Consider the following 56864-nt stretch of genomic DNA (forward strand, 5'->3'; position numbering starts at 1 on the left):
GTCTCCGACTGTGCCGCGAACACGGTCCCCCACTGCACCGCGAACGCCGTCTCCGACTGTGCCGCGAACACGGTCCCCCACTGCACCGCGAACGCCGTCTCCGACTGTGCCGCGAACACGGTCCCCCACTGCACCGCGAACGCCCTCCCCGACCGTCCCGCGCACACCCTCCCCGACCGTGCCGCCCACCACCGCCCCCGACTGTGCCCCGAGAGCGGAGCAACCCATGGCAACCACCCTCACCCTCAAATCCGGCACCTCCTGGGCCGACGCCTGGCAGCGCTGCCTGACCGTCGCCCCGGAGGCCTTCCGGGAGGACCGCGTCCTCAATCTGTGGAACGGCACCTGGCAGGCGGACGGCCGCGCCCTGCCCGCCACCAGCCCCGTCGACGGCAGCCCCATCGCAGGACCGCCACGCCTGGACGGGACCACCGCCCAGCAGGCCGTACGCGCCTCGCTCGACCAGCACCGCGCCTGGCGGCACATCCCCCTCGACGAGCGGCGCGCCCGGGTCGCGGCCACGCTCGACGCCCTCACACAGCACCGCGAACTCCTCGCCCTGCTGCTGGTCTGGGAGATCGGCAAGCCCTGGCGGCTCGCCCAGGCCGACGTCGACCGGGCCATCGACGGCGTGCGCTGGTACGTCGACGGCATCGAGCCGATGCTCGACGGCAGGGCCCCGCTCGACGGACCGGTTTCCAACATCGCGAGCTGGAACTACCCGATGAGCGTGCTCGTTCACGCGGTACTGGTACAGGCACTGGCAGGCAACGCGGTCATCGCCAAGACTCCGACCGACGGCGGCGTCTCCTGTCTCACCCTGGCCTCGGCGCTCGCCGCCCGCGAGGGGATACCCGTCACCCTCGTCAGCGGCAGCGGGGGCGAGCTGTCCCAGGCGCTGGTGCGGGCGCCCGAGATCGGCTGCGTCTCCTTCGTCGGCGGCCGCGACACCGGCGCCGCGGTGGCCACGGCCGTCGCCGACCTCGGCAAGCGACATGTACTCGAACAGGAGGGACTCAACACCTGGGGCATCTGGAACTACACGGACTGGGACGCGCTCACCGCGGTCGTGCCCAAGCTCTTCGACTACGGCAAACAGCGCTGCACGGCCTACCCGCGCTTCGTCGTCCAACGAGCGCTGTTCGACGAGTTCCTCGCGGCGTACCTCCCGGCGGTGCGCACGCTCAGGGTCGGCCACCCGCTGGCCGTCGAGCACGCCGACGACCCCCACCCGGCGCTGGACTTCGGCCCGGTGATCAACGCGGCCAAGGCCAAGGAGCTGCACGACCAGGTCGCCGAGGCAGTCGACCGGGGTGCCGTGCCCCTGCACCGCGGCAGTCTGTCCGACGCCCGCTTCCTGCCCGGCCAGGACACCTCGGCCTACGTCCAGCCCGTCACCCTGCTGGGCCCGCCGCCGTCCTCGCCGCTGCACCACGCGGAGCCGTTCGGGCCGGTCGACACCATCGTCCTGGTCGACACCGAGGCCGAGCTGCTGGCGGCGATGAACGCCTCCAACGGGGCGCTCGTGGCCACGCTCTCGACAGACGACCGGTCGGCTTTCGACCGGCTCGCCCCGCAGATCCGTGCCTTCAAGGTCGGCCACGGCAAGCCGCGCTCCCGCGGCGACCGGGACGAGCTGTTCGGCGGGTTCGGCGCGTCCTGGCGCGGCGCGTTCGTCGGCGGGGAGCTGCTGGTGCGCGCGGTGACGCGGGGGCCGGCGGGGGAGCGGTTGCCGGGGAACTTCCCGGAGTACCAGCTCATGCCGTAGGAGGGGAGAGGGGTGCTCCCACCGAAGGAAACACATGGGTCGGGGTCCGGGACCCTCGGTGACCGGTCGGGTGACGATCGGGTCGGTACGGAAGCTGATCGCTACAGTCTGCGCATGGTCAGTGACGAACCTCCGGCGTCCCCCGACCCACACCCCTACCCACGCCCCGACCAAAACCTCTACCCACACCCCGACCAAAGCCCCGACCCACACCCCGGCACGCAGGCCGGCTCCCGCCCCGAGCCCCGCCAGGACCCCCGGCTCGCTCACCTGTTGCGGCTCGCGCAGGTCAAGCTGGCCCGGACGTCGGCGGCGGCGCTGGCTCCGTACGGGGTGGACGGGCATGAGCTGGCGGTGCTTGCGGTGCTGTCCGGGGCGCGGGCGCTGTCGCAGGTCGAGGCGGCGGGCCGGCTCGGTGTGGACCGTACGACCATGGTGTCGCTGATCGACGGCCTGGAGGACCATGGCCTGGTCGCGCGGCGGCGCAGCACCCGCGACCGCCGCAAGAACATCGTCGAGCTCACGGACGAGGGCGAGGCGTGCCTGCGCCAGGCCGAGCAGGCCCACCGGCTCGCCGAGCGCAGTTTCCTCGCCCCGCTCGACGAGGAGACCGCGGCCACCCTGATCCGCGCACTCCACCTGCTGACCTGGGAGGACCGCACCGCCGACACCCCAGGGTGAACACCCTGTCGCTCTTGGTGAAACCTTCCGCCAGGGCCTCCGCTCACCCGCCCCGGTCGCGGAATACGCAGGTGAAAGGCACTCCGAAAGCTTGGTATTGTTGTCCCTGTCGCCGCGGGGAACACCCCCGGCAAGGCGGCAGACACCTAGTCCGGGTGGCGGAATGGCAGACGCGCTAGCTTGAGGTGCTAGTGCCCTTTATCGGGCGTGGGGGTTCAAGTCCCCCCTCGGACACCAGCTCAACCAGCTCCAGCTAAGACCCCTGTTCACCAGGGGTCTTTCGCTTTTCCCGGGCGGCGACGGTCCGCTACGGCACCCCGAGCTCGAACAGGACGTACCCCGCGTACGACCCGGAGGCCACCGCCGCGACGCCGAGGGGCCAGCACATCGTCATCGGGCTGAGGCGGCCGAGGGCGAAGGCGAGGGGGAGGTAGAGGGGGAACGCCGGGAGCAGGTAGCGGGATACGTTCGCGAAGATCTGCTGGCTGCCGAGGATCAGCGCCAGGGTGAGCACCGTGTAGACCACCAGGACCGCCGGTGGGCGGCGGCGCAGGAGCAGCCCGAGCATCGTGAAGCCCAGCAGGACCGTGGCGACGCCGACCACGTCCGCGAACGGGTAGGCGAAGAGATAGTCGAAGTGGCCGACGGGGACGGACGTGAGGACGTCCAGGGTCTGGTCGCCGTAGTCGAAGGTGTGCGCCCAGGCGCCGTCCTGGAGCTTGAAGTAGCCGCCGTAGTCGCCCATCTCGTGGCCGACCCAGGCCAGGTAGCCGATCAGGCCGAGCGGTGCCAGGGCCAGTGCGAGCAGCGGGCGCAGGACTCCCTCCTCCCGGCGGTGCCGGTGCAGGGCGAGGAGGACGGCGACCGCGAGGGCCGCGATCAGGGCGCCCGCGGTGGGACGGTTGAGGCCCGCGAGGCAGGTGAGCAGGCCGGCGGTGAGCCAGCCGCGGCTCATCATCGCGTGGCAGGCCCAGGCGGCGAGGGCGACGTAGAGGGAGTCGGAGTAGACCGACCACTCCACGCCGGAACCGGGCCACACGGCCCACAGCCCGGCCGCGGCCAGCCCGGTCCGCCGGCCGCCGAGGCGCTCCGCGACCCTGAAGATCCCGAGGGCCGCCGCGAAGGAGGCGACGACGGAGACCAGCAGCCCCGCGCCGTACGAACCCAGGCCGGTGACTTCGGAGACCAGACGCATCAGCGCCGGATAGAGGGGGAAGAAGGCGGCCGAGTTGCCTTCGAGGGTGATCAGGCCGGTGGCGCCGGGGACCTCGACGAGCGCGGGGTCGTAGCCGTGCTCCGCGATCTGCCGGTACCACCAGCCGTCCCAGGTGGCGAGGACGTCCCAGGGGTGTGCGCCGCCGCCGAAGCGCGGGTGCTTCTCGCGGAAGTCGCCGGCGGAGTGCAGCAGCAGAAGGAAGACGGAGAAGCCGGTCAGCTTCAGAGCGCCGTAGAGGGCGAGCACGGGACCGTAGCGCTCGAGGAAGCGCGGCGGCCGGGGGCGCGGCTCCTCCGAGAGACGGGCGTTCCAGGTGGTGGTGGTCGCGGTCATCGGGCGGCCCCCGTCCGGAACACCCAGGCGCGGAAGAGGAGGAAGCGCAGCAGCGTCGCGGTGAGGTTGGCGGCGACGAGCACGGCGAGTTCCGTACGGGGCGAGGCGCCCGGTGTCGTCAGGTGCAGCGCGGCCAGCGCTCCGGCGGTGAGCGTCAGGCCCAAGGCGAAGACCAGCAGGCCGCGGGCATGGTGCCGCAGTGTCCCGTCGCGGCCCCGCACCCCGAAGGCGAACCGCCGGTTCGCGGCCGTGTTGGCCACCGCGCACACCAGGAGGGCCAGCGCGTTCGCGGCCTGCGCTCCGGTCGCCGGGCGCAGGGCGGCGTACAGCAGCAGATGCGCGACCGTGCTGACGGCGCCGACGAGACCGAACCGCACGAGTTGCGTGAGCAGTCCCTGCCGCGTCCCGTCGGACGGCAGGGTGCCGCGCGCCAGAGCCGTACCGATGCGGGCGATGCCGCGCAGGTCGGCGAGGGCGGTGGAGACGATGTCGACCCGGCTGTCCGGGTCGTCCACCCAGTCGACGGGCACCTCGTGGATGCGCAGCCCGGCCCGTTCGGCGATCACGAGCAGCTCGGTGTCGAAGAACCACTCCTCGTCCCGCACCAACGGCACCAACCGCTCGGCGACTTCACGCCGTACCGCCTTGAACCCGCACTGCGCGTCCGAGAATCCGACGGCCAGGGTGGAGCGGAGCAGGGTGTTGTAGCCGCGGGAGAGGAACTCCCGTTTGGGCCCGCGAACGACCCGCGAACCGGGCGCGAGGCGGGTTCCGATGGCGAGGTCCGAGTGCCCGGAGATGAGCGGCGCGACGAGCGGGAGCAGCGCGGCCAGCTCGGTCGACAGATCGACATCGACGTACGCCAGGACCGGCGCCGACGACCGCGACCAGGCCGCTCGCAGGGCCCGGCCCCGCCCCTTCTCCTCCAGCCGCAGCCACTGCGCCTCCGGCAGCTCGCGGGCGAGGCGGGCGGCGATGCGGGGCGTGGCGTCCGTGCTGGCGTTGTCGGCGACGGTGATCCGGAAGGCGTACGGAAAGCCCGCGCGCAGGTGGGCGTGGAGCCTTCGCACGCCCCGTTCGAGGTCCGCCTCCTCGTTGAAGACGGGGACGACGACGTCCAGGACCGGAACGCGGGGATCGACGGATATCGGTCGTCGGGCGGGGGCGGGCTTCCGCCGCGTTCGCTGTTTCGTCATGGTTCGTCCTTGTCTGTGCTGTGGAACAGGGCATGCCGAAGGCAGCCGGGGCGGGCAGAGGAGGCCCAAGGGGTGGTTCAGGCGGGGTGGTTCGGGGTCAGGGCGTCTCGGTCACGGGGGCCGACTGCGTCGCCGAGTACGAGGGCGGCACCGTGGTCGTCGAGGCGTCGCCGGACGTCGGGGGCGCCGCGGAGTCGGTGGACGTCGGCGGCGCCGAGCCGTCCGTGGACGAGGGCGGCGGCCCTGTGGTCGTCGTGGACACCGGCGGCTGCGAGCTGTCCATGGACGCCGGTGGTTCAGAAGTCGGTGTCGACGTGGGTGTCGACGCCGGTGCGGACGTCGGTGTCGACGTCGGCCCCGGCGCGGTCGAGGCGGACACCGGTGGCGGCGAGGTGGGCTCGACCTGCCGGCCTCCGTCCGGCCGGAGCAGGAAGGCGAGGGCGAGCGCGGCCACCGCCAGGACCGAACCGGCGGCGTTACGGGCCGCGCGCAGCCGGCGCCGGGTCTGTACCGCCTCGTGAAGGCGTTCGCGCTGGCCGGGCTCGAAGGGGCGGTGCTCCTGCGAGGAGCGCATCATCTGTGCGAGTTGCTGTTCGAACTGGTCCATGGCTCCTCCTCACCCCACCGGCTCGATGACGTCGGCCAGGAGCTGCCGCAGCCGGGCGACACCGCGCGAGGCGTGCGAGCGGGCGGTGCCCGCCGGGCAGCCCAGCACCTCGGCGACCTGCCGGTCCGGCAGGTCCTGGTAGTAGCGGAGCACGACGGCTGCCCGCTGCTTGGGCGGCAGCTGGGCGAGCGCGGTCTCCAGCCGTGAGCGCTCGGCGACGGCCGCCGACACATCGCCCGGCAGCGCCACTTCGGGCACCTGCTCGACGGGCCGCTCGCCCCACCACCGGCGTCGGGCCGACCGCGCGGCGGCGCGGGCCATGATCTGGCGGACGTACGCCTCCGGCGCCTCCTCGCCGACCCTCGCCCACGCGAACCACAGCTTGACGAGGGACTCCTGGAGCAGGTCCTCGGCGCGATGCCGGTCCCCTCCGGTGAGCAGGCGGGCGAGATGGAGCAGCCCGGACCACCGGGCCGCCACGAAATCGTCGAACTCACCGTCCCGAGCCCGCTGCATTCACCTGTCCCCGTTGTTCGCCGGTCGCCTGCACCTGTGAAAAGGCCTTGAGCCCCCCGAAACGCTGCACCTGTGGCGGGTGATCTGGGTCACAGGTGCGGCGGGAGCGCGCACGGGACGGTGGCCTGTAGCCGTCGAGGGGTCGGTGATCAAGGCGTAAGCCCTTATTGCATATGATGTGCAAGTGCGTGATTACGACATCAGGGCGGCGGGCCCGTACGACGTGGACGGTGCTCGGAGCGTCATGCTCGACACCGTCTACCGGGACTTCGGCAGCGGGTACGTGCCCCGGTGGCATCGCGACATCGTTGATCCGGAGGGGGCCTACACGGCGCCGGAGCGGCATGTCCTGCTCGTCGCCGTCGAGGCGGCGACGGGTGAGGTCGTCGCCACCGGTGCCCTCGACTCGCGCGGGCCGGCTCATCCGCCGAACCCCCGTGAACTCGCCGAGCGCTATCCCTCGGGGGTGACCGCGCAGCTTCGGCGGATCTATGTGCGGCCCGAGCACCGGCGGCGAGGGCTGGCCCGGCGGCTGGTCGAGGAGTTGCTCGACTTCGCGGCCGCGGACGGGGGCTACCGGGCCGTCTATCTGCACACCGATCCCCGGGTCCCGGGAGCCGAGGCGTTCTGGCGGTCCTTGGGGAAAGTCGTGTGCGACGAGAGGGAGGCGCCCGGTGGCGGGCAGGGCATTGTCCACTTCGAGATACCGATGGGGCGGTGACCCGAGCGTGCGCCGGCTTCGTCCTTTCCTCGCCCTGTTGCTCGTTCCGCTGCTCGCCGGGTGCTTCGCGTCCTCCGGCGGTGCGTCCTCCGACGGCTCCGCCGCCGGCTCCCGGCTGCGCGTCGCGCTCGCCTTCCCGCCCGCGGAGAACCTCTCGCCCTACGGCGCCGACGCCACCATCCTCAGCCGGCTCGGCGTCACCGAGGGGCTGACCTCACTGGACGCCAACGGCGCCGCCGCCCCCGCGCTCGCCGCGTCCTGGCGGCAGGAGGGGCAGCGGAGTTGGGTGTTCAGCCTGCGTGAGGCCACCTTCCAGGACGGCACCGCCGTCACCCCGGCCGCCGTCGCCGCATCCCTCGCGCACGCCGCCGCCGCCAAGCCCGCGCCCGCCGCCCTGGCCGGCGCGGGACTCAAGGCGGAGGCGGCCGGCGACAGCGCCGTGCGCATCACCACCGACGAACCCGACCCCGTGCTGCCGCTGCGCCTGTCCAGCCCCTCCCTCGCCGTCCTCTCCGCCCGGGCCTACGACGCCGACGACCGCGTCGACCTGGTCGGCACCGCCACCGGGCCGTTCGAGCTCACCAAGGTCATGGGCAGCACCGCCGCGCTCCTCGACCGGTACGACGGCTACTGGGGCGGCCGCGCCCAGGCGCCCGGGATCGACGTGAAGTTCATCCCCGACGGCACCGCCCGCACCCGTGCGCTGCGCACCGGACAGGTCGACCTCGCCGAGGCCGTTCCCGTCGCCCAGGCGGCCTCCCTCGACAAGGAGGTCCGTGAGGCGACCGCCACCACCCGCACCACCAGCCTGCTGCTCAACTCCGCGTCGGGGCCCTTCGAGAGCGCCGGTCTCCGGGCCGCCGCCCGGCAGGCCGTCGACACCTCCGTGCTCGCCGAGGACGTGTACGAGGGGTACGCCGACCCCGGCGCCGGGATCTACGGCCCCGCCGTCACCTGGGCCGAGGGCAAGCGGAAGGCGCCCGTCGGGCGGGCCGAGCCCGCCGAGGCCAAGGGCACCTCCCTCACCCTCGCCACCTACGACAACCGGCCCGAACTCCCCGAGGTCGCCCAGGTGCTCAAGCAGCAGCTGGAGAAGGCCGGGTTCGACGTCACGCTCGAGGTGCGCGAGTACTCCCGGCTGGAGAGCGACGCCCTCGCCGGGAAGTTCGACGCCTTCGTCCTCGCCCGCAACACCCTCGTCGACACCGGCGACCCCGTCTCCGTCCTCGCGAGCGACTACACCTGCGACGGCGGCTACAACCTCGCCCAGCTCTGCGACGAGGACGTCGACCGCGCCGTGGCGAAGGCGGAGGACGCCGACGGCACCGCCGAGCGGCAGGACGCGGCGATGGCCGCCGAGGCGGAGATCCTCGGCACCGAGACCGTCGTCCCGCTGGTGCATCAGCGGGTCATCACCGGCGTCGGCACCTCGGTGCGCGGCGCGCTCCTCGACCCGTACGAGCGCACCCTCGTCGGCCTCGGCACCCGGCGCTGACCCGTGCGCCCGCGCACGGCCACGCTCCTGTGGCGCGCCGGAATCGCGGTCGCCCTCCTCACCGCCGTCGGCCTGCTGCCCTGGGTCTCGCACACCGATCCCGCGCTCACCGTCCTCAAGGCACGCTCCGCGGACCGCGACCCCACGCCCGAGGCCCTGGCGGACATCAGGGACCGACTCGGCCTCGACGCGGGCCCGTTCCACCTGCTCGGCGAGTGGGTGAGCGGTCTGTGGCGCGGTGACCTAGGCACGTCCTGGCTGAGCGGCGGCGAGGTCGCGCCCGATGTCCTCCGGGCGCTCGGCGTCTCCCTGCTGCTCATGGGCGTGGCCCTCGTCGTCGCCGTCGTCACCGCCGCGCTGATCTGCGCCCGCACCCTCCGCCTCGGCACCCACCGCGGGCGCGCCGGAGGCACCGGTTCCGCGACACTCGCCGCGCTGCCCGAGTTCCTCACCGCCACCGTGCTCGGCACCGTCGTGGGAGTGCAGCTCGGCTGGCTGCCCGCCCTCGGCTGGTACGGGCCCTCGTACACGATCCTGCCCGCGCTCGCCCTCGGCCTGCCCGCCGGTGCGGTGCTCGGCCGGCTCCTCGACGACCTGCTGCCCGGCGCCTTCGCCGAACCCTGGGCACTGGCCGCGGCCGCCCGGGGACTGCCCGGCCGTACGGTGGCCCGCCAGGCACTGCGCCGCAGCCTGCCCGGACTGCTGCCCAACACCGGCCTGTTCGTGGTCGGCCTGACGGGCGGAGCCGTCGCGGTCGAGCAGATCTTCGACATTCCGGGCCTCGGCCGTACGACACTCCAGGCGGCCCTCGCCCAGGACCTGCCCGTCCTCCAGGCCGGCACCCTCCTCCTCGTCCTGCTCGCCGCGACCGCCGCCGGACTCGCCCACCTCGGCACCCGCCTGCTCACCGGCACCGCCCTCCGCGACGCAGCCCTCCTCTCCCTGCACCGCCCCACCACCCCCCGCCACAGCGTCCAGCCCCTGCTCTACGGCGGTCTCCTCCTCGGCGTCATCGCCCTCGGCCTGCCCCGCGACCCGCTCGCCCTCGACACCGGTGCCCGGCTCCAACCCCCCTCCTGGGAACACCCGTTCGGCACCGACGCGCTCGGCCGGGACCTGCTCGCCCGGGTCGCCCACGGCGCCCTCGACACCCTGCTCCTCGCGCTGGCGATCGGTGCCGTCACGCTGCTCACCGGCGTCCTCCTGGGCCTCGTACCCCGGTTCTCCGGGCCACTCGTGGATACGGTCACCGCCCTGCCGCCCGTGCTCGCCGCACTCCTCGTCACGGCGGTGGCCGGCAGCGGTTCCAGCACGCCCGCGCTCGCCGTCGCGGCCGTCGCCTGGGCCCCGCTGGCCGCGCACACCTCCGCCCTGCTGCGCCAGGAACGCGCCGCGCTCCACATCACCGCCACCCGCGCGCTGGGCGCGAGCCGCCTCCAACTGCTGCGGCACGAACTGCTCCCCGCGATCCTCCCGCCCGTCACCCGCCACGCCCTGCTGCGGCTGCCCGGCATCGCCCTGTCCCTCGCCTCGCTCGCCTTCCTCGGCCTCGGCGCCCAGCCGCCGTCCCCCGAGTGGGGCCTGCTCCTCGCCGAGAACCAGCCCTACGCCGAACGCGCCCCCTGGGCCGTCCTCGCCCCCGCGGCCCTGCTCGCCCTGCTCGGCGCGCTGGCGGTGACCGCGGCGGGAGGCGTACGACTGCCCCGGCGGAAGCGGCGACAGGGTCGGAAGCGCCCACAGCGCCCACAGCGCCCACAGCGCCCACAGCGGCTCAGCGCCCACAGCGGCTCAGCGCCCACAGCGCCTCAGCGCGAGAGATTCGGTGAGTACCGCATGACCCGGGCCCGCCTCTCCCCCCTCCTCCACCTGCTGATCCTCACGCAAATCGCCTTCAACATCGGCTTCTTCGCCGTCCTGCCCTTCCTGGCCGAGCATCTTGGCGAGGCGATCGGCATGGCGGGCTGGCTGGTCGGCTTCGTGCTGGGGCTGCGGACTTTCAGCCAGCAGGGTCTGTTCGTGGTGGGCGGAGCGCTCGCCGACCGGTACGGTATCCGGCCCGTCGTGCTCGTGGGATGCGTGCTGCGGATCGCCGGGTTCGTCTGGCTGGGATTCGCCGCGGAGACCGGGTCCGTCATCGGCGCCGTACTCCTCATCGGGTTCGCCGCCGCGCTGTTCTCGCCCGCCGTGGAGTCGGAGGTCGCCCGGCAGGCCGTCCTCCATGAGCGGGACGGCGGTTCGCGCGCCCGTGTGCTCGCGCTGTTCACGGTGGCGGGACAGGCGGGCGCGTTCGTCGGGCCGCTGATCGGCGCGCTCCTGCTGTCCGTCGACTACCGCACGGTGTGCCTGGGCGGCGCCGCGGTCTTCGTGCTCGTCCTCGCCGCACACGCCGTCCTGCTTCCGCAGCACATACCCGGGCGTGAGCGTGTCCGAGTCCGCGGGGGCGTGGGCCCGTTGCTGCGCAACCGGCGCTTCCTCGCGCTGTGCTGCGCGTACGGCGCCTACCTGCTGGCGTACAACCAGCTCTACCTCGCGCTGCCCGCCGAGGTGGAGCGCGTGGCCGGGGACCAGGCGCCGCTGGCCTGGCTGTTCGCGCTGTCCTCGCTGCTGGTGGTGACCGCCCAACTGCCCGTCACCCGCTGGGTGGGGGAGCGGCTCACCCCGCGCCGGTCCATGGGGGCCGGACTGCTGGTCGTCGCGGCCGGGTTCGCCCTGGTGGCCGCCGTGCGCTCGGCGGGGCTGCTGCCCGCGGCCGGTTTCGTGGTCCTGCTCACGCTCGGCCAGATGCTGGTGGCACCCGCCGCGCGGGCCTGGCTGCCGGACCTCGCCGACGAGGGGCGGCTCGGTCTCTACACCGGAGCGCTGTCCTCGGTGTCCGGGCTGATCGTGCTGGCCGGCAGTTCGGTGACCGGAGCGCTGCTGAACAGCGGGCTCCCGGTGGCCGTGCCGTGGCTGGTCCTGGCCGCCGTACCGGTCGCGGCGGCTGCGCTGCTGCCGCGTCAGACCGCGACCAGTTCCTCCGTCTCGACGACCGCCTGAACCCGCGAGCGCCGCCACAGCCACAGCACGTCCCGCCCGAACGACCACACCAGCGCGGCCAGCGCGGTGGCGACGACGCCGAACTCCACCGGGCGCGGCGGCAGCCCCGAGGCGGCCAGCAGCAGGAACACGCCCTGGAGCGCGGCGACGGTCTTGCGGGCGGTGCTCGGCGGCAGCGGGGCGTTGAGCCACGGCCAGAAGCGGGCGGCGGCGACGAAGCCGTAGCGCATACCGCCGATGAGCAGCACCCACAGGCCGTGCGCCATCGAGACGTACACGCTGAGCACCAGGATCAGGAACGCGTCCACCTCCATGTCGAAGCGGGCGCCGAGCGCGGTCGAGGTGCCGGTGCGGCGGGCGACCTTGCCGTCGACGCCGTCCAGGATCAGCGCCACGGCCGTCAGACCGACGAGCAGGGTGAGCGGCGGCGGGCTCTGGAAGGAGTCCGCGACGAGGGCGGTCACTCCGCCGACCAGGATGGAACGGCCGAGGGTGACCCGGTTGGCGGGACCGAAGGAGTGCAGGCGGGAGCGGTGCAGGGCCCGGGAGAGCACAGCCCAGGTGGCGACGGCGAAGGCGAGTCCGGTCAGCCAGCCCGCGGGCCCCATGCCGATCGCCGTGCCGAGCAGCGCCAGCACCAGGATCTGGACGCCCGCGCCGAGCGCCGTCTCCTGCTGGACCAGCCTCGCGTCATACGTGTTGTTCAGGGCCACCGAACATCCTCCGGCCGTGTGACAGAGTCGATCAACGCCGCGTACTGTGCGCGGCCTGTGCACACCTCGGTACGTGAACTACTTCCCGATCGTTCAGGAGGATGCGGATGAAGCCACCCGCACGCGCGTTCTGGCTCAGCAGTCCGGGTGAAGGCGAGATCAGGGAGGTCACCCTTCCGGCCCCGGCCGAGGGGGAGGTACTGGTCCGCGCGCTGTACTCCGGGGTGAGCCGGGGAACCGAGACGCTGGTCTTCCGCGGCGGCGTGCCCGAGAGCCAGCACAGCGCGATGCGGGCGCCGTTCCAGGAGGGCGACTTCCCGGCGCCGGTGAAGTACGGCTACCTCAGCGTCGGCATGGTCGAGGAGGGCCCAGCCGACCTCGTCGGCGACACGGTCTTCTGCCTCTATCCGCACCAGACGCGCTACGTCGTCCCGGCCTCCGCCGTGACCCGGGTGCCCGCGGACGTGCCCGCCGAACGGGCCGTCCTGGCCGGCACGGTCGAGACCGCCGTCAACGCGCTCTGGGACGCCGCGCCCCTGATCGGCGACCGGATCGCGGTGGTCGGCGGCGGCATGGTCGGCTGTTCGGTGGCGGCCCTGCTGGCCCGTTTCCCGGGTGTGCGGGTCCAGTTGGTGGACGCCGATCCGGCGCGGGCGAAGACCGCAGGGGCGCTCGGCGTCGACTTCGCGCTGCCGCGGGACGCACGGGGCGAGTGCGACCTCGTCGTGCACGCCAGCGCCACCGAGCAGGGCCTCGCCCGCTCGCTCGAACTGCTGTCCCCCGAAGGTACGGTCATCGAACTGAGCTGGTACGGCGACCGCCGGGTGAGCCTCCCGCTCGGCGAGGCCTTCCACTCCCGACGGCTCGTCATCCGCAGCAGCCAGGTCGGCACCGTCTCGCCGGCCCGCCCCGGCCGCACCTACGCCGACCGGCTCGCCCTCGCCCTCGAACTCCTCGCGGACCCCGCGCTCGACGCCCTGGTCACGGGGGAATGCGCGTTCGAGGAGTTGCCGGTGGTACTGCCGAGGCTCGCGTCCGGGGAGATTTCGGCGCTGTGCCACCGCGTTCGGTACCCGGCGGGCGCCTGACCTCAGAAAAGAGTGAGAGACGGCTGAACAACGGGAAGCGAAGAGCCGTACTACTCCACATCCCCGGCACGATCAGCCGGGGATCAGACGCGCCGCACCTGGAGGGTCGTCCGTTGTTCAGCATCACCGTCCGCGATCACATCATGATCGCCCACAGCTTCCGCGGCGAGGTCTTCGGGCCCGCGCAGCGTCTGCACGGAGCGACGTTCCTGGTGGACGCCACGTTCCGGCGCGAACAGCTGGACGAGGACAACATCGTCGTCGACATCGGGCTCGCCACCCAGGAACTGGGGGCGGTCGTGGCGGAGTTGAACTACCGCAACCTCGACAACGAACCCGACTTCGCCGGGATCAACACCTCCACGGAGTTCCTGGCCAAGGTCATCGCCGACCGGCTCGCCGAGCGCGTGCACAAGGGGGCGCTGGGCGAGGGCGCCAGGGGTCTCGCCGGGATCACCGTCACGCTGCACGAGTCGCATGTCGCCTGGGCCAGTTACGAGCGTGCCCTGTGACCGAGGTGACCGTGGACCGGGCCCGTCTCACGTATGTGCCCGTACAGCACTCCGCCCTGAAGAACGCCGAGATCGTGCCCATGTCCCTGCGCTCCGTGCACTTCGTGCTGCCGGGCGGTGTCGACGACCCGGCCGCGCCGAGCGGCGGCAACGCCTATGACCGGCGGGTGAGTCTGGATCTGCCCGGCTTCGGCTGGCAGGTCCACCAGCACGCGGTGGCGGGGGAGTGGCCCCGGCCGGGAGCGGCGGCCCGGGAGGAACTGGCCCGCACTCTCGCGCAGTTCCCGGACGGCACGGTGGTGCTGATGGACGGGCTCGTCGCGTGCGGGGTGCCCGAGATCGTCGTACCCGAGGCGGAGCGGCTGCGGCTGGCAGTGCTGGTGCATCTGCCGCTGGGCGACGAGACGGGACTGTCGGCCCAGGTCGCCGCCGACCTCGACGCCCGGGAGCGCGCGGTGCTGCGGGCGGTGCCGGCCGTGATAGCCACCTCCGACTGGGCCGTACGGCGCCTGGTCTCCCACCACGGCCTCGCCCCCGAACGGGTCCATGTCGCCGCCCCCGGCGCCGACATCGCCCCCCTGGCGTCCGGCACCGACGGCGTCTCGCGGCTGCTGTGCGTCGCCGCGGTGACCCCGCGCAAGGGACAGCACCGGCTGGTCGAGGCGCTCGCGGCGGTCACCGACCTGCCGTGGAGCTGCGTGTGCGTGGGCGGACTCGGCCAGGATCCGGAGTACGTGGCCGGACTGCGGGCCCTGATCGGGAAGTACGGCCTCCAGGACCGACTGGTGCTGGCGGGACCGCAGGCGGGCGCCGAACTCGACGCCAGCTACGCGGCGGCCGACCTGATGGTCCTCACGTCGTACGCGGAGACGTACGGCATGGCCGTGACGGAGGCGCTGGCGCGGGGCATCCCGGTGCTGGCCACGGACGTCGGCGGCCTGCCCGAGGCGGTGGGACGCGCCCCCGACGGCGGTGTGCCCGGCATCCTCGTCCCGCCGGAGGACCCCGCCGCCCTCGCCGCCGAACTGCGCGGCTGGTTCGGCGAGGCGGACGTACGACGCCGGCTGAAGGCGGCCGCGCGCGGCCGCAGGGCCGCCCTCGACGGCTGGGCGACCACGGCCCGCAGCCTGGCCGCGGTACTGGGCCGACTGCCGAACGAGCCCAGGAGGGCGGCATGAGGAAGACGGCGGCGACAGACGGCACCGGGTGGATCCCGGAACAGCCGGGACCGAGGGACACCGTGACGGAGCAGCAGCGCACCGCGGTCGAGCGGGTCCGGTCGGCGGGGGAGCGGCTGCGGGCCGGAGGGGAGGGGCCCGGGGCCGAGGGCGGTGACGACCTCGTGATCCCCGGCGCCGGGCCCACGCCCCGTCCCGGTGAGCGGCCCACGCTGAAGCTGCGGGAGGACGGTCCCGAGGAGCAGCCGCGGTACGCGCCGGAGTGGCTGGAACTGCGGGAGGGGCCCGACGGGGACGCGCGGGCGCACGAGTTGCTCGATCCGCTGCGGATCCGGCTCGCCAACATGCCGCGCCGCTCGCGCGGAATCGTCATCCACGACCTGGGCTGCGGCACCGGCTCGATGGGCCGCTGGCTCGCGCCCCGGCTCGACGGCGCCCAGCACTGGGTCCTGCACGACCGCGACCCCTACCTCCTGCACTTCGCGGCCGTGGCCTCCCCGCGCGCCGCCGCCGACGGCAGCCGCGTCACCGTCGAGACCCGGCGCGGTGACGTCGGGCGGCTCACGCCCGACGGCCTGTCCGGGGCCTCCCTGGTGACGGCCTCCGCACTGCTCGACGTGCTCACCCGCGAGGAGGTCGAGACCCTCGTCGCCGCCTGTACCGGCGCGGGTTGCCCGGCGCTGCTGACGCTGTCGGTCGCGGGACGCGTGGACCTCACCCCGGCCCACCCGCTGGACGAGGAGATCGCCGAGGCGTTCAACGCCCACCAACGGCGTACGGACCTGCTCGGACCGGACGCGGTCACCGTGGCGTGCGAGGAGTTCTCCGCGCGCGGCGCGACCGTACGGCTGCACCCGAGCCCCTGGCAACTCGGCCCCGCCGAGGCCGCGCTCACCGCGCAGTGGCTGCGCGGCTGGGTCGGCGCGGCGGTGGAACAGCGCCCGGACCTGCGCGAACCGGCCGAAGGCTACCTGCGCGAGCGGCTGGCGGCCTGTGCGGCGGGCGAGTTGCGCGTCGTCGTCCACCACACCGACCTGCTGGCCCTCTCCCGCCCGGCCGACGGAGCGACCTCATGAGCGCGGAGGCGGTCGGGGCGGCGACCGGAACCCGCCTGTGCACTGGCGCGACGGGCCCCGCGACCCGCAGGGCGGGCACGCAGGCACGCGGGGCGACGGGCGGGACCCTGGCCGGCCGTACGGCGGTCGTGGACTCGGAGTCGGCGGAGTCGCCCGGCGGCCGGGTCGCGCTTGCCGGCGCCGAGACGGCGGAGTGTTCGGCCGGTCGTGCCGCGGGCGGCTGCGCCGAGGCCGTGGGTCCGCTGGGCGGCCGTACCTCCGTCGGTCACGCCGTGCGCCGCCCGGCCTCGGTCTCCCTCCCGGCAGCCGCCACCGTCTCCGTCCCCTGTGAGGCGACCCCGGAACCGGCCCCGGCCCCTCGTCGCCGGAAGAACCTCCGCACCCACATCGGCACCCTCGCGGGCATCGCCATCCTCGCCGTGCTCATGTGGCGCCTTGGCACCGGAGTGTTCCTCGACGGGCTGCGCAGGATCGACGCGCCCGCCGTGCTCGCGGCCGTGGGGATCGGGGTCGTCACCACCGTGTTCAGCGCCTGGCGCTGGCAGTTGGTGGCCCGGGGGCTGCGCATCCGGCTGCCGCTCGGCGCGGCGGTCGGCGACTACTACCGCGCGCTGTTCCTCAACGCGGCACTGCCCGGCGGTGTCCTCGGCGACGTGCACCGGGCGGTACGGCACGGGCGCAGCGCCGGTGACCTCGGCCGAGGCGTGCGTTCCGTCGTCCTCGAACGGGCCGCCGGACAGATCGCGTTGGCCGTGATCGGTGTCGTGGTGCTGCTGACCATGCCGTCGCCCGTGCGGGACGAGACCCGGCACATCGCCCCGCTGCTCGCCCTCGCCGCCCTCGGCGCGCTCGCGGTCGTCCTCGCGCTGCGGATGAACCGGCCGTCCCCCACCGGCCGTCGGCGCTTCCTGCGCGAGGCCCGCGAGGGGCTGTTCACCCCCGGCGTGGCCGGGTCGTCGGTCGTCGTGCTGGCCGGACACCTCGCCACGTTCGTGCTCGCGGCCCGCGTCGCGGGCACCGACGCCTCCGTCGCCGTACTCCTGCCGCTGGCCGTGCTCGCCCTGCTCGCGATGAGCCTGCCGCTGAACGTGGGCGGTTGGGGGCCCCGGGAAGGCGTCACCGCCTGGGCGTTCGGCGCCGCCGGGCTCGGCGCGGGCAGCGGGCTCGCGGTGGCCGTGGTGTACGGCGTGCTGTGTCTGGCGGCGAGCCTGCCCGGTGTCGTGGTTCTGGTCCTGCGGTGGTGGGAGGGCTACCGTGCGGACGAGCCGTCCCGTGAATCCGAGGTGAGCAAAGCGAAATACGCCCCGAACGAATCAGCCAGGCTCGCCAGGAGTTCCTTCCCCTTTTCCGCCGAACCCAGCGAAGGGCGCCCGATGACACCCGAATCGGTATAGCCGGACATACCGAGGGAGAGCAGATGCCGGCGGTCGTCAGCGACGAAATCCGCGGTCTCGTATCCGGGATGCAGCATTTCCGGATGAGCGTGCAGAAGAACGGAGGTCTCGATTTCTCCCGCGTGCATGTCGGTGAGGAGCGAGGTGGTCACCCCGGCCCGTTCCCGCGCCGTCTCCCAGTCCTCCGCGGCCGGGAACAGCGCGATGTGCTCACCGCGCGCGGAGGACTCCTGAACGACGTTGCCCAGCACGTAGTTCCCGCCGTGGCCGTTGACCACCACCAGGGCGTCCACGCCGGAGCGGCGGAGCGAATCCGCTATGTCCCGTATCACCGCATGAAGGGTCACCGAGGAGATGCTGACGGTCCCCGGCCACGCCGCGTGCTCGTGCGAGCAGGAGATCGTCACCGGAGGAAGGAGGTGCACCGGGTACGCGGCGGCGATCTCCCGGGCGACGGCACAGGCGACCAGCGTGTCCGTGGCCAGCGGCAGGAAGGGGCCGTGCTGCTCGAAGCTCCCGACGGGAAGGACGGCGACCTGCCGTGAGACGCCCGCCCCGCGCGTCCGCACGTCTTCCGTGGTGTCCGCCGGCACCAGACCGGATGCCGACCGCGTCCCCGAAACACTCATCTTTTCACGGCCTTTCGTCTCTGCTTAGGAACCAGATCATGACAGAAAAAGTTGGCGTACTCGGAAAGAAGTCACCGAAGCGCACCGGTGTGGAACGCATTGTGAATGCCCCGCTGCCCACGGTGTACGGGGAATTCCGCGCGGTCGGCTACCTCGACCACGACCGCGGTGACGAGCAAGTGGCCCTCGTCCACGGTGACATCGGCACCGAGGACGTTCTCACCCGGCTGCATTCGGAGTGCCTGACCGGGGACGCGTTCGGCTCCCAGCACTGCGAGTGCGGCGACCAGCTGGCCTCCGCGCTGCGCGCGGTCGCCGCCGAAGGACGCGGTGTCGTCGTGTACTTGAGAGGGCACGAGGGCCGGGGCATCGGTCTGCTCGCCAAGCTGCGGGCGATGGCCCTCCAGGCGGAGGGCCTCGACACGGTGGAGGCGAACCTCGCCCTCGGCCTGCCGGTCGACGCCCGCGACTACGGCGTCGCCGCGCGCATCCTGGACGACCTCGGCGTCCGGTCGGTCCGGCTGATGTCCAACAACCCGCGCAAGCGGGAGGCGTTGCTGGAGCACGGCATCACGGTCGCCGAGCAGGTCCCGCTGCTCATCCCGCCGTGCGAGAGCAACATCACCTATCTGCGGACCAAGCGGGAGCGCCTGGACCACCATCTGCCCCATCTGGACGCCGTGGCGCACTGGTCCTGATTCAGCCGCGGGCCGCCGGGACAGGAAGAGGGAATGAGCGACGACGTCCTCTTCCTCTCCGGCGACCAGGTCAGCCGGCTGCTCTCGACGGACGCGGCGATCGCCTCGCAGCGGGCCGCCTTCACCGCCCTCGGGTCCACCGGCGCCGATCTGCCCGGGAAGATCATGCACCCGAGCCGCTTCGACGACAGCGTGATGTTCGCGTACCTGTCCCGGCTCTCCGCGGACACCGGGGCGGTCGCGAAGATCGGCAGCGTCAACCCGGGCAACGCGCGGGCCGGGCTGCCCACCGTGCACGCCGTGGTCACAGCCCTGGACCCGGTCACGGGCCGTCTCGTCGCCGTCATGGACGGCACCGCGCTCACCACCCTGCGCACGGCCGCGGCCAGCGCCGTCGCCGTCGACGCGCTGGCCCGCCCCGACAGCACGGACCTCGCCGTGCTCGGCTCCGGCGTCCAGGCCCTCGCGCATGTCCGGGCCCTGTCCCGGGTGCGGGACCTGAGGTCCGTACGGCTGTGGAGCCCGACCGAGGCCAACAGGACCCGGGCCGCACAGACCCTGACGGCCGAGCTGGGGATCGCCGTCGAACCGGTCGGCACCGCCGAGCAGGCCGTCACCGGTTCGTCGATCATCGCCGCCTGCACGCTCAGCAGCACGCCGGTGGTGCGCGGCGCGTGGCTGGCGCCCGGCTGCACGGTGGTGAGCGTCGGCTCCTTCGAACCGACCCGCCGCGAGGCCGACGCGGAAGTCGTACGGCGGTCCGCGGCCGTCGTCGTGGACGACCCGGAGACGGCGGCCCAGCACGCCGGACCCGTCGTGGCGGCACGGCTCGCCCCCGAGGACCTGATCCCCCTCGGCGGCCTGCTCACCGGCACGCACACCGCCCGTACCGGCCCCGGAGACATCGTCTACTACAACAGCGTCGGCCTCGGCATCCAGGACGCGGCGGCCGCCTGGGCAGTCATCGACGCGGCGCGGAAGGCGGGCCGGTGAAGGCGGAGGTCGTGGTCGTCGGCGGTGGGGTGATGGGGGCGAGCATCGCCTGCCGGCTGGCCCGGGCCGGAGTGCGGGACGTGGTGCTCGTCGAGCGGGACGAACTGGCCGCCGGTTCCACCTCCAAGGCGGCCGGCGGAGTGCGGGCGCAGTTCTCCGACGAGCTCAACATCCGGCTCGGCGCCCGCAGCCTGGAGGCCTTCGACCGGTTCGAGGCGGACACCGGACAGGACATCGGCCTGCACAGGGTCGGCTATCTGTTCCTGCTGTCCACCCCGGAGGAGGTCGCCTCCTTCGAGGCGGGCGTACGGCTGCAGAACTCCCTCGGTGTGCCCAGCCGGATGCTCGACCCGGCCGAGGCCCGGCGGCTCTCCCCGCTCATCGTCACCGACGGACTGCTCGCCGCCGCCTACTCCCCGGACGACGGACACTGCACCCCCGAGTCCGTCGTCCAGGGCTACGCGGCCACCGCCCGCCGGTACGGCGCCACCGTCCTGCGGCACACCGAGGTCACCGGCATCGACCTGCGCGGCGACACCATCACCGCGGTGCGCACCAGCAAGGGCCCGATCGCCACCGGCACGGTGATCTGCGCGGCCGGCGCCTGGTCCCGGGCCGTCGGCGCGATGGCCGGCGTCGACCTGCCCGTGGAGCCGCTGCGCCGCCAGATCGCGGTCACCGAACCGGTCCCCGGACTGCGGCCCGGCCTCCCCATGACCATCGACTTCACCACCAGCCTCTACTTCCACGCCGAGGGCCCCGGCCTCCTCCTCGGCATGTCCGACCCCGACGAACGCCCCGGCTTCGACACCGGCACCCACGACCGCTGGATCCCCCGGCTGTACGAGGCCATGGAGCACCGCGCCCCCGCCCTGCTCGACCTGCGCCGCACGGGCGGCTGGGCGGGCCTGTACGAGGTCACCCCGGACCACAACGCCCTGATCGGCGAGTCGACTTCGGTGTCCCGCTTCCTGTACGCGACCGGCTTCTCCGGCCACGGCTTCCTCCAGGGACCCGCCGTCGGCGAGGTCGTCCGCGACCTGTACCTCGGCCGCGTACCCTTCGTGGACGTCAGCCCCTTGAGCGCCGACCGGTTCGCGGCCGACGCCCTTCGCCCGGAGGCCAACTGCGTATGACCGAGCTCCATCTCTGGCTGCGTCACGAGGTCCGGCCCACCGAGCGGCGCACTCCGGTCGTGCCGTCCGACGCCCGGCGGCTCGTCGACAGCGGGGTGACCGTGACCGTCGAGGACTCCCCGCAGCGGATCTTCCCGGTCGAGGAGTACGAGAAGGCCGGCTGCCGGGTCGCGGCGGCGGGCTCGTGGGTGTCGGCGCCGGGCGACGCCGTCGTCGTAGGACTGAAGGAGCTGCCGGACGAGCCCGCCGCGCTGTCCCATCGGCACGTGTTCTTCGGGCACGCCTACAAGCGGCAGCCCGGTGCCGCCGCGCTGCTGCGGCGGTTCGCGGCCGGGGGAGGGGCGCTGTACGACGTCGAGTACCTGGTGGACGAGGGCGGGCGGCGGCTGGCCGCCTTCGGGTTCTGGGCCGGATACCTCGGGGCCGCGCTCGCCGTGCTGCGGCACCGGGGGCGGCTCGACGCGCCGCTGGTCCCCACGACCAAGGAGGAGCTGGACCAACGCCTGCGTGGGGAAACGGAGTTCACCGCACTGGTGATCGGCGCCCTGGGCCGCAGCGGCAAGGGCGCCTGCGAGGCCTTCCGGGCGGCCGGGATCGAGCCGACCCGCTGGGACCTCGCCGAGACCCGTGATCTCGACCGCCCCGCCCTCCTCGCCCACGACGTCATGGTCAACGCGGTCCTCGCCACGACACCCGTGCCGCCGTTCCTCCGGGACGCGGACCTCGACGACCCCGCCCGTCGGCTGCGCACCCTGTGCGACGTGACCTGCGACGTCGGCTCGCCCCTGAACGTCCTGCCGATCTACGACCGCACCACCGACTGGACGGACCCGGCCCGGCGGCTGCGCGAGCGACCGCCCCTGGACCTCATCGCCATCGACAACCTGCCGTCCCTGCTGCCGAGGGAGTCGTCCACCGACTTCTCGGCGGCGCTGCTGCCGCTCCTGCCGGCGTTCGACACCGATCCCGCCTGGGCGCGCTGCCTGGGCCGGTTCCGGCAGGCCTGCTCCGAAGCCGGTATCGAGGAAGGGGAGTTCCGCCGTGACTGACCTGGTTCCCGCGAGCGGCACCGTCCACTGGGTCGGCGCCGGCCTGTCCACCGGCAGCGGGCTCGCCCGGCTGTGCGACACGGCCGAGCGGGTACGGCTGTGGCACCGCACCGAGGAACGCGCCGCCGAGGCCCTGGACCGGCGCGGTCTGACCGGACGTGCCGAGCCGCGCGCGTTCACGCTCGACACGCTGACCGCCGAACTCGCCCCCGGCGATGTCGTCGTGTCGATGCTGCCCGCCTCCGAGCACGCCGATCTGCTGGCCGTCTGCGTGTCCCGGCGGGCCCACTTCGCGTGCTCCAGCTATGTGTCCGACGCCGTGCTGGAGCAGGTGCCGGCGGCGGTCGGGGCCGGTCTGGTCGTGCTCACCGAAGCGGGCCTCGACCCGGGCATCGACCACCTCTTCGCCCACTCCCTCGTCGCCCGCGCCCGGGCGGCGATCGGCGACGGTACGGCGGCCTCGTACAGCCTGACCTCGTACTGCGGCGGTGTCCCAGCGGAGCCGAACGACTTCCGCTACCGCTTCAGCTGGGCGCCCGCCGGTGTGCTCGGTGCCCTGCGCTCGCCCGCGCGCTACATCGAGGACGGCGCCGAGACCACCGCCGCGCGCCCCTGGGAGGCGACCCGGAGGCATGTCGTCGAGGGGGAGCCCTTCGAGGTCTACCCCAACCGGGACAGCCTGCCCTTCGTCGACCAGTACGACCTCCCCGAGCAGTGGAAGCCGCGCACCTTCGTCCGCGGCACCCTGCGTCTGGACGGCTGGCTGCGCGCCTGGGAGCCCGTCTTCGACGAGCTCAAGCGCGGCGACGACGGCCGGATCGCGGCGCTGGCGAGGGAGTTGGCGGCTACCTACCCCACGACGGAGGCGGACCGGGACCGGGTCGTGCTCGTCGTCTCCCTGGAGGTCAGGGGTGCGAACGGCCGGATGTGGAAGGGCAGTTACCTGCTCGACCTGGTCGGCGACGAGGAGGAGAGCGCGATGGCCCGCTGTGTCTCACGGCCCCTCGCGCTGAGTGTCCGCCACATCCTGGACGGCTCCCTGCCGCCGGGCCTGAGCCGTGCCGCCGAGACAGCGGCACGGTCGGCCGAGTGGCTGCGTGAACTCGCTCTGGAGGGAGTGGAGTTCACCCTGCGCGTCAGTGAGTGACCGCGTCAGTCAGTGACCGCGTCAGTCAGTGACGGCGTTCAGTCGGTGACCGCCTCGTGCACCAGCCGCTTGAGGTCCGGGAACATCGTGTGCGAGGTCTTCGGGCGGACCTGGGTCATGAACTGAACCGTCAGGTCGCGGGACGGGTCGACGAAGAAGGTCGTGGTCGCCACACCGCTCCAGCCGAACGTGCCCATCCCCGCGGGGGCCCTCGTGCGGGACGGGTCGATGACCACGGAGACGCCGAGACCGAAGCCGACGCCGTCGTTGCCGGGTTCGTCGTGGGCCGGGCGGCTACCGAAGGAGCGCAGGTCGGCGCCGCCCGGGAGGTGGTTGCCGGTCATCAGGTCGACCGTGCCGGGAGCGAGCAGCCGGGTGCCGTCGAGTTCGCCGCGGCGGCGCAGCAGCTCCATGAAGCGGTGGATGTCATGGGCGGAGGCCGCCAGGCCGCCGCTGCCGGACAGGAACCGGGGGCGACCGTGCAGCGGCAGCCCGGGGATCGGGGTGATCCGGCCCTCGTCGGTCTCGCCGTACAACTCGGCCAGTCTGTCCGCCTGTTCGTCCCCGACCTGGAATCCGGCGTCGGTCATGCCGAGCGGGCGGAAGACGCGTGCGGCGAGGAACTCGTCCAGCGGCTGTCCGGAGACGACCTCGATGACGCGGCCGAGGACATTGGTGGCGACCGAGTAGTTCCACTGCGTGCCCGGGTCGAACTGGAGCGGCAGACGCGCGTACACGTCGACGGTCTCGGCCAGGTCCGAGCCGGGCAGCACCGCGGACTCCAGATTCGCCGCGCGATAGAGGGCGTCCACCGGGTGAGAGTGGTAAAAGGCGAAGGTCAGGCCCGCGGTGTGGGTCATCAGGTGCCGGATCAGCATCGGTCCGGCGGCCGGGCGGGTGCGGACATCGGCGCCGGAGCCCTCGACGTACACCCGGGGCTCGGCGAAGGCCGGGAGGTGGCGGCCGACCGGGTCGTCCAGGGCCAGCTTCCCCTCCTCCACCAGCAGCAGCGCCCCGACGGAGGTGACCGGCTTGGTCATGGAGTAGATCCGCCAGAGGGTGTCGGCCGTCACGGGCAGGCCGGCGGTCACGTCCCGCAGACCGTGCGTGGTCAGATGGGCGACGCGCCCCCCACGGGAGACGGCGACCAGGAAACCGGGCAGCCGACCCTCGTCCACGTACTGGGCGAAGTGCTGGTCGAGGCGGTCCAGCGCCTTCGGGTCCAGACCGACCTCGACCGGTTCGACCTCTTGTCGCAGCTGTGCCATCGCTCTCCTCACGAATGCGGACGCCGAGGTGCTGCGGCATACCCAACCGCAGCGGCCCGCGATCTCATCGTCGCGCAGGAACAGGTGTACGGCCCCGCGGATCGCCGATCGACCGGCAGCGCCCGGCGTCCGGGCTGGGGGTTCACTCCTCGTCCGGGCCGAGGTAGACGACCAGGACCGACTCCACCATGCGGTCGAAGTCATGCGTACCGACGGCGAGTTGGAGGCTGCCCCAGCCCCACAGCTGGCCGACGCCGTGCAGGTTCGCCCACAGTGAGCCCCCGACGAGCCGGGCGTCGACGTCGGGCCGGACCCGGGCGACCAGTTCCACCATGCGTCCGAACACCGGAAGGCTGTGGTCGCGCAGCCGCAAGTAGCCGCTCTTCAGCAGATCATGACGGAACATCAGTTCGTACATACCTGGGTTGGTCACCGCGAACCGGAGGTAGGCGTGGGCCAGTGCCGTGAGCTGGGTGCGGGGGCCGCCGCCCGCGTCCTCGACGGCGCGCGTCGCCCGGTCCGCCAGTTCGACGAAGCCGCGGCGCGCGATGGCCGACAGCAGCTCCAGATGCGTGGGGAAGTAGCGGCGCGGGGCCCCGTGCGAGACACCCGCCCGGCGGGCGATCTCCCGCAAGGTGAGCGCCTGGACGCCCTCCTCGGCCACCAGTTCCACGCCCACGTCCACCAGTCGGTCACGCAGTCCTGCCTCAGGTTCCTGCATGGGCCGTGTGTAGCAGCTCGGGGTAGACACCGTCTACAGCCCGGTCGCGGGAATGTCCGGCCCGGCCCGCCCGGTTTACCGGAACATGACTCAGGACCGGACTGAAGAGGCCTTGCTCCAGCTGCTCTCCGAGGGCCACGGGGGCGTACTGGTGACCCTCAAGCGCGACGGCCGCCCCCAGCTGTCGAACGTCAGCCACGCCTACTACCCCGACGAGCGGATCATCCGGGTGTCGATCACGGACGACCGCGCCAAGACCCGCAATCTGCGCCGGGACCCGAGGGCGTCGTACCACGTGACCAGCGCCGACCGCTGGGCGTACACCGTGGCCGAGGGCACCGCCGACCTCGCGCCCGTCGCCGCGGACCCGCACGACGACACGGTCGAGGAACTCATCCGTCTGTACCGCGACGTCCAGGGCGAACACCCCGACTGGGACGACTTCCGGGCCGCGATGGTCCGGGACCGGCGACTGGTGCTGCGGCTGAAGGTGGACCGGGCGTACGGGGTTCCGAAGCGCGGCTGACCCGGTCCGGCCCGCGGTCCTAGGTCCCCCGGCGCGGGGCCGATGGCCGATGTCCGGTGCGGGCGCGCTGGCTAGGCTGCCGAACCGAGCGCGCAGCCACGAGAAGAGGACCCGATGCCCGTCAACGGCCGCAGTCACATCCGTATCGCCCGCCCCTCCCTGACCTCGCCGCCGCCGAGCGCTTCTGGGGAGAGGGGCTGGGCCTGAGTGTCGTATGGCGGGCGCGGGGCGGGCCGGAACCCGGGGAGCACGATCTGCTGATGCTCGGATGGCCCGACGCGGACTGGCATCTCGAACTCGTCCACGAGCCCGCCCGCCCCGTCGAGCCCCGGCCCACCGAGGAGGACCTCCTGGTGGTCTACGTCGACGGCCCGGTGCCGGAGGACCTGGTCGCGCGCCTCGAAGAGCACGGCGGCAAGCGCGTCGCGTCCCCCAACCCGTACTGGAACGAGTGGGGCGTCACGATCGAGGACCCGGACGGGTACCGGCTCGTGCTGTGTGAGCGGGGCTGGTCCAACGCGTAGGAGCCCGGACCCCGGCGCCGCACGGGCGCCGGGGTCCAGGGAGCCGGGGGTCAGGCCGTCACCGTCTCCCGCTGGGCCGACTCCAGCGGAGCGCGCTCGCCGAGCTGCTCCGTCGGGACCTTGTGGGTCTCGCGGGACGAGAGCGCGGCGATGACCGGCGGGACGCACAGGGCCGCGGTGAACAGGGCCACCGCCGACCAGTCGTCGCCGTCCGGGCCCGCGATCTGCGCCGCGAAGGTCACCGCGAAACCGGCGACCGCGAAACCGATCTGGGTGCCGATGGCCATGCCGGACAGCCGGACCCGGGTGGAGAACATCTCGCCGTAGAAGGACGGCCACACGCCGTTCGCCGCGCTGTAGACGACACCGAAGGTCACGATGCCGAGGAGCAGGGTCAGCGGGTAGTTCCCGGTCGAGATCGACCACAGGTAGGCGAACATCATCGCCGCGCTGCCGGCCGCGCCGACCAGGAACACCGGGCGACGCCCGATGCGGTCCGAGAGCGTGGCCCACAGGGGGATCGCGGCGAGCGCGACGAGGTTCGCCAGCGCGCCCACCCACAGCATCGAGGAGCGGCTCATACCGACGGAGTCGCTCGTCGCGTACGCGAGCGCCCACACCGTGAAGATCGTGCTCACCGAGGCGACCAGCGCGCCGGCGATCACCCGCAGCACATCCGCCCAGTGCTCGCGCATCAGCACCGCCAGCGGCAGCTTCACCACGCCCTGCGTCGCGGCCTGCTGCTCGAAGGCCGGGGTCTCGTCCAGCTTGCGGCGGATGACATAGCCGACCACGGCGACCGCGATGCTCATCCAGAACGGCACCCGCCAGCCCCACGACAGCAGCTGCTCCTCGGGCAGCGCGGCGATCGGGATGAAGACCAGCGTGGCGAGCAGCTGGCCGCCCTGGGTGCCGCTGAGGGTGAAGCTGGTGAAGAAGCCGCGCCGGTTCGGTGGCGCGTGTTCCAGCGTCATCGAGTTCGCGCTGGCCTGCTCACCGGCCGCGGAGATGCCCTGAAGGACCCGGCAGAGCACCAGCAGCACGGGAGCGAGCGTGCCGACCTGGTCGCGGGTGGGCAGACAGCCGATCAGGAAGGTCGACAGACCCATGAGGATCAGCGTGAAGACCATGATCTTCTTACGGCCCATGCGGTCGCCGTAGTGGCCGAGGAAGAGCGCGCCGATCGGCCGGGCGGCGTACGCCACACCGAAGGTGGCCAGCGACAGCAGGGTCGCGGTGGCCGGGTCGGACTCGTCGAAGAAGACCTCGGGGAAGATCAGGGCGGCCGCGGAGCCGTAGATGAAGAAGTCGTAGTACTCCAGGGCGCTGCCGATCCACGCGGCGGTCGCGGCTTTCTTCGGCTGCCCGGGCGGGGCGGCGGGGGTGGGGACGGACACGGCGGCTCCTTTGAGGGAACTCCAACGTAGGCGGAGTGAGCGGAGGGGAGAAGGGCCGGATCTTCGGCTAATTAACCCACTGGATAGTTAGTCCCGGTGGGAAGGGATGTTGCGCCCACGTTTCCCGGGTGTCAAGGGGTGATGCCGAAGCAACTGCCTTCCGCGTGTGCCCCGCGGTCAGTCCGCCGCGCGCTCCGCGGTCAGGTACGCGATCACCATGTCGCCCAGCATCGTGCGGTAGTGCTCCCGCTGGGCGGGGTCGACGAGGTCGCGGCCGAACAGGGCGCCGAACGTGTGCCGGTTGGCGACCCGGAAGAAGCAGAAGGAGCTGATCATCGCGTGCAGGTCGACGGCGTCGACGTCGGCCGTGAACAGGCCGGACTCCTGCCCCGCCGCGAGGATGCGGCGGATCACGTCCAGCGCCGGTGAGCCGATCCTGCCCAGCTTCTCGGAGGCGGCGATGTGCTCGGCGCCGTGGATGTTCTCGATGCTGACCAGGCGGATGAAGTCGGGGTGCGCCTCGTGGTGGTCGAAGGTCACCTCCGCCAGCCGCCGGATGGCCGCGACCGGGTCCAGGTGCTCCACGTCGAGCTGCTGCTCGGCCTCGCGGATCACGCCGTACGCCCGCTCCAGGACGGCCGTGAACAGCTGCTCCTTGCCGCCGAAGTAGTAGTAGATCATCCGCTTCGTGGTGCGGGTGCGGGCGGCGATCTCGTCCACCCGGGCGCCGTCGTAGCCGGCGCGGGCGAACTCCCGGGTCGCCACGTCGAGGATCTCCGCCTGGGTGCGGGCCGCGTCGCGGACCCGTCCGCCGTTCCGTGCCTGTTCGTCGACGCTGGTCATCGGGTTCCTTCGGGCGAGGGCGGGTGACGCGATCGGTGTCGCGATTGTAAGAGCTCGCCGCGGGCCACTTCCTCTGACCCGGGAACAGTGCTATGACTAACGTACTAGTTCGTACATTAGCTGCCCTGGAGGTCCGTGGTGACCAAGGACTCGTATCTCGTCGGACTGATCGGTTCCGGTATCGGACCCTCGCTCAGCCCGGCCCTCCACGAGCGGGAGGCCGACCGGCAGGGCCTCAGGTACGTGTACCGGCTGATCGACATCGACGTGCTCGGGGCACCGCCCGAGCGGGTCGGCGACCTGGTGCGGGCCGCGCGGGACCTCGGCTTCGACGGGCTGAACATCACGCATCCGTGCAAGCAGCTCGTCATCGAGCACCTCGACGCGCTGTCCCCGCAGGCCGAGGCGCTCGGCGCGGTCAACACCGTCGTCTTCGACGGCGGCCGGGCCGTCGGCCACAACACCGACGTCACCGGCTTCGCCGCCTCCTTCGCGCGCGGCCTGCCCGACGCGCCCCTGGAGCGGGTCGTCCAGCTCGGGGCGGGCGGCGCGGGCGCTGCCGTCGCGCACGCCACCCTCACCCTCGGCGCCGAGCGGGTCACCCTCGTCGACGCGCTGCCCGAGCGGGCGGCCGGCCTCGCCGACGCCCTCAACCGGCACTTCGGCGACGGGCGGGCCGACACGGCGTCCCCGGACCGGCTGGCCGGACTCCTGCGCGGAGCCGACGGCATCGTCCACGCCACCCCCACCGGCATGGCCGCCCACCCCGGACTGCCCTTCCCGGCCGAGCTGCTGCATCCCGGGCTGTGGGTCGCCGAGGTGGTGTACCGGCCGCTGGAGACCGAACTCGTGCGCACCGCCCGCGCGCTCGGCTGCCCCACCCTCGACGGCGGCGGCATGGCCGTGTTCCAGGCCGTGGACGCGTTCCGGCTGTTCACCGGGCGGGAGCCGGACAGCGTGCGCATGCTGGCGGACATCGCGGAGCTGGCCGGTGTCGTGGAGAGCCCGGCGGGCCAGGCCGGATGACCGCCGCGGGCCGCGGACGGCCGCTCGCGCCGTTCCCCGCGCCCCTGACGGCGCGCACCCGTACAGCCAGTTGAAGGAGCACCGACCATGCGCACCTCCATCGCCACCGTCTCCCTCAGCGGATCCCTCACCGAGAAGCTCACGGCCGCCGCCCGGGCCGGCTTCGACGGCGTGGAGATCTTCGAGAACGACCTGCTGGCCAGCCCGCTCACCCCCGAGGAGATCCGCGCCCGCTGCGCCGACCTGGGCCTCGGCATCGACCTCTACCAGCCGATGCGGGACATCGAGGCCGTACCCGAGGACGTCTTCGCCCGCAATCTGCGCCGGGCCCGGCACAAGTTCGAGCTGATGCGCCGCCTCGGCGCCGACACGGTCCTCGTCTGCTCCAGCGTCTCCCCGCACGCCGTGGACGACGACGACCTCGCCGCCCGGCAGCTCGGCGAACTCGCCGACCTGGCCCAGGAGTCCGGCATCCGCGTCGCCTACGAGGCGCTGGCCTGGGGGCGGCACGTCAACACGTACGACCACGCCTGGCGCATCGTCGAGCGCGCGGACCACCCCGCCCTCGGCACCTGCCTGGACAGCTTCCACATCCTCTCCCGGGGCTCCGAACCCAAGGACCTCGAAGGCATCGCGGACATCCCCGGCGAGAAGATCTTCTTCCTGCAACTGGCCGACGCCCCGCTGCTCGGCATGGACGTCCTGCAGTGGAGCCGCCATCACCGCTGCTTCCCCGGACAGGGCGGCTTCGACGTCACGGGCCTGGTCCGGCACGTGCTGCGCACGGGATACGACGGCCCGCTGTCCCTGGAGGTCTTCAACGACGTCTTCCGCCAGTCCGAGGCGGGCCCCACCGCCGTGGACGCCCAGCGCTCCCTGCTGGTCCTGAAGGAGTCGGTCGGCCTGGCCGAACCACCGGCACCCGTGGTCCCCACCGGCGTCGCCTTCGCCGAGCTGCTCACCCCGGACGCCGAACCGGTCGCGGCGGTGCTGTCCGCCCTGGGCTTCGCCCGCACCGCCCGCCACCGCGGCAAGCCCGTCGACCTGTGGCAGCAGGGCGGCGCCCGCATCCTGGTCAACACCGGGGGCGCGGCGCGCCGCGAGAGCGTCCAACTCGCCGCCATCGGCCTGGAGTCGCCGGACCCCGCGGCCGCCGCCCGCCGCGCCGAGGCCCTCCTCGCGCCGGTACTGCCCCGCCGCCGCGCCCCCGAGGACGCGGCCCTGGACGCGGTGGCCGCCCCCGACGGCACCGAACTGTTCTTCTGCGGAGCGTCGTCCGACTGGCGCGGCGACTTCGAGGACGTGCCGCACACCCCCGCGGCCGCCGGGGTGACCGGCGTCGACCATCTCGCGCTCACCCAGCCCTGGCACCACTTCGACGAGGCGACCCTCTTCCACCGCAGCGTGCTGGGCCTGGACGCCCAGCCGAGCGTCGACGTCGCCGACCCCTACGGACTGCTGCGCAGCCGGGCCGTCGCCAACGCCGACGGCAGCGTCCGGATCGCCCTCACCGTCGGTGCGGCGCCCGGGGACGACACGGTGCACGACCGGCACATCGCGCTGGCCACGGACGACGTCGTCGCGGCGGCCCGCCGGTTCCGGGAGGCGGGCGGCCGTCTGCTCCCCGTCCCCGCCAACTACTACGACGACCTCGCGGCCCGCTTCGACTTCGCCGAGGGCGAGCTGGAGACCTACCGCGAACTGGGCATCCTCTATGACCGGGACGCGGGCGGTGCCTTCCGGCACTGCTACACCCGGACCGTGGGCCGCGTCTTCTTCGAACTCGTCCAGCGCGACGAGGGCTACCAGGGCTACGGGGCCGCGAACGCCCCCGTACGGCTGTCGGCGCAGCACGGCGTGCGCGGGGTCGCCGGCGGGTGAGGCCGCGGGCTCGGGCGGCCGGCGAGGCGGCCTACTGGCGGCTGACCGTCCGGGTCACGCCGGCCAGGATCGTCGTGGCCAGGATCCAGCCCGCCAGCACCAGCACGTACGCCAGCCACTGCGCCCATCCCTCCGGCGCGTAGGCCGCCTCCTGGCCGAAGGAGATCACCGGGACCAGCAGGTCCAGGGTGAAGAACACCGGGTTGAAGTCCGGTGCCTCGGCCGGTTTCAGCGCGGCCGGCCGGTCGAGCGCGTAGGCGACCGACCCGACGGCGAGCAGGGACAGCAGCCAGGCGAAGGCACGCAGCGGACGGAAGCCGTAGCCGACGGCGGCGTCCTGGACATGGCCCCACAGACGGCCGTACCAGGAGAGGGTCGAGCGGTGGCGGCGCTGCTTGGCGAGCTGCACCAGCCGGGCGGCCTGGTCGTCGCCGCTGCGGCGGTAGGCGGCGGTCAGCTGCTCGTACCCGTGCGGGTCGAAGGCGTCGCCGTCGCGCTCCAGCATGGGCAGGCGCCGTTCGACCGGCTCGTGCGGGGTGAGGAAGGTGTACGTGAGGTCCAGCACCCGCACCTCGTCCGGCAGCATCTCCGGTTCCAGGTCGAGCTGTTCGAGCTGGGAGCGGCGCAGATTGATCCGGCCCACGACCGGCGGGCCGAGGCGCAGCCAGATCTCGGCGATCACGGAGCTGCTCGCCCGCAGGGCCGTGCCGCCCGGGTTGGACAGGGTGGCACGCAGCAAATCCAGCCGCCCGGGTATGCGGGCGCCGCGCAGATCGATCCGGCCCTCGGCGCGCAGCCGCCGCCCGAGCAGGTTGGCGCCGACGTCCAGCGACTCGGCGTCGAGGACGGTACCGCCGGGGTGGCTCAGCACGGCGTCCTCCAGATTGATCGTGCCCGCCACCCGGGCGCCGTTGAGCTGGATCTCGCCCTCGGCGCGCAGTCCCGGCGCGCACAGGTCGTCCTCGACGGCGACCTGGTTGAGCCGCAGGGCGGGCCGCCCGGAGTCCCCGGCGGTCAGTTCCGCGCGCTCCAGGAACAGTGCCCCGGAGATCTGGGCGCCGCCGAGATGGACCGGACCGCTGAACCGGCAGTCGGACAGCCGCAGGCTGCCGTCCACCCGGGTACGCGCCGCCGACAGACCCGGCAGCACGGAGCCGCTGAGGTTGAGGTAGCCCAACTGGGCGCCGGAGACGTCGGGGACGGCGTCGAAGTGGCAGTCGCTCAGGCGTACGACGCTGTCGACGGCCGCGTACTTCAGGTTCAGCACGCCGGTGATCCGGGCGCCGGAGACCTTCACCGCGGCGATCTCCCCCGGTTCGTGCGGCCCGTTCAGCAACAGCGCCCGCAACACCCGCGCGCGCACCGCCGGTTCGGGGCTCTCCCCGCGGAAGTCCACCGCCGTACCCGTGGCGAAGGCCCGCCAGACTCGCTGCTCGGCCGGTGTCAGATCGTCGATCTCCATCAGCCGCGACTCTGGCGGGCCTCCAGTGCCCTGTCAAACTCCTAGGCGCGGACGTTCCATTCGGCGACGACCGGCCGCTCGTGCTCCGTCGACAACCGGCTCACCGTTCCGGTCGCCAGCTGGAACAGCCGTCCCTCGGCGGGCGAGAGGCCCAGCCGCCGGGCCGTGAGGACGCGCAGGAAGTGGGCGTGGGCGACGAGGACCACGTCCCCGTCCGGCAGCGCCTCGGCGACACGGGCCAGCACACGGTCGGCGCGCTCACCGACCTGGGCCGGTGACTCGCCGGGGTGGCCCTCCGGTCCCGGCGGCACGCCGTCGGTCCACAGGTACCAGTCGGGGCGGGTGCGGTGTATCTCGCGGGTGGTGACGCCCTCGTAGCCGCCGTAGTCCCACTCGCGGAGGTCGTCCCAGGGCAACGCCCCGGTGACACCCGCGAGTTCGGCGGTGCGGCGCGCCCGGCCCAGGGGGCTGGTCAGCGCCAGGGAGAAGGTCCGGGACGAAAGGAGTGGAGCGAGCGACTTGGCCTGTTCCTCGCCGTGCTCGGTGAGGGGCAGGTCGGTCCAGCTGGTGTGCTGTCCCGACACGCTCCACTCCGTCTCGCCGTGGCGGACCAGCAGGAGATCCCCCACGGCCGGACCTACTTCGCCGACTCGACGGCGTGGCCGCCGAACTGGTTGCGCAGCGCCGCGATCATCTTCATCTGCGGGGAGTCGTCCTGGCGGGAGGCGAACCGCGCGAACAGCGACGCGGTGATCGCCGGGAGCGGCACCGCGTTGTCGATGGCGGCCTCCACGGTCCAGCGGCCCTCGCCGGAGTCCTCCGCGTAGCCGCGCAGCTTCTCCAGGTGCTCGTCCTCGTCGAGGGCGTTGACCGCCAGGTCCAGCAGCCAGGAACGGATGACCGTGCCCTCCTGCCAGGAGCGGAAGACCTCGCGCACGTCCGTGACGGAGTCGACCTTCTCCAGCAGCTCCCAGCCCTCGGCGTAGGCCTGCATCATGGCGTACTCGATGCCGTTGTGGACCATCTTCGCGAAGTGCCCCGCGCCGACCTTGCCCGCGTGGACATAGCCGTACGGCCCGTCCGGCTTGAGGGCGTCGAAGAACGGCTGGACCTTCGCCACGTGCTCGGCGTCGCCGCCGACCATCAGGGCGTAGCCGTTCTCCAGGCCCCACACGCCGCCGGAGACACCGGCGTCGACGAAGCCGATGCCCTTCTCGCCCAGCTCCCGGGCGTGCTTCTCGTCGTCGGTCCAGCGGGAGTTGCCGCCGTCGACCACGATGTCACCGGGGGAGAGGAGCTCCTTCAGTTCGTCCACGACGGACTGGGTGGCGGCGCCGGCCGGGACCATCACCCAGACCACGCGCGGGCCTTCGAGCCGGGAGACCAGTTCGCCGAGGCTTGTCACGTCGGCGAGGTCCGGGTTGCGGTCGTAGCCGATGACGGTGTGGCCCGCGCGGCGGATCCGCTCGCGCATGTTGCCGCCCATCTTGCCGAGGCCGATGAGTCCGAGCTGCATGATCAGTTCACTTCCTGAGTTCACGGTAGGCGGCCACGAGGGCAGCGGTGGAGGCGTCGAGGCCGGGGACCTCGGCACCTTCGGTGAGAGCGGGCTCGACGCGCTTGGCGAGGACCTTGCCGAGTTCCACGCCCCACTGGTCGAAGGAGTCGATGTTCCAGACGGCGCCCTGGACGAACACCTTGTGCTCGTAGAGGGCGATGAGCTGGCCGAGCACCGACGGGGTCAGCTCGCGGGCGAGGATCGTGGTCGTCGGGTGGTTGCCGCGGAAGGTGCGGTGCGGCACCTGCTCCTCGGCCACGCCCTCCGCGCGGACCTCCTCGGCGGTCTTGCCGAAGGCCAGCGCCTGCCCCTGGGCGAACAGGTTGGCCATCAGCAGGTCGTGCTGGGCCTTGAGTTCGTCGCTCAGCTCGTCGACCGGGCGGGCGAAGCCGATGAGGTCGGCCGGGATCAGCTTGGTGCCCTGGTGGATCAACTGGTAGTAGGCGTGCTGCCCGTTGGTGCCGGGCGTGCCCCACACCACGGGACCGGTCTGCCAGTCCACGGGGTGTCCGTCGCGGTCCACCGACTTGCCGTTGGACTCCATGTCGAGCTGCTGGAGGTAGGCGGTGAACTTCGACAGGTAGTGGCTGTACGGCAGGACCGCGTGCGACTGGGCGTCGAAGAAGTTGCCGTACCAGATGCCCAGCAGGCCCAGGATCAGCGGGGCGTTGGCCTCGGCGGGGGCGCTCCTGAAGTGCTCGTCGACGACCCGGAAGCCGTCCAGCAGCTCCCGGAAGCGGTCCGGGCCGATGGCGATCATCAGGGACAGGCCGATCGCGGAGTCGAACGAGTAGCGTCCGCCGACCCAGTCCCAGAACTCGAACATGTTGTCCGGGTCGATGCCGAACCCGGTGACCTTCTCCGCGTTCGTCGACAGCGCCACGAAGTGCCGGGCGACCGCCTTCTCCTCGCCGTCGAGCCCGGCCAGCAGCCAGGAGCGCGCCGAGGTGGCGTTGGTGATCGTCTCGATCGTGGTGAAGGTCTTCGACGCGACGATGAACAGGGTCTCCGCCGGGTCCAGGTCGCGGACCGCCTCGTGCAGGTCGGCGCCGTCGACGTTGGAGACGAAGCGGACCGTCAGATCGCGGTCGGTGTACGGCCGCAGCACCTCGTACGCCATCGCGGGGCCGAGGTCGGAGCCGCCGATGCCGATGTTGACGACGTTCCTGATCCGCTTGCCGGTGTGGCCGGTCCAGGCGCCGGAGCGGACGCGCTCGGCGAAGTCGCCCATCCGGTCGAGGACGGCGTGCACGTCCGGCACCACGTTCTCGCCGTCGACCTCGACGACCGCCTCGCGCGGGGCGCGCAGCGCGGTGTGCAGCACCGCCCGGTCCTCGGTGAGGTTGATCCGCTCGCCGCGGAACATCGCGTCGCGCAACCCGAACACGTCGGTGGCGGCGGCCAGTTCCTGGAGCAGGGCGAGCGTCTCGTCGTTGACGAGGTGCTTGGAGTAGTCGATCCGCAGATCGCCGACGCGCACGACGTACCGCTCGGCGCGCTCGGGGTCCGCGGCGAACAGGTCCCGCAGATGGGCCTGCCACTCGGCGCGGTGGTCCTCCAGGGCGGTCCACTGGGGCCGCCGGGTGAGCCTCGGGGAATCAGACATGAGAGGGGGTCTCCTCGCCCGCCTCGCCCCGCAGGGCGACGGCGTACATCTCGTCCGCGTCGAGGCGCCTGAGCTCCTCGGCGATGAGTTCGGAGGTGGTGCGGACCTTCAGCGCCAGGGTGCGCGAGGGCTGGCCCGGCAGGGTCAGCGTGGCCAGCGGGCCCTCGGGGCGGTCGATGACGATCTCGCCGCGCGCGGTGCCGAGCCGTACGGCGGTCACCACGGGCCCCGCGCTGACGACCCGGTCGATCTTCACCTTCAGCCGCGCCTCCAGCCAGCGCGCGAGCAGTTCGGCGGCGGGGTTGTCGGCCTCGGCCTCCACGGCGCCGGAGGTGATCTGCGCCTTGGCCTGGTCCAGGGCCGCGGCCAGCATCGAGCGCCACGGGGTGAGCCGGGTCCAGGCGAGGTCGGTGTCGCCGGGCGCGTAGGAGCGGACCCGGGCCTGAAGGACCTCGAAGGCGTTCTCCACCGCGTACAGATCGGTGATCCGGCGCTGGGCCAGCGCGCCCAGCGGGTCCTTGGCGGGGTTCGCGGGCGCCTCCACCGGCCACCACACGACCACGGGGGCGTCCGGCAGCAGCAGCGGAAGGACGACCGAGTCGGCGTGGTCCGAGACCTCGCCGTAGGTCCGCAGGATCACCGTCTCGCCGGTGCCCGCGTCGGCGCCCACCCGGACCTCGGCGTCCAGCCGGGAGGCCTGGCGGTCGCGCGGGGTGCGGGCGTGCCGCTTGATGACGACCAGGGTGCGCGAGGGGTGCTCGTGCGAGGCCTCCTCGGCCGCCTTGATCGCGTCGTAGGCGTTCTCCTCGTCCGTGACGATGACCATCGTCAGGACCATGCCCACGGCGGGAGTGCCGATGGCGCGGCGGCCCTGCACAAGGGCCTTGTTGATCTTGCTTGCCGTGGTGTCGGTCAGGTCGATCTTCATGGCCTGCGCCAGCTCCGTCCGTCTCGTGCGAGCATCTCGTCGGCTTCCTCGGGTCCCCAGCTGCCCGAGGCGTACTGCGCCGGCTTGCCGTGCCCCGCCCAGTACTCCTCGATGGGGTCGAGGATCTTCCAGGACTCTTCCACTTCCTGGTGACGGGGGAACAAATTGGCGTCGCCGAGCAGGACGTCCAGGATGAGCCGCTCGTACGCCTCGGGGCTGGACTCCGTGAACGACTCGCCGTAGGCGAAGTCCATTGTCACGTCCCGGATCTCCATGGAGGTGCCGGGCACCTTGGAGCCGAAGCGGACGGTGACGCCCTCGTCGGGCTGGACACGGATGACGATCGCGTTCTTGCCCAGCTCCTCCGTGGCCGTGCGGTCGAAGGGGGAGTGCGGCGCCTGCTGGAAGACCACCGCGATCTCGGTGACCCGGCGGCCGAGGCGCTTGCCGGTGCGCAGGTAGAAGGGGACGCCCGCCCAGCGGCGGTTGTCGACCTCCAGCTTGATCGCGGCGTAGGTGTCGGTGGTCGAGGCCGGGTCGATGCCGTCCTCCTGGAGGTAGCCGCGCACCTTCTCGCCGCCCTGCCAGCCCTGCGCGTACTGCCCGCGCACGGTGTGCCGGCCCAGGTCCGCGGGGAGCTTCACGGCCTTGAGGACCTTCAGCTTCTCCATCAGCAGCGCACCTGCGTCGAAGGCGGCCGGCTCCTCCATCGCGGTGAGCGCCATCAGCTGGAGCAGGTGGTTCTGGATGACGTCACGGGCCGAGCCGATGCCGTCGTAGTAGCCCGCCCGGCCGCCGATGCCGATGTCCTCGGCCATGGTGATCTGGATGTGGTCGACGTACGACCGGTTCCAGATCGGTTCGAACATCTGGTTGGCGAAGCGCAGCGCCAGGATGTTCTGGACGGTCTCCTTGCCCAGGTAGTGGTCGATCCGGAAGACCTGCTCCGGGTCGAACACGTCGTGCACGATCGCGTTCAGCTCCCGCGCGCTGCCCAGGTCGTGGCCGAAGGGCTTCTCGATCACCGCGCGCCGCCAGGAGCCCTCGGGCGCGTTCGCGAGGCCGTGCTTCTTCAGCTGCTGGACGACCTTCGGGAAGAACTTCGGCGGCACGGAGAGATAGAAGGCGTAGTTGCCGCTGGTGCCCCGGGAGGCGTCCAACTCCTCGACCGCGGAGCGCAGTTGCTTGAACGCCTGGTCGTCGTCGAAGTCACCCGGGATGAAGCGCATGCCCTCGGCGAGCTGCTGCCAGACCTCCTCGCGGAAGGGCGTGCGGGCGTGTTCCTTGACCGCGTCGTGCACGACCTGCGCGAAGTCCTGGTCCTCCCAGTCCCGGCGGGCGAACCCGACGAGGGAGAAGCCCGGCGGCAGCAGACCGCGGTTGGCGAGGTCGTAGACGGCCGGCATCAGCTTCTTGCGGGACAGGTCGCCGGTGACGCCGAAGATGACGAGCCCGGAGGGCCCGGCGATCCTCGGCAGCCGCCGGTCGCGCGCGTCGCGCAGCGGGTTGGTCCATTCGGTGCTCATCAGACCCCCTTGGAGTCGAGCGACTTGGCGACCGCGTCCAGCAGTTCCTGCCAGGCGGCCTCGAACTTGGCGACGCCCTCGTCCTCCAGCCGGGTGACGACCTCGTCGTAGGAGATGCCGAGGCGCTCCACGGCCGCGAGATCGGCGCGGGCCTGTGCGTAGCCGCCGGTGACGGTGTCGCCGGTGATCACGCCGTGGTCGGCGGTGGCGTCGAGGGTGCCCTCCGGCATGGTGTTGACCGTGCCGGGCGCGACCAGCTCGTCGACGTACAGGGTGTCCTTGTACGCCGGGTCCTTCACGCCGGTGGAGGCCCACAGCGGGCGCTGCTTGTGGGCGCCGGCGGAGAGGAGCTTCAGCCACCGGTCGGACGCGAAGACCTCCTCGTACGCCTCGTAGGCGAGGCGGGCGTTGGCGAGGGCCGCCCTGCCCTTCAGGGCCAGCGCCTCCTCGGTGCCGAGGACGGTGAGCCGCTTGTCGATCTCGCTGTCCACGCGGGAGACGAAGAAGGACGCCACGGAGTGGATCGCCGACAGGTCGTGGCCCCGCTCGGCGGCCTGCTCCAGGCCCAGCAGGTAGGCGTCCATGACCTCGCGGTAGCGCTCGAGGGAGAAGATCAGCGTGACGTTGACGCTGATGCCCTCGGCGAGGACGGCGGTGATGGCGGGCAGGCCCGCCGTGGTCGCCGGGATCTTGATCATGACGCCTGGCCGGTCGACCAGCCAGGCCAGCTGCTTGGCCTCGGCGATCGTCGCCTCGGTGTCGTGGGCCAGCCGCGGGTCGACCTCGATGGAGACCCGGCCGTCCCGGCCGCCGGTCGCGTCGTACACCGGACGCAGGACGTCGGCGGCGGCGCGCACATCGGCCGTCGTCATCATCCGTACGGCCTCGTCGACCGTGACCCGGCGCACGGCGAGGTCGGCGAGCTGCTCCTCGTAGCCGTCGCCCGCGCCGATGGCGGCCTGGAAGATGGACGGGTTGGTGGTCACGCCCACCACGTGCTTGCCGGCGACGAGTTCGGCGAGGTTGCCGGAGGCGATCCGCTTACGGGACAGGTCGTCCAGCCAGATGGAGACGCCCTCGTCGGAGAGGCGCCGGAGTGCTGCGGTCACTGTGATCATCTTCTTTCTGGCGGTCGGATCAACCACGCGCGGCGGCGAGGGATTCCCGCGCCGCGGCGGCGACGTTCTCGGCGGTGAAGCCGTACTCGGCGAACAGGGTTGCGGCGTCGGCGGAGGCGCCGAAGTGTTCGAGGGAGACAATGCGTCCTGCGTCACCAACGAACCGGTACCACGTCAGACCGATCCCGGCTTCGACGGCGACGCGGGCTCGCACGGACGGCGGAACGACGGCGTCCCGGTACTCGCGCGGCTGCTGCTCGAACCACTCCACGGACGGCATCGACACCACCCGGGTGCCGACCCCCTCGGCCTCGAGCAGCTCGCGCGCGGCGACGGCGAGCCGCACCTCGGAGCCGGTGGCGATGAGCAGCACCTCGGGGGTCTCGGTGGAGGAGTCGCGCAGGACGTAACCGCCCCTGGCCGCGTCCTCGTTGCGCTCGTACGTCGGTACGCCCTGGCGGGTGAGCGCGAGGCCGTGCGGGGCCGGGTCGGTGGCGTGCCGGCGCAGGATCTCCGCCCAGGCGACGGCGGTCTCGTTGGCGTCGGCCGGCCGTACGACGTTCAGGCCCGGGATGGCGCGCAGCGAGGCGAGGTGCTCGACCGGCTGGTGGGTGGGGCCGTCCTCGCCGAGGCCGATGGAGTCGTGCGTCCACACATAGGTGACGGGGAGCTGCATCAGCGCGGACATCCGGACGGCGTTGCGCATGTAGTCGGAGAAGACCAGGAAGGTGCCGCCGTAGACGCGCGTGTTGCCGTGCAGGGCGATGCCGTTCATCTCCGCGGCCATGGAGAACTCGCGGATGCCGAAGTGGACGGTACGGCCGTAGGGGTCGGCCTCCGGCAGCGGGTTGCCCTTCGGCAGGAAGGAGCTGGTCTTGTCGATGGTGGTGTTGTTGGAGCCGGCCAGGTCGGCCGAGCCGCCCCACAGCTCGGGCAGGACCGCGCCGAGCGCCTGGAGCACCTTGCCGGAGGCGGCGCGGGTGGCGACGGACTTGCCGGGCTCGAACACCGGGAGCGAGGACTCCCAGCCCTCGGGGAGCTGGCCGGCGAGGACGCGGTCGAACAGCTTGGCGCGCTCGGGGTCGGCGCCCCGCCACTTGTCGAGCCGCTTGTCCCAGGCGGCGTGCGCCTCGGCGCCCCGGTCGAGGGCGCGGCGGCTGTGCGCCAGCACCTCGTCGGCGACCTCGAAGGTGCGCTCGGGGTCGAAGCCCAGCAGCCGCTTGGTGGCGGCGATCTCGGCCTTGCCGAGCGCAGAGCCGTGGGAGGCCTCGGTGTCGCGCGCGTTCGGGGCGGGCCAGGCGATGATCGTGCGCATCGCGATGATCGAGGGGCGCCCGGTTTCGTCCTGGGCGGCCCGGAGCGCCGCGTACAGGGCATGGACGTCGACGTCGCCGTCCTCGGTGGGCTCGATGCGCTGGGTGTGCCAGCCGTAGGCCTCGTAGCGCTTCAGGACGTCCTCGGAGAACGCGGTCGCGGTGTCGCCCTCGATGGAGATGTGGTTGTCGTCGTAGACGAGGACGAGGTTGCCGAGCCTCTGGTGGCCCGCCAGCGAGGAGGCCTCGGCGGAGACGCCCTCCTCCAGGTCGCCGTCGGAGACGATCGCCCAGATCGTGTGGTCGAAGGGGGACTCGCCCTCGGGGGCCTCGGGGTCGAACAGTCCGCGCTCGTAGCGGGCGGCCATCGCCATGCCGACGGCGTTGGCGACGCCCTGTCCGAGCGGCCCGGTGGTGGTCTCGACGCCCGCGGTGTGGCCGTACTCGGGGTGGCCGGGCGTCTTCGAGCCCTGCGTGCGGAACGCCTTGAGGTCGTCCAGCTCCAGCTCGTAACCGGCGAGGAAGAGCTGGGTGTAGAGGGTCAGCGAGGTGTGGCCGGGGGAGAGAACGAAACGGTCCCGTCCGGTCCACTCGGGATCGGCGGGATCGTGGCGCATCACCTTCTGAAAGATCGTGTACGCGGCGGGCGCGAGGCTCATCGCGGTGCCCGGGTGACCGTTGCCGACCTTCTGCACGGCATCCGCGGCCAGCAGGCGCGCGGTGTCGACGGCACGCTGGTCGAGTTCGGTCCAGTCGAGGCGGTCCGGTGTCTGCGTGCTCATCTGTGCCCTGTCCTCTTCAAGAGTTCATCGAATATTGCATCGTTCCTGGTGAGACGCGTTCGACTTTAAAAGTCAGACTTTTTCGAGGGAAGGTCAGGGTGTGTCAGCCTGTGGTGAAAGTGGGACACCGGACGGCAGGCTGAGGCGGTACAAGAAGGACATGGCAGGCAGAGCGGCACAAGGCGCCGGTGGCGGCGAGGACGGCATCAGGACTTTCCCCTTCCCGGTGGATCTGAGCGTGCTCGGCGTCGGCATGCAGGTCGGTCCGATGGGCCCCGGCCGCACCTGGCGCGCCGAGGCGCCGCTGGACCGGGTCCACCGCATCGACTTCCACGTCGTGATGCTGTTCGACGAGGGGCCGGTCCGGCACATGATCGACTTCACGGAGTACGAGGCGGGCGCCGGCGACCTGCTGTGGATCCGCCCCGGGCAGATCCACCGCTTCTCGCCCACCAGTGAGTACCGGGGAACCGTCCTGACCATGCAGCCCGGTTTCCTGCCCCGGGCGACGGTCGGGGCGACCGGCCTCTACCGCTACGACCTGCCGCCCCTGCTCCACCCCGACGGACCCCACCTCACCGCGCTGCGCACCTCGCTGGCCCAGCTCCGCCGCGAGTACGAGGACGCGACCACGCTTCCCCTGAGCCTGCACACGGCGGTCCTGCGCCACTCCCTGTCGGCGTTCCTGCTCCGCCTCGCGCACCTGGCGGCAAGCTCCCAGGAGGCCGCCCGCCGCGACGCCGGTTCGACCTTCACCCTCTTCCGGGACGCGGTGGAACGCGGCTTCGCCACCAACCACAGCGTCAGCGCGTACGCCGACCAGCTCGGGTACTCACGGCGCACCCTCGTCCGGGCGGTCCGCGCGGCGACGGGCGAGACGCCGAAAGGCTTCATCGACAAGCGCGTCATCCTGGAGGCCAAGCGCCTGCTGGCCCACACGGACCTGCCGATCGGCCGCGTGGGCGTGGCGGTGGGCTTCCCGGACGCGGCCAACTTCAGCAAGTTCTTCCACCAGCACACGGAGGTGACTCCGGCGGGCTTCCGGTCGGAGGTGCGCAGGGCGTAGGAGAGACCGCGGCTCCCGACCCGACGTCTCACGTGCCTGTGACCGCCTCCTGTCCCTCCACTCCCATCCGGCGCACTCCCCGCGGCGACAGGGTCATCGGGCCGATCCAGCCCCGGTGGACCAGGGCGATCTGGGCGGGCAGGGGGGTCACCGGATCGACGTCCCTGCCGTGGGACCAGTTCTGGAAGAGGCCCTCGGTGGTCTCGACGGCGGACACCACCAGGGTCACCCGCTGATCGTCGTCGCCCCAGGTGTGCCACAACGCCCAGCCCTCGGCCCGGGGTTCCACACCGAGCCGCGCGCAGCCCTTCTCGTACTCCTCCGTGATCCCGGGCCGCAGGACCGCGGCGGCGATCAGCCGGACGAAGGGCCGGTCCTCCTCCAGGCAGCCGTCGCCGTCGAAGTGGTAGTGGTGCACCGCCCTGGCCAGGGCGTTCACCCGGCGCTGGAGCGGGGTGGCGGGCTCAGGGTCTTCGGGCAGCGAGTACCAGTCCTCCTCGGCCGCCGCGAGGCAGACCTGATGCGCGAGGCGCTCGATCTCGCGCAAATACTCCAGTTCGGTGGGCATGGCGCGCAGTCTCGCACCGGAAGAGACGCCGGCGGTCCGAATTTCCGTGCGGGCGTCGGACCGCCGACGGCTCACCGCTCGAGTCAGCGGCCGAAGTTGAACCAGTTGACGTTCACGAAGTCGGACGGCTGCCCGCTGGTGAAGGTCAGGTACACATCGTGCGTGCCGGTCACCGAGCTGATGTTGGCCGGGACGGTCCGCCAGCTCTGCCAGCCCCCGGTGCTGCCCACCGCGAAGCTGCCGATGGGGGCATTGCTACGGCTGTCCAGGCGCACCTCGACCAGTCCGCTCACCCCGGAACCCGCGCCGCTCGCGACCCGGGCGACGAACTGAGTGGCCGCCGTGGAACCGAAGTTGACGCCCCGGAACAGAGCCCAGTCGCCGTTGGCGATCGCGCCGATGTTCTGGCCGCCGCCCGTGTCGGAGGTGGCCTCGGTGATCGTGCCGGACTGGCTGTCACGGGACTCGGCCTGGATGGCGCTGTAGGCGTCGCGGTTGCCGGTCGGCGGCGGCGTGGTACCGCTCCCACTGCTCAGCACCTGGACGTAGTCGACGACCATCGAGTGACCGGGGACGGTCGCCCCGTCCGGGCCGCCGCCGAACGCGTCCACGAAACCGCCGCCCATCGCCACGTTCAGGATGATGAAGTAGCCATGGTTGGTGGCGTTGTTCCACGTCGTCGCGTCCACCTGGTCGGCGCGCACGGTGTGGTAGTTGATGTCGTCGACGTAGAAGCGGATCTGCTCCGGGCTCGTCGAGCGGTCCCACTCCAGCGCGTAGGTGTGGAAGCCGGCCTGGCAGGTGGCGCCGGGACAGGCACGGGAACCGCCGATGCCCGTCGTCTCGTTGCACGGCCCCCCGGGGCTCGTACCGCAGTGCATCGTCGACCACACGGTGTTGAGGCCCTGGACGTTCTCCATGATGTCCAGCTCGCCGACGCCCGGCCAGTTCCAGTAGTTGCCGCGGTAGGGCGTGCCCAGCATCCAGAAGGCCGGCCAGTAGCCGCGGGCGGCGGCGCCGGTGACGTTCGGCATCTGGATCCGGGACTGCACGCGCAGCTTGCCGCCCGCCGGTGGCTGGAAGTCGCCGCGGTTGGTCTCGATCCGGCCGGACGTCCAGTTGCCGGACGCGTCGCGGCGCGGGGTGATCCGGAGGTTGCCGTTGCCGTCCAGGGCCACGTTGTTGGTGCTGGACGTCATGTTCTCGATCTCGCCGGTGCCCCAGTTGGCGGGGCCGCCGGGGTAGCCGTGGCCGGTCGCGTACTGCCAGTTGGCGGTGTTGACGCCGGTGCCGGCCGCGCCGTTGAAGTCGTCCACGAAGACCTGGGTCCAGCCGGTCGGGGGCGGCGGAGCGGCCGCGTCCGCGGACGCCACGGCGGCCGCCGCGAGGCCCATGGCGCTGAGGACGGCGACGAGGACCCGCCGCAGCGGGCGCCGTCGTCTGTGGGGAGTGCCGGAGGTTTCACTCATGGGAGGTGCTGCCTCTCGGGTACGGGGTGTGGGGTGCGGGAGCGCCCTCGAGCGTTTCTGAGAGCGCTCTCAAAGTGCCGCCAATGTGCTCCCCGGCACTCCGGTCGTCAAGAGGTGAAGCAGATAAATCCCGTTCACCGCGCCGGAGTTCACCCCGTGAACGCACAGCTACAGCGCGCTGCCCGCCTTCCAGTCCGCCCAGGACAGGTTCCATCCGTTGAGCCCGTTCGCCGGATCGACCGTCTCCTCGCCGGAGTTGGTCACCACCACGACGTCGCCGAGCATCGAGCTGTCGTAGAACCGGTAGCCGTCCACGGACTTGTCCGCCGCGCCCTTGGCGTCGTGCAGTCCGACGCAGCCGTGGGTGGTGTTCTCGCTGCCGAACACCGAGGCGGAGGCCCAGTAGTTGCCGTGGATGAAGGTGCCCGAGGTGGTCAGCCGCTGGGCGTGCGGCACGTCGGCGATGTCGTACTCGTCGCCGAGCCCGACCGTGGAGGACTCCATCCGGGTCTCCTTGAACCGCTCGCTGATCACCATGATCCCGGACCAGGTGGTGTGCTCGGCGTCGCCGCCGCTGACCGGGTACGTGGCGATCGTCCGCCCGTCCCGGACGACCGTCATCCGCTTGCTCTCCAGATCGACCGTGCTGATCTGCTCGCGGCCGATGTGGAAGGTGACGTCCTTGGACTGCACGCCGTAGACGCCGTCCGCGCCCTCGACGTCCTTCAGCCGCAAGGCGAGCGTGACCGTGGTCCCGGCCGCCCAGTACGACTCGGGCCGGAAGTCGAGCCGGGTGTCGCTGAACCAGTGCCCGACCACCTCCACGGCCGGCTCCGCGGTCACCGTGATCGCCCGTTCCACGGCCGCGCGGTCCGTCACGGCGTGCGTGAAGTCGATCGACACCGGCATGCCCACGCCCGAGGTCGAGCCCGCCTCGGGGGTGAACCGGCCGACGAAGGTCTCACCGGGGGAGGTGGTGGTGAAGGACGTGGTCGTCGCCGCCGCGCCGCCCTCCGCCTCGGCGGTCACGGTGTACGTCGTCCCCGAGGACGGGTTCCGCTGCGAGGTCCACTTCGTCCGCGCGTCGTCGTAGGACCCGGCCAGCGTGGCCCCGTCGGCATCGGTGACCTGCACGGACGCGAGGGTGCCGTCGGTCACGGCGACCTCGACGGGACGCGTGAACGAGGCCTTCTTCGCGCCGTCCGCCGGGGTCACCGTGATCGTCGGCCGGAGCGTCGAGGCGGTCGCGGTCACGGACGCCCCGGCCTCCGAGGCGTCCGCCGAGCCGCTGCACCCGGTCAGCAGGGCGGCGGGGACCCCGCCGAGGACGGCGAGGACCCCGCGCCGCGACCACCCGCGCGACTGCTGCTCGGACCGGTTCGATATGTGCGAGACGCCCACGGCAGGCCTTCCTGGTATATCCACGTTTTCGCCCGCATAGTGCGCCTCGTACCTGGGACGGTCCTGTGAATCGCCGCTCCGGTTCCTGAGATTCCGGTGAGTCTCAGACCTTGGTCAGCACCGGCGGCTCCGGTGCCTCGGTGAGCCCGAACCGGTCGTGGGCCCGGCGCAGCGGGCGCGGCGCCCACCAGGCGCGTCGGCCGAGCAGGGCCATCGTCGCCGGGACCAGCAGCATCCGGACGACGGTGGCGTCGATCAGCACCGCCAGGGTGAGCCCGAGCCCGATCTGTAGGATCGGTGAGAAGCCACCGGTCATGAAGGCGCCGAACACGATCGCGAGCAGCAGCGCGGCACAGGTGACCACGCGTCCGGAGCGGCGCAGCCCGGTCACCACGGCCTCCTGGTCGTCCTCGCCGCGCATCCGGGCCTCCCGCATCCGGGCCAGGATGAACAGCTCGTAGTCCATGGCGAGCCCGAAGGCGATGGCGATGATCAGCGGCGGCGCGGTCAGACTCAGCGCGCCCAGTCCCTCGGCGCCCAGCAGCCCGGCCAGATGACCGTCCTGGAACACCCACACCACCGCACCGAGCGCGGCGCCCAGGCTGAGCAGCGTCGTCGCGATGGTGCGCAGCGGGATCAGCACCGAGCCGGTGAAGGCGAACAGCAGCGCGAAGATCCCGACGAGCACGGTCACGGCGGCCCAGGGCGCCCGTTCGGCGAGCATCTCCCGGAAGTCCACCAGCCGGGCCGCCACCCCGGTCACCTCGACCGGCTCGTCGCCGCGCAGGTCGCGGATCCGCTCGACCAGATCGGTCGCCGCCCTGCCGTCGACGCTGCCGGGCGGCCGGATCTCCACGACCGTCGTGCCGCCGGGCAGCTCCCGGGACTGGGCCCCGGCCAGCGCGCTGATCCGCTCGGCGGTCGCCGGATCGGTACCGGGCCTGACGACCACGGTGATCGGCGAGACCCCGGTGCCGGGCGGGAAGTGCGCGTCGACGGTGTCGTACAACTGCCGTGCCTCGGTGCTCGCCGGGAGCTGCTTGGCGTCACCGAGGTTGATCGTCATCCCGGCGACGGGCAGCGCCATGACCAGCAGGACCGGTACGACGACGGCGACCACGGCGATACGGCGGCGGGCCGCGAAGCGGGCCAGGCGGGCGAACACGCGGCCCTCCTCGCGGTCCGGGCGCACCCGCGCCGGCGGGATCTTCCCGCCGAACTTCGTCAGCAGGGCGGGCAGCAGGGTCACCGCGGCCAGCATGTCGATGACCACCACCGCGGCCACGGCCAGGCCCATGCTGCGCAGGAACACGCTCGGGAAGACCAGCAGCCCGGTCAGGCTGACGGCGACCGTGAGCCCGGAGAACAGCACGGTCCGGCCGGCCGCCGCGACCGTGCGGTGCACGGCCGCCACGACGTCCTCGGTGTGCCGGCGCTCCTCACGGAAGCGGACCAGCATCAACAGGGCGTAGTCCACGGCGAGTCCGAGGCCCAGCATCGTGGTGACCTGGATCGCGTACACCGAGATGTCGGTGACCTCGCTGAACGCGAACAGGGCGAGGAAGGCGCCCGCGACACCGCTGACCGCGATCACGAGCGGCAGGGCGGCGGCGCGCAGTCCGCCGAACACGACCAGCAGCAGGGCGAGTACGACGGGCAGGGAGATCAACTCGGCGTTCTTGACGTCCTCCTGGGCCCGTTCGCCGAGCTGGCGGCCGAGCAGTTCGCCGCCGCTGACATGGACGTCGGGCGCCTCGATCCGCCGGATGCGCTCGGCGGCCGCGTCGGTCGCGTCGGCCTCGGCGTCCTCGTCCAGGCCGCCCTCGAAGGTGACCGGGATGATCAGGGCCTGTCCGTCCCGGGCGGTGAGCCCCGGCGTGGTGTACGGATCGGGTACGTCGGCGACTCCGGCGATCTCGCGGACCTCGGCGACGGCCCGTTCGACCTCGGCGCGCAGGGCCGCGTCGGAGACCGGCTCGCCCGCGACGACGGCGGTGACCGTCTCGCCGGTCGGGTCCAGGCGGGAGACGTACTGGTCGGCCCGCTCCGACTCGGTGCCGGGCACGTCCGGCACGTCGTCGGAGAGCCGCCCGAAGACGCCGGTGCCGAGCCCGAAGCCGAGCAGCAGGAAGAGCAGCCAGAGCAGGATGACGGTGAGCGGGCGGCGGGTGGCGGCCCGGGCGAGCGTGGAGAGCACGTTGGCCTCCGGCGATTGGACGGGTGGGCAGGTGCTCTCAGCCTCGTCCCGGTCCGGGGGGCACCGGATCGCCGGTGGGAGCGGTTTGCCGGGCTCGGTCGTACGGGGGAGGGGCGGGGCGGACTCACTCGTACGAGGGAGGGCGCGGCGGGAATCATCCGGGCCGGGCCGGGAGTTGTCCGGTCAGGAGCGGGAGTTGTCCGGTCCGGAGCCGCTGATCACGAAGGAGTGCCGATGTCCGAGGAGCCGGGGGTCCGTGAGCTGCGGCTGGTGGTCACCGCGGAGGACTACGACGCCGCGCTGCACTTCTACCGGGATGTCCTCGGCCTGCCCGAGCGGGCCGCGTTCTCCTCGCCGGGCGGGCGGGTGAGCATCCTGGAGGCCGGGCGGGCGACGCTGGAGCTGACGGACCCGAACCACGCGGAGTTCATCGACGACGTGGAGGTCGGGCGGCGGGTCGCGGGGCACATACGGGTGGCGTTCCAGGTGGACGACTCCACGGCGGTGACGCACGCGCTGGCTCAGGCGGGGGCGGAGGTGGTCGCCGAGCCGACCCGCACGCCCTGGAACTCGCTGAACTCCCGGCTGGAGGCGCCGGGGGCGCTGCAGCTGACGCTGTTCACCGAGCTGGAGGAGTAGAACGGTCGGAGTGCGGCCCGGTAGGGGCTGGTCGCGCGGTTCCCCGCGCCCCTCGGCGCCTGCGGCGCCTTCCGGCGCTCAGGGTGCCCCGGGTGTCACCAGGCCCGTCTCGTACGCGCAGATCACCGCCTGCACCCGGTCCCTCAGCCCCAGCTTGCTCAGCACATTGCTGACGTGGGTCTTCACCGTGTGCTCGCTGACGAACAGGGCCTCGGCGATCTCCGCGTTGGACAGCCCGCGGGCCAGCATGCGCAGGGTCTCCGCCTCGCGGGCCGTCAGGATGTCCAGGCGGTCGGGGGTGACCTCCGCCGCCGCCTCCTGCTTGCGGCGGCGGACCAGGTCGGCGACCAGGCGCCGGGTCACCGTGGGGGCGAGGAGGGAGTCGCCGGCGGCCACCACGCGGACGGCGTGGACCAGGTCGTCCCGGCGTACGTCCTTCAGCAGGAAGCCGCTGGCGCCCGCGCACAGGGCGTCGTACACGTACTCGTCCAGGTCGAACGTGGTCAGCATGACCACCTTGCAGGCGGACTGCCCGCACACCCGCCGGGCCGCCTCCAGGCCGTCCATCACGGGCATCCGGATGTCGAGCAGCAGGACGTCCGGGGTGTGCCGCTCCACCGCGGCCACCGCCTCCGCGCCGTCCCCGGCCTCGGCGACCACCTCGATGTCCGGCTGCGCCTCCAGGATCATGCTGAAGCCGCTGCGGACCAGTTCCTGGTCGTCGGCGACGACCACCCGGATGCTCACCCCAGCGCCGCCTGCCGGTCCCCGGCCGGGAGACGTACGAGGACCCGGAAACCGCCGTCCGGGCCGCGCCCGGCGCGTGCGCTGCCGCCGCAGGCCGCCGCCCGCTCGCGGATGCCGATCAGGCCGTGTCCGCCCGGTCCGTGCCCGCCGCCCGGGCCCGACGGACCGCGTCCGTCGTCCGTCACCGACAGTGTCAACTCGTCCTCCGCCCAGTCGAGAGCGACGGTAGCGGAGGAAGCGTACGCGTGCTTCACGGTGTTGGTGAGCGCCTCCTGCACGATGCGGTAGGCGGCGACCTCGGTGTCCGGGGGCAGCGGGCGCGGCCTGCCGCTCGCGCGCAGTTCGACCCGCAGCCCGGTGGACTCCGTGACCTGCCGGACCAGCCCGGGCAGCGCCGCCACACCAGGCTGCGGCAGCCGCCGCGCGCCGCCCTCGCGCTCCTCCTCCTTCAGCACCCCGAGGATCCGCCGCAACTGGGACATCGCGTCCCGGCCGGTCGCGGCGATGGCGTCGAACGCGGCCTCCGCGCGCGCCGGATCGCTGCGCACCACCACCGGCCCCGCCTCGGCCTGCACCACCATCAGGCTCACCGCGTGGGCCAGGATGTCGTGCATGTCCCGGGCGATCCGGGCCCGCTCCTGCGCGGTCGCCCGTGCCGTGTCCGCCGCCCGCTCCCGCTCCAGACGCCGGGCCCGGTCCACCAGGGCCGCGGTGTAGGCCCGCTGCACCCGGGCCAGCATGCCGAAGCCGTACGCGCCGACGACGCTCAGCAGTTGGAAGGCGTACTCGAAGGGCAGCGGATCCTGCTTGTGCTGCATGGTCAGCACGATCCCGAGGATCCAGCCGCCGAGCATGAACCGGCGCTGCCAGATCTTGCCCTGGGCGGCCATCGTGTAGAGGACGATCAGACCGGCGTAGACCACGTCCGGCGGTGGCGCGTGGTAGAGCGCCATCGCGGGCGTCGCCACGGACACGGCGCACGCGGTGGCGAAGGGCGCCCGGCGCCGCCACACCAGCGGCACCGCGGTGGCCGCGGCCAGCAGCCAGCCCTGCCAGGTCAGCCGGTCGTCGCCCTCGTCGGGGAAGATCCACTGGAGGGAGGCGGCGAACAGCACCAGCGCGGCGAGCGCGCCGTCGACGACGTAGGGATTCGCCGTGCGCAGCCGGGTGACGGCAGGGGCGAGCCAGGACGGCGGGGACATGGGCGGCTCCTCGGGGCAAGAGGCACCTCCAGTATCAGAGGCCGGATGCGGCGGCGTCCTCACCGGTGAGAGGGATATCGGGCCTCCGTTTGTGATCGGTTCGATGCCGCGGAGAAGGAACCAGACGTCGGAATCGTCCCTCTCAGAGATCGAGCAGAGATCGAAACAGAGCGTTCACAGCGTGTGCATGGTCATGGACCGACGGCTGCGACCACCATCGTTTTCGGACCCCTCACCCGCCGCCTCCCTGGAGACACGTATGCCGAGCCGCCGCCGACTCCTCACCGCGGCCGCCGCAGTGCCGGTGGCGGCCACGGCGGTCAGCGCGTGCGAGGACGGCGACTCCGCGCTGCCGCCGTCCGACGGCAAGCCGGCCGCCGCCGTCCCGGCCGTACGCTCCGGCTCGGGCCGGCTCAACTTCGTGGTGATCGTCGCCGACGATCTCGGCTACGGCGAACTGGGCTCCTACGGCCAGAAACTCATCAGCACGCCCCGCCTGGACGCCCTGGCCGCCGAGGGCCTGCGCTTCACCGACGCCTACGCCACCGCCCCCGTCTGCGCCCCCTCGCGCTGCTCGGTGCTCACCGGACTGCACGCGGGCCACGCCACCGTGCGCGAGAACCCGTGGGGCCCCGACGGCCAAGGCGCCCTCACCGACCGGGACTTCACCTTCGCCGAGGCCCTGCGCTCGCTGGGCTACCGCACCGGGATCATCGGCAAGTGGGGCTTCGGCCCCGAGCTGCCGGACCAGCCGAGCCACCCCAACTCCCGCGGTTTCGAGGAGTTCCACGGCTACATCGGCCACCGCCACGCCCACGACTACTTCCCCGAGTACCTGTGGCACAACGGCACCCGGCAGGAGATCCCCGCCAACCGCGGCGACGCCCGCGAGGTCTACGCCCCCGATCTGCTCAAGGAACGCGCGCTGGCGTTCCTCGACGCGCACCGCGCCGAGCCGTTCCTGCTGTACCTCACCCCGACCCTGCCGCACGCGCCCAGCCAGACGCCCGACGAGGGCGAGTACGCCGACCGTCCCTGGCCGGGCCCCGACCGCCGGCACGCGGCCCAGATCAGCACCTTCGACAGCCTCGTCGGCGAGGTCGTCGACCGGCTCCGGCGACTCGGCGTCGCGGGCCGCACCCTCGTCCTGGTCACCAGCGACAACGGACCGCACGAGGAGGGCCGTACGAACCCCGAACTCTTCGACGCGAACGGCCCGTTGCGCGGCTACAAACGCAACCTGTACGAGGGCGGCATCCGCGTCCCGCTGATCGCCTGGTCCCCGCCGCACGTCCCGGCCGGCACCACCGACCGCCCCACCCCGCTCACGGACCTGCTCCCCACGCTGGCCGACCTGGCCGGGGCCCCCGCCCCGACGGACGTCGACGGCCTCTCGCTGGCCTCCCTGCTCCGGGGCTCCGGACACCCGGCCCGCCACGACAGCCTGTACTTCTACCGCAACCACAGCGGAGTCACCCCGCGCTCCGACGCGGAGGACCAGGGACGCGGCCGACGCCTGGCCGAGGCCCTGCGCCGGGGCGATCTGAAAGCGGTGCGCTTCGCCCCGGGCCAGGACCGGACCGCCCCCGACGACCTGTGGGACGTGGAGCTGTACGACCTGTCCAGGGACCCCGGCGAACAGCACGACCTGGCCGCCGCGCGCCCCGCCCAGGCGGACGCCCTGGTGCGGCTGATGCGCGAGTCCTGGGCGCCGACGTACGCGCGCGAGCCGTTCGGGCTGACGCTGGAGGCGACGGGCGCAACGGTGACCGCCACCCTCGCCAACGGCTCCGCCCGCCCCTGGACCGCCCCCCGCCTCGTCCTGCGCGCCCCCGGCGGCTGGGACATACACGCCCTGGACCCGGTCACGGCCCCCGTCCTGCGCCCCGGCGCCGAACTGACGGTCCGCTGGCGCGTCACCCCGGCCCAGGTCACCTCCGACACGACCCTCGCCTGCCGGGCCACGGCACGGCACGCGGGGGAAGCGGTGACGTACCTGGCCCGCACTCAGCTCGGCTGATCCGGCCGCCACCCCAACCCCCGGGAGATCCCCCGCGCCGCGATCCGCACCGCCGGGATCAGCACCGGGACCTGGGCATCGGCCTCGGGCACCACCACCGACACCGCCGCGACCACCCCACCGCCGGGCCCGCGCACCGCAGCCGCCACCGACAACGCGTCCTCCGTCACCTGACGCACACTCACCGCCACGCCCGTGCGCCGCACTTCGGCCAGTTCCCGGCGCAGCCGGGCGGGGTCGGTGATGGTGAACGGCGTGAAGGCGGCCAGCGGGCCCGCGCAGTACTCCTCCTGGCGGGCGGGGTCGTCATGGGCCAGCAGGGCGAGCCCGACCCCGGTGGCGTGCAGCGGCCAGCGCGCGCCGACCCGGATGTGGACGCCCACCGCCGAACGGCCCGACAACCACTCGATGTACACGACCTCTCCTGCGTCCCGCACCGCCAACTGCACGTTCTCGTGGGTCGCTTCGTACAGGTCCTCCAGATACGGCAGCGCGACCTGCCGCAGTGCGAGACCGCGCGGGGCCAGCGCCGCGACCTCCCACAGCCGGAGCCCGATGTGATAGTCGCCGGAGGAGTCCCGCTCCAACGCGCCCCACTCGGTGAGGGCGGCCACGAGCCGGTGCGCGGTGGTCAGGCTCAGTCCGGCCCGCCGGCTGATGTCCGTCAGGCTCAGGGCCGGGTGCTCGTGGTCGAACGCGGCGAGCACGGACAGCAGCCGGTCGGGCGCGGAGCGAGGGGTCATGGCCGGGCGTCTCCGGGGTGGGCCAGGTCGTAGGGGCGGGGGTAGGGGGCCGGACGGTAGTCGGCGTAGCGGGGTTCGGCGGCCGGATCCTGCGCGGCGGAGCGGGAGTTGAGCGCGGCCGGTGACGCGTCCCAGCGGCCCGTGTCCAGCCTTGTCTCCAACGTCCGCAGGGCGCCCAGCATCTCGCCCGGGGTGAAGGTGCAGTGGCCCGGCGCGTCGACATGGGCCTGCGCCAGCAGCCGGCCCGAGCCCGCCGCGGTGGCGGCCCTGCGGTAGGCGGACTCCGCCTGGACGGGGATCAGTGTGTCCCCGGTCGTGTGGATGTTCAACTGGGGGTCGGTGAGGCGGCCCTTGAACACGCTGGTGTCACGCATCCACCGTACGGCCGAGGCGTCGGCGCTGATCCGGGGTGCACGGTCCAGGGCGTTCAGGTCCGCGCGCAGGGACACCTCCGCCTCCTTGTAGGCCTCGGTCACCTCCTTGTGGAGCGGGGAGCGGTGGAGCATCGCCGTGTAGTCGACGCCCGTGTTCCAGGACGGGTTGCCGCCCGCCCGGCCCTCCGCCTCCTGGCGCCAGCTGAAGGCGGGGAGTTGGACGAGGGCCGGTATGTCGGTACCGGGGATGTTGTGCAGGGCCGCGGCGAGGGCGATCCGGGCGCGGCCCTCCGCGGTTCCCTGGGCCGCTGCCACGGCCGCGCCGAGCGACCTCGCGGCGCCCTGCGCCTCCGCCTGGTCGGTGAAACCGGTGAGCTTCACGTCCGAGCCAAGCAGGGTCCGCAGCGCGAACACCGGGTCCAGGGTGCTGTTCCAGTTCGCCACCCCGCCCTGCACCAGACCGCACATGGACAGCGAGCCGTCGAAGCGGGCGGCGTGCCGTTCGGCGAGGGTGGTCGTGACGAGACCGCCGTAGGAGGTGCCCCAGGCGAGCGTCCGGTCGGCCGCGCCGAACTTCTCCGTGAACACGTCCAGCGTGGCGAGTTGGTCGGGCACCGCCTCGGTCACGGACCAGCCGGTGGTGGCGTAGGAGGAGCCGATGAGGGCGTATCCCTGGTCCAGGAGCTTGTCCCGGGTTGCCGAATCGGGCGCGTTCTGGGGCGGGTTGGGCCAGCCGGCGGCCCGGTAGCCGTGGCTGTAGAGGAGGACGGTGCCGTTCCAGTCGGCGGGCACGTCCATCAAGTAGGCAGCACCCGAGGGGAGTTGCCCTTCCAGGTGGGCGTCCGTGGCGGGCAGTGCGGCCGCCGTGGTGAGGGTGACGGCCAGCGCGACGAGGAGAGTTCTCACCGGGGGGTCCCTTCCGGGGTGGGGGTCGCGGATCGGGCCGGGCTCGGTTCCAGAGTGTCCGTGTGCGTCTCGCGGATCCGCCAGACCGTGAGCGCGGTGATCGCCGCGCCGCCGCACAGCAGCAGCGACACGGGGGTGCTGCCGCCGCCGTTCGAGGCGAGCAGACTGCTCGCGATCAGCGGCGAGAAGCCCGCGCCGATTAGGGTGGCGGCCTGGTAGCCCAGGGAGGCGCCGGTGTAGCGGACCCGGGTGCCGAACATCTCGCTCAGCAGGGCGCCGAGCGGGCCGTACATCGTGGACTGGGCGACGCCGTGGCCGAGCGCGAGGGCGAGGATCAGCAGGCCGGGGGAGCCGGAGTCCACCAGCGCGAGCACGGGGAAGGCGAGCGCGGCGGAGAGGACCGCGCCGGTCAGGACCACCGGGCGGCGGCCCACCTTGTCGGACAGGACGGAGGCGGCGGGCAGCACCAGCAGGGCGACGGCCGAGGCCACGGTCACCGCGGTGAGCACCTGCGGGCGGCTGTAGCCCTCGTCGACGGCGTACGAGATCATGAAGCTGGTCAGCAGGGACTGCGCGGTGAACGCGCCGATGCCGACGCAGGTCGCCAGCACGACCGGCTTCGGGCGGCGCAGCAGCTCCAGCACGGGCGGTTTCTCGCGCGGCGCGGGCTTGGTGAACAGCGGGCTCTCGGCGACCTTGAGGCGGACGAACATGCCGACGCCCAGCAGCACCACGCTCAGCAGGAACGGCACCCGCCAGCCCCAGGAGCGGAAGTCGTCGTCGGGCAGGGTGGAGACCAGGGTGACGACTCCGGCCGAGAGCAACGAGCCGAGCGGGGCGCCGAGTTGGGTGAAGCTGGACCACAGTCCGCGCCGCGCTCCCTGGGTGCGCTCGGCGTGCTCGACGACCATCAGGGTGGCGCCGCCCCACTCGCCGCCGATCGCGATGCCCTGCACGACGCGGAGCAGGACGAGCAGCACGGGAGCCCAGACGCCGATGGCGTCGTAGGTGGGCAGCAGGCCGATCAGGAAGCTGCCGGAGCCCATGAGGAGCATGGTCAGCAGCATCATCGACTTCCGGCCGACCCGGTCGCCGAAGTGGCCGAAGAGGATGCCGCCGACCGGCCGGGCGAGGTAGCCGGCGGCGAAGGTGCCGAAGGCGGCGATGGTGCCGACGGCCGGGTCGGCGTCGGGGAAGAACAGGTCGCCGAAGACGAGCGCGGCGACCGTGCCGTAGACGAGGAAGTCGTAGAACTCCACGGCGGTGCCGAGCAGGCCGGAGAGGGCCACTCGGCGCAACTGCCGGGAGTTCTCGGGGAGATGGGATGGCTGCACGGTGGGCTCCCTGGGGGACGGTGCCGATGCCTCCGTGAAGTTAGGCATCGATCGTGCAGCCGTCAATCACTTGCACAACATCAGTTCCCCGGCGTCATCCGATCTACGGCATCGCCCTCTCCCGGCATCACCCGTTGCCCGGCTTCTCCTCCGCGATCCGCAGCAGCAGCGCCTGGAGGGTTTCGCGCTCGCTCGCGTCGAGCGGCCCCAGCAGTTCGCCCGTCACCCGCCGGCTCGCCTCGTCGGTGTCGCGCAGGAAGGCGCGGCCGGCCTCGGTGAGGACGACGATCCGGCTGCGGCGGTCGTCGGGGGAGGGGCGGCGCTCGGCGAAGCCCGCCTTCTCCAGGTCGTCGACCAGGCCGACGATCGCGCTCGGGTCGTAGCCGAGCCGCGTGCTCAACTCCCGCTGGAGGGCGCCTTCGCCGGTGGCGAGGAAGCGCAGCACCGCGTAGTGGCGCAGCCGCAGACCGGACTCCTGGAGGCAGGCGTTGAACAGTTGCCCGGAGCGCAGGCCCAGGCGGTAGAGCAGGTAGCCCG

Annotated in this window: 48 protein-coding genes, 1 tRNA gene and 3 pseudogenes (1 of these 52 cut by a window edge); 25 read left to right on the forward strand and 27 right to left on the reverse strand. The window is 72.5% G+C overall.

What is annotated here, in order from left to right; genetic code table 11:
- The first annotated feature begins 226 nt into the window (after window positions 1-226).
- The 3 genes from AC068Z_RS15630 (at window position 227) to AC068Z_RS15640 (ending at window position 2686) form a co-directional block, all read left to right on the forward strand.
- Entirely contained in the window at window positions 227-1768 is a 1542-nt protein-coding gene (locus AC068Z_RS15630; protein WP_478555403.1) for an aldehyde dehydrogenase family protein, read from the forward strand.
- A 114-nt stretch (window positions 1769-1882) separates the two neighbouring features.
- A complete protein-coding gene (locus AC068Z_RS15635; RefSeq protein WP_478555405.1) occupies window positions 1883-2449 on the forward strand; it encodes a MarR family winged helix-turn-helix transcriptional regulator in 567 nt (188 codons plus the stop codon).
- Window positions 2450-2598: 149 nt separating this feature from the next.
- Window positions 2599-2686 (forward strand) — tRNA-Leu (locus AC068Z_RS15640).
- 70 nt (window positions 2687-2756) lie between these two features.
- On the opposite strand, the gene AC068Z_RS15645 is transcribed toward AC068Z_RS15640, so the two are convergent.
- Together AC068Z_RS15645 and AC068Z_RS15650 are read right to left on the reverse strand one after the other, a co-directional pair.
- On the reverse strand, window positions 2757-3998 hold the full coding sequence (locus AC068Z_RS15645) for a glycosyltransferase family 39 protein (RefSeq protein WP_478555407.1): 1242 nt from the start codon (window positions 3996-3998) through the stop codon (window positions 2757-2759).
- Window positions 3995-5194, reverse strand: coding sequence for a bifunctional glycosyltransferase family 2/GtrA family protein (locus AC068Z_RS15650; protein WP_478555409.1), 1200 nt, complete (start codon window positions 5192-5194; stop codon window positions 3995-3997). The genes AC068Z_RS15645 and AC068Z_RS15650 overlap by 4 nt, the downstream gene beginning before the upstream one ends.
- An 86-nt stretch (window positions 5195-5280) precedes the next feature.
- On the opposite strand from AC068Z_RS15650, the gene AC068Z_RS15655 reads away from it, so the two are divergent.
- A complete protein-coding gene (locus AC068Z_RS15655) occupies window positions 5281-5715 on the forward strand; it encodes a hypothetical protein (RefSeq protein ID WP_478555411.1) in 435 nt (144 codons plus the stop codon).
- A gap of 95 nt (window positions 5716-5810) precedes the next feature.
- Here the strand turns inward: AC068Z_RS15655 and AC068Z_RS15660 are convergent, their stop codons facing one another.
- A complete protein-coding gene (locus AC068Z_RS15660; RefSeq protein WP_478555413.1) occupies window positions 5811-6317 on the reverse strand; it encodes a SigE family RNA polymerase sigma factor in 507 nt (168 codons plus the stop codon).
- A gap of 184 nt (window positions 6318-6501) precedes the next feature.
- On the opposite strand from AC068Z_RS15660, the gene AC068Z_RS15665 reads away from it, so the two are divergent.
- The 4 genes and pseudogenes from AC068Z_RS15665 (at window position 6502) to AC068Z_RS15680 (ending at window position 11569) form a co-directional block, all read left to right on the forward strand.
- Window positions 6502-7038, forward strand: a complete 537-nt coding sequence (locus AC068Z_RS15665; protein ID WP_478555415.1) for a GNAT family N-acetyltransferase — start codon at window positions 6502-6504, stop codon at window positions 7036-7038.
- Between the two features lie 7 nt (window positions 7039-7045).
- Window positions 7046-8533, forward strand: a complete 1488-nt coding sequence (locus AC068Z_RS15670; RefSeq protein WP_478555417.1) for an ABC transporter substrate-binding protein — start codon at window positions 7046-7048, stop codon at window positions 8531-8533.
- A 318-nt stretch (window positions 8534-8851) separates the two neighbouring features.
- A pseudogene (locus tag AC068Z_RS15675) lies at window positions 8852-10150 on the forward strand (ABC transporter permease subunit); the annotation flags it as partial.
- A gap of 57 nt (window positions 10151-10207) precedes the next feature.
- Window positions 10208-11569 (forward strand): MDR family MFS transporter, encoded by a 1362-nt coding sequence (locus tag AC068Z_RS15680; RefSeq protein ID WP_478556331.1) that lies wholly within the window; start codon window positions 10208-10210, stop codon window positions 11567-11569.
- Here the strand turns inward: AC068Z_RS15680 and AC068Z_RS15685 are convergent.
- On the reverse strand, window positions 11530-12282 hold the full coding sequence (locus AC068Z_RS15685; RefSeq protein WP_478555419.1) for a CDP-alcohol phosphatidyltransferase family protein: 753 nt from the start codon (window positions 12280-12282) through the stop codon (window positions 11530-11532). The two genes, AC068Z_RS15680 and AC068Z_RS15685, sit on opposite strands and share 40 nt — an antisense overlap.
- Window positions 12283-12389: 107 nt before the next feature.
- On the opposite strand from AC068Z_RS15685, the gene AC068Z_RS15690 reads away from it, so the two are divergent.
- The 5 genes and pseudogenes from AC068Z_RS15690 to AC068Z_RS15710 form a co-directional block, all read left to right on the forward strand.
- Entirely contained in the window at window positions 12390-13370 is a 981-nt protein-coding gene (locus AC068Z_RS15690) for a zinc-dependent alcohol dehydrogenase (protein WP_478555421.1), read from the forward strand.
- Between the two features lie 113 nt (window positions 13371-13483).
- Window positions 13484-13882: a 6-pyruvoyl trahydropterin synthase family protein gene (locus AC068Z_RS15695; protein WP_451722663.1), complete on the forward strand. Its 399-nt coding sequence runs from the start codon at window positions 13484-13486 to the stop codon at window positions 13880-13882.
- On the forward strand, window positions 13879-15060 hold the full coding sequence (locus AC068Z_RS15700) for a glycosyltransferase family 4 protein (RefSeq protein WP_478555423.1): 1182 nt from the start codon (window positions 13879-13881) through the stop codon (window positions 15058-15060). The genes AC068Z_RS15695 and AC068Z_RS15700 overlap by 4 nt, the downstream gene beginning before the upstream one ends.
- The gene (locus AC068Z_RS15705) at window positions 15057-16136 is read left to right on the forward strand and encodes a trans-aconitate methyltransferase (protein WP_478555425.1); all 1080 of its coding nucleotides are present in this window, start codon (window positions 15057-15059) and stop codon (window positions 16134-16136) included. The genes AC068Z_RS15700 and AC068Z_RS15705 overlap by 4 nt, the downstream gene beginning before the upstream one ends.
- Before the next feature lie 425 nt (window positions 16137-16561).
- Window positions 16562-17272, forward strand: a pseudogene (locus AC068Z_RS15710) (lysylphosphatidylglycerol synthase transmembrane domain-containing protein); the annotation flags it as partial.
- A 113-nt stretch (window positions 17273-17385) separates the two neighbouring features.
- Here the strand turns inward: AC068Z_RS15710 and AC068Z_RS15715 are convergent.
- Entirely contained in the window at window positions 17386-18159 is a 774-nt protein-coding gene (locus tag AC068Z_RS15715; protein WP_478555427.1) for a creatininase family protein, read from the reverse strand.
- Window positions 18160-18197: 38 nt separating this feature from the next.
- Between AC068Z_RS15715 and ribA the strand changes: the two genes are divergently transcribed.
- Genes ribA through AC068Z_RS15740 form a run of 5 tightly spaced genes read left to right on the forward strand, consistent with a single transcriptional unit; the run spans window position 18198 to window position 23182 of the window.
- The gene (gene ribA, locus AC068Z_RS15720) at window positions 18198-18857 is read left to right on the forward strand and encodes a GTP cyclohydrolase II (protein WP_478555429.1); all 660 of its coding nucleotides are present in this window, start codon (window positions 18198-18200) and stop codon (window positions 18855-18857) included.
- A 33-nt stretch (window positions 18858-18890) separates the two neighbouring features.
- Entirely contained in the window at window positions 18891-19850 is a 960-nt protein-coding gene (locus AC068Z_RS15725; protein WP_478555430.1) for an ornithine cyclodeaminase family protein, read from the forward strand.
- On the forward strand, window positions 19847-20986 hold the full coding sequence (locus AC068Z_RS15730) for an NAD(P)/FAD-dependent oxidoreductase (RefSeq protein WP_478555432.1): 1140 nt from the start codon (window positions 19847-19849) through the stop codon (window positions 20984-20986). Before AC068Z_RS15725 ends, AC068Z_RS15730 begins: the two co-directional genes overlap by 4 nt.
- Window positions 20983-22035 carry a saccharopine dehydrogenase gene (locus AC068Z_RS15735; RefSeq protein ID WP_478555434.1) on the forward strand — a complete coding sequence of 351 codons (1053 nt, stop codon included), beginning with the start codon at window positions 20983-20985 and terminating at the stop codon, window positions 22033-22035. Before AC068Z_RS15730 ends, AC068Z_RS15735 begins: the two co-directional genes overlap by 4 nt.
- Window positions 22028-23182: a saccharopine dehydrogenase family protein gene (locus tag AC068Z_RS15740; protein WP_478555436.1), complete on the forward strand. Its 1155-nt coding sequence runs from the start codon at window positions 22028-22030 to the stop codon at window positions 23180-23182. The genes AC068Z_RS15735 and AC068Z_RS15740 overlap by 8 nt, the downstream gene beginning before the upstream one ends.
- A 38-nt stretch (window positions 23183-23220) precedes the next feature.
- Here AC068Z_RS15740 and AC068Z_RS15745 read toward each other — a convergent pair whose 3' ends face one another.
- Both AC068Z_RS15745 and AC068Z_RS15750 read right to left on the reverse strand, forming a co-directional pair.
- Window positions 23221-24450: a serine hydrolase domain-containing protein gene (locus tag AC068Z_RS15745; RefSeq protein ID WP_478555438.1), complete on the reverse strand. Its 1230-nt coding sequence runs from the start codon at window positions 24448-24450 to the stop codon at window positions 23221-23223.
- Between the two features lie 142 nt (window positions 24451-24592).
- Window positions 24593-25171 (reverse strand): TetR/AcrR family transcriptional regulator, encoded by a 579-nt coding sequence (locus AC068Z_RS15750; protein ID WP_478555440.1) that lies wholly within the window; start codon window positions 25169-25171, stop codon window positions 24593-24595.
- An 85-nt stretch (window positions 25172-25256) separates the two neighbouring features.
- Between AC068Z_RS15750 and AC068Z_RS15755 the strand changes: the two genes are divergently transcribed.
- Together AC068Z_RS15755 and AC068Z_RS15760 are read left to right on the forward strand one after the other, a co-directional pair.
- On the forward strand, window positions 25257-25697 hold the full coding sequence (locus AC068Z_RS15755; protein WP_478555442.1) for a PPOX class F420-dependent oxidoreductase: 441 nt from the start codon (window positions 25257-25259) through the stop codon (window positions 25695-25697).
- 114 nt (window positions 25698-25811) lie between these two features.
- Window positions 25812-26221: pseudogene (locus AC068Z_RS15760) on the forward strand (VOC family protein).
- 50 nt (window positions 26222-26271) lie between these two features.
- Here AC068Z_RS15760 and AC068Z_RS15765 read toward each other — a convergent pair.
- A complete protein-coding gene (locus tag AC068Z_RS15765; RefSeq protein ID WP_478555444.1) occupies window positions 26272-27618 on the reverse strand; it encodes an MFS transporter in 1347 nt (448 codons plus the stop codon).
- Window positions 27619-27795: 177 nt separating this feature from the next.
- A complete protein-coding gene (locus AC068Z_RS15770; RefSeq protein WP_478555446.1) occupies window positions 27796-28461 on the reverse strand; it encodes a TetR/AcrR family transcriptional regulator in 666 nt (221 codons plus the stop codon).
- Between the two features lie 138 nt (window positions 28462-28599).
- Here AC068Z_RS15770 and AC068Z_RS15775 point away from each other — a divergent pair, with 138 nt between their 5' ends.
- On the forward strand, window positions 28600-29487 hold the full coding sequence (locus tag AC068Z_RS15775) for a shikimate dehydrogenase (RefSeq protein ID WP_478555447.1): 888 nt from the start codon (window positions 28600-28602) through the stop codon (window positions 29485-29487).
- Window positions 29488-29574: 87 nt separating this feature from the next.
- Complete coding sequence (locus tag AC068Z_RS15780; RefSeq protein ID WP_478555449.1) at window positions 29575-31368, forward strand: bifunctional sugar phosphate isomerase/epimerase/4-hydroxyphenylpyruvate dioxygenase family protein; 1794 nt, start codon at window positions 29575-29577, stop codon at window positions 31366-31368.
- Between the two features lie 31 nt (window positions 31369-31399).
- Here AC068Z_RS15780 and AC068Z_RS15785 read toward each other — a convergent pair whose 3' ends face one another.
- The 8 genes from AC068Z_RS15785 to tkt are packed head-to-tail and all read right to left on the reverse strand — an operon-like array spanning window position 31400 to window position 41661.
- On the reverse strand, window positions 31400-32830 hold the full coding sequence (locus AC068Z_RS15785) for a membrane-associated oxidoreductase (protein WP_478555451.1): 1431 nt from the start codon (window positions 32828-32830) through the stop codon (window positions 31400-31402).
- A gap of 41 nt (window positions 32831-32871) precedes the next feature.
- Window positions 32872-33459 carry a histidine phosphatase family protein gene (locus tag AC068Z_RS15790; protein WP_478555453.1) on the reverse strand — a complete coding sequence of 196 codons (588 nt, stop codon included), beginning with the start codon at window positions 33457-33459 and terminating at the stop codon, window positions 32872-32874.
- Between the two features lie 8 nt (window positions 33460-33467).
- Entirely contained in the window at window positions 33468-34346 is an 879-nt protein-coding gene (gene gnd / locus AC068Z_RS15795) for a phosphogluconate dehydrogenase (NAD(+)-dependent, decarboxylating) (protein WP_478555455.1), read from the reverse strand.
- Window positions 34347-34353: 7 nt separating this feature from the next.
- On the reverse strand, window positions 34354-35994 hold the full coding sequence (gene pgi, locus AC068Z_RS15800; RefSeq protein WP_478555457.1) for a glucose-6-phosphate isomerase: 1641 nt from the start codon (window positions 35992-35994) through the stop codon (window positions 34354-34356).
- A complete protein-coding gene (opcA, locus tag AC068Z_RS15805; protein ID WP_478555459.1) occupies window positions 35987-36922 on the reverse strand; it encodes a glucose-6-phosphate dehydrogenase assembly protein OpcA in 936 nt (311 codons plus the stop codon). Before opcA ends, pgi begins: the two co-directional genes overlap by 8 nt.
- Window positions 36919-38448 (reverse strand): glucose-6-phosphate dehydrogenase, encoded by a 1530-nt coding sequence (zwf, locus tag AC068Z_RS15810; RefSeq protein ID WP_478555460.1) that lies wholly within the window; start codon window positions 38446-38448, stop codon window positions 36919-36921. The genes opcA and zwf overlap by 4 nt, the downstream gene beginning before the upstream one ends.
- Complete coding sequence (gene tal / locus AC068Z_RS15815; protein WP_478555462.1) at window positions 38448-39566, reverse strand: transaldolase; 1119 nt, start codon at window positions 39564-39566, stop codon at window positions 38448-38450. The genes zwf and tal overlap by 1 nt, the downstream gene beginning before the upstream one ends.
- Window positions 39567-39585: 19 nt before the next feature.
- Entirely contained in the window at window positions 39586-41661 is a 2076-nt protein-coding gene (gene tkt, locus AC068Z_RS15820) for a transketolase (RefSeq protein ID WP_478555464.1), read from the reverse strand.
- 160 nt (window positions 41662-41821) lie between these two features.
- On the opposite strand from tkt, the gene AC068Z_RS15825 reads away from it, so the two are divergent.
- The gene (locus AC068Z_RS15825) at window positions 41822-42727 is read left to right on the forward strand and encodes a helix-turn-helix domain-containing protein (protein ID WP_478555466.1); all 906 of its coding nucleotides are present in this window, start codon (window positions 41822-41824) and stop codon (window positions 42725-42727) included.
- 28 nt (window positions 42728-42755) lie between these two features.
- Here the strand turns inward: AC068Z_RS15825 and AC068Z_RS15830 are convergent, their stop codons facing one another.
- The 4 genes from AC068Z_RS15830 to AC068Z_RS15845 form a co-directional block, all read right to left on the reverse strand.
- A complete protein-coding gene (locus AC068Z_RS15830) occupies window positions 42756-43295 on the reverse strand; it encodes a hypothetical protein (RefSeq protein ID WP_478555468.1) in 540 nt (179 codons plus the stop codon).
- Between the two features lie 83 nt (window positions 43296-43378).
- Window positions 43379-44764, reverse strand: a complete 1386-nt coding sequence (locus AC068Z_RS15835; protein WP_478555470.1) for a glycoside hydrolase family 16 protein — start codon at window positions 44762-44764, stop codon at window positions 43379-43381.
- A gap of 168 nt (window positions 44765-44932) precedes the next feature.
- Entirely contained in the window at window positions 44933-46165 is a 1233-nt protein-coding gene (locus AC068Z_RS15840) for a L,D-transpeptidase (protein WP_478555472.1), read from the reverse strand.
- Between the two features lie 103 nt (window positions 46166-46268).
- Complete coding sequence (locus AC068Z_RS15845; RefSeq protein WP_478555474.1) at window positions 46269-48362, reverse strand: MMPL family transporter; 2094 nt, start codon at window positions 48360-48362, stop codon at window positions 46269-46271.
- A gap of 234 nt (window positions 48363-48596) precedes the next feature.
- Here AC068Z_RS15845 and AC068Z_RS15850 point away from each other — a divergent pair, with 234 nt between their 5' ends.
- Entirely contained in the window at window positions 48597-49001 is a 405-nt protein-coding gene (locus AC068Z_RS15850; RefSeq protein WP_478555476.1) for a VOC family protein, read from the forward strand.
- Window positions 49002-49079: 78 nt separating this feature from the next.
- Here AC068Z_RS15850 and AC068Z_RS15855 read toward each other — a convergent pair whose 3' ends face one another.
- Window positions 49080-49748, reverse strand: a complete 669-nt coding sequence (locus AC068Z_RS15855; protein ID WP_478555478.1) for a response regulator — start codon at window positions 49746-49748, stop codon at window positions 49080-49082.
- Window positions 49745-50950, reverse strand: a complete 1206-nt coding sequence (locus AC068Z_RS15860) for a sensor histidine kinase (protein WP_478555480.1) — start codon at window positions 50948-50950, stop codon at window positions 49745-49747. Before AC068Z_RS15860 ends, AC068Z_RS15855 begins: the two co-directional genes overlap by 4 nt.
- 259 nt (window positions 50951-51209) lie before the next feature.
- Between AC068Z_RS15860 and AC068Z_RS15865 the strand changes: the two genes are divergently transcribed.
- Complete coding sequence (locus tag AC068Z_RS15865; protein ID WP_478555482.1) at window positions 51210-52970, forward strand: sulfatase-like hydrolase/transferase; 1761 nt, start codon at window positions 51210-51212, stop codon at window positions 52968-52970.
- Here the strand turns inward: AC068Z_RS15865 and AC068Z_RS15870 are convergent.
- The 4 genes from AC068Z_RS15870 to AC068Z_RS15885 all read right to left on the reverse strand — a co-directional run.
- Entirely contained in the window at window positions 52958-53713 is a 756-nt protein-coding gene (locus tag AC068Z_RS15870; protein WP_478555484.1) for an IclR family transcriptional regulator, read from the reverse strand. The two genes, AC068Z_RS15865 and AC068Z_RS15870, sit on opposite strands and share 13 nt — an antisense overlap.
- Window positions 53710-54993: an alpha/beta hydrolase family protein gene (locus AC068Z_RS15875; protein ID WP_478555486.1), complete on the reverse strand. Its 1284-nt coding sequence runs from the start codon at window positions 54991-54993 to the stop codon at window positions 53710-53712. Before AC068Z_RS15875 ends, AC068Z_RS15870 begins: the two co-directional genes overlap by 4 nt.
- On the reverse strand, window positions 54990-56282 hold the full coding sequence (locus tag AC068Z_RS15880) for an MFS transporter (protein WP_478556333.1): 1293 nt from the start codon (window positions 56280-56282) through the stop codon (window positions 54990-54992). The genes AC068Z_RS15875 and AC068Z_RS15880 overlap by 4 nt, the downstream gene beginning before the upstream one ends.
- Before the next feature lie 172 nt (window positions 56283-56454).
- Window positions 56455-56864, reverse strand: partial view of a MarR family winged helix-turn-helix transcriptional regulator gene (locus tag AC068Z_RS15885; RefSeq protein WP_478555488.1) — the 3' portion only. It continues 58 nt past the right edge of the window; the window shows 410 of its 468 coding nt (coding positions 59-468); the start codon falls outside the window, past its right edge; its stop codon occupies window positions 56455-56457.

Source organism: Streptomyces sp. NPDC043726 (assembly GCF_056436565.1).

Bases quoted from the DNA above. Each gene is read 5' to 3' on its own strand.
- AC068Z_RS15830 (WP_478555468.1), bottom strand. From the start codon at position 43,295: ATGCCCACCGAACTGGAGTATTTGCGCGAGATCGAGCGCCTCGCGCAT.
- AC068Z_RS15825 (WP_478555466.1), top strand. From the start codon at position 41,822: ATGGCAGGCAGAGCGGCACAAGGCGCCGGTGGCGGCGAGGACGGCATC.
- AC068Z_RS15715 (WP_478555427.1), bottom strand. From the start codon at position 18,159: ATGAGTGTTTCGGGGACGCGGTCGGCATCCGGTCTGGTGCCGGCGGAC.
- AC068Z_RS15690 (WP_478555421.1), top strand. From the start codon at position 12,390: ATGAAGCCACCCGCACGCGCGTTCTGGCTCAGCAGTCCGGGTGAAGGC.
- AC068Z_RS15735 (WP_478555434.1), top strand. From the start codon at position 20,983: ATGACCGAGCTCCATCTCTGGCTGCGTCACGAGGTCCGGCCCACCGAG.
- AC068Z_RS15630 (WP_478555403.1), top strand. From the start codon at position 227: ATGGCAACCACCCTCACCCTCAAATCCGGCACCTCCTGGGCCGACGCC.
- AC068Z_RS15870 (WP_478555484.1), bottom strand. From the start codon at position 53,713: ATGACCCCTCGCTCCGCGCCCGACCGGCTGCTGTCCGTGCTCGCCGCG.
- pgi (WP_478555457.1), bottom strand. From the start codon at position 35,994: ATGTCTGATTCCCCGAGGCTCACCCGGCGGCCCCAGTGGACCGCCCTG.
- AC068Z_RS15645 (WP_478555407.1), bottom strand. From the start codon at position 3,998: ATGACCGCGACCACCACCACCTGGAACGCCCGTCTCTCGGAGGAGCCG.
- AC068Z_RS15785 (WP_478555451.1), bottom strand. From the start codon at position 32,830: ATGGAGATCGACGATCTGACACCGGCCGAGCAGCGAGTCTGGCGGGCC.
- AC068Z_RS15745 (WP_478555438.1), bottom strand. From the start codon at position 24,450: ATGGCACAGCTGCGACAAGAGGTCGAACCGGTCGAGGTCGGTCTGGAC.
- opcA (WP_478555459.1), bottom strand. From the start codon at position 36,922: ATGAAGATCGACCTGACCGACACCACGGCAAGCAAGATCAACAAGGCC.
- AC068Z_RS15865 (WP_478555482.1), top strand. From the start codon at position 51,210: ATGCCGAGCCGCCGCCGACTCCTCACCGCGGCCGCCGCAGTGCCGGTG.
- AC068Z_RS15850 (WP_478555476.1), top strand. From the start codon at position 48,597: ATGTCCGAGGAGCCGGGGGTCCGTGAGCTGCGGCTGGTGGTCACCGCG.
- AC068Z_RS15860 (WP_478555480.1), bottom strand. From the start codon at position 50,950: ATGTCCCCGCCGTCCTGGCTCGCCCCTGCCGTCACCCGGCTGCGCACG.
- ribA (WP_478555429.1), top strand. From the start codon at position 18,198: ATGACAGAAAAAGTTGGCGTACTCGGAAAGAAGTCACCGAAGCGCACC.
- AC068Z_RS15750 (WP_478555440.1), bottom strand. From the start codon at position 25,171: ATGCAGGAACCTGAGGCAGGACTGCGTGACCGACTGGTGGACGTGGGC.
- AC068Z_RS15755 (WP_478555442.1), top strand. From the start codon at position 25,257: ATGACTCAGGACCGGACTGAAGAGGCCTTGCTCCAGCTGCTCTCCGAG.
- AC068Z_RS15835 (WP_478555470.1), bottom strand. From the start codon at position 44,764: ATGAGTGAAACCTCCGGCACTCCCCACAGACGACGGCGCCCGCTGCGG.
- AC068Z_RS15770 (WP_478555446.1), bottom strand. From the start codon at position 28,461: ATGACCAGCGTCGACGAACAGGCACGGAACGGCGGACGGGTCCGCGAC.
- AC068Z_RS15705 (WP_478555425.1), top strand. From the start codon at position 15,057: ATGAGGAAGACGGCGGCGACAGACGGCACCGGGTGGATCCCGGAACAG.
- AC068Z_RS15725 (WP_478555430.1), top strand. From the start codon at position 18,891: ATGAGCGACGACGTCCTCTTCCTCTCCGGCGACCAGGTCAGCCGGCTG.
- AC068Z_RS15635 (WP_478555405.1), top strand. From the start codon at position 1,883: ATGGTCAGTGACGAACCTCCGGCGTCCCCCGACCCACACCCCTACCCA.
- AC068Z_RS15650 (WP_478555409.1), bottom strand. From the start codon at position 5,194: ATGACGAAACAGCGAACGCGGCGGAAGCCCGCCCCCGCCCGACGACCG.
- tal (WP_478555462.1), bottom strand. From the start codon at position 39,566: ATGATCACAGTGACCGCAGCACTCCGGCGCCTCTCCGACGAGGGCGTC.
- AC068Z_RS15780 (WP_478555449.1), top strand. From the start codon at position 29,575: ATGCGCACCTCCATCGCCACCGTCTCCCTCAGCGGATCCCTCACCGAG.
- tkt (WP_478555464.1), bottom strand. From the start codon at position 41,661: ATGAGCACGCAGACACCGGACCGCCTCGACTGGACCGAACTCGACCAG.
- gnd (WP_478555455.1), bottom strand. From the start codon at position 34,346: ATGCAGCTCGGACTCATCGGCCTCGGCAAGATGGGCGGCAACATGCGC.
- AC068Z_RS15660 (WP_478555413.1), bottom strand. From the start codon at position 6,317: ATGCAGCGGGCTCGGGACGGTGAGTTCGACGATTTCGTGGCGGCCCGG.
- zwf (WP_478555460.1), bottom strand. From the start codon at position 38,448: ATGAGCACCGAATGGACCAACCCGCTGCGCGACGCGCGCGACCGGCGG.